Annotated in this window: 51 protein-coding genes (1 of these 51 running past the window's edge); 14 read left to right on the top strand and 37 right to left on the bottom strand. The window is 46.9% G+C overall.

Annotated features, from left to right (window positions below; translation table 11 throughout):
• From M3661_RS22055 to M3661_RS22025, 7 genes are all read right to left on the bottom strand, one after another.
• Positions 1-448, bottom strand: the 5' end (the start) of a protein-coding gene (locus tag M3661_RS22055; protein WP_175400554.1) for an O-antigen ligase family protein. 704 nt of this gene lie to the left of the window's left edge; only the first 448 of its 1,152 coding nucleotides appear in the window; it begins with the start codon at positions 446-448; its stop codon lies off the left edge, out of view.
• Positions 449-590: 142 nt separating this feature from the next.
• A complete protein-coding gene (locus tag M3661_RS22050; RefSeq protein ID WP_251488744.1) occupies positions 591-1,904 on the bottom strand; it encodes a nucleotide sugar dehydrogenase in 1,314 nt (437 codons plus the stop codon).
• A gap of 27 nt (positions 1,905-1,931) precedes the next feature.
• Positions 1,932-3,071: a DegT/DnrJ/EryC1/StrS family aminotransferase gene (locus tag M3661_RS22045; protein WP_251488619.1), complete on the bottom strand. Its 1,140-nt coding sequence runs from the start codon at positions 3,069-3,071 to the stop codon at positions 1,932-1,934.
• 39 nt (positions 3,072-3,110) lie between these two features.
• The gene (locus M3661_RS22040; protein WP_251488617.1) at positions 3,111-4,136 is read right to left on the bottom strand and encodes a Gfo/Idh/MocA family protein; all 1,026 of its coding nucleotides are present in this window, start codon (positions 4,134-4,136) and stop codon (positions 3,111-3,113) included.
• Positions 4,133-5,968 (bottom strand): polysaccharide biosynthesis protein, encoded by a 1,836-nt coding sequence (locus M3661_RS22035; RefSeq protein WP_251488615.1) that lies wholly within the window; start codon positions 5,966-5,968, stop codon positions 4,133-4,135. Before M3661_RS22035 ends, M3661_RS22040 begins: the two co-directional genes overlap by 4 nt.
• Positions 5,969-6,009: 41 nt before the next feature.
• Complete coding sequence (locus tag M3661_RS22030) at positions 6,010-6,690, bottom strand: CpsD/CapB family tyrosine-protein kinase (RefSeq protein ID WP_065292613.1); 681 nt, start codon at positions 6,688-6,690, stop codon at positions 6,010-6,012.
• Positions 6,671-7,408: a YveK family protein gene (locus M3661_RS22025; RefSeq protein WP_081676260.1), complete on the bottom strand. Its 738-nt coding sequence runs from the start codon at positions 7,406-7,408 to the stop codon at positions 6,671-6,673. The genes M3661_RS22030 and M3661_RS22025 overlap by 20 nt, the downstream gene beginning before the upstream one ends.
• A gap of 272 nt (positions 7,409-7,680) precedes the next feature.
• Here M3661_RS22025 and M3661_RS22020 point away from each other — a divergent pair, with 272 nt between their 5' ends.
• Positions 7,681-8,070, top strand: coding sequence for a helix-turn-helix domain-containing protein (locus M3661_RS22020; protein WP_021254370.1), 390 nt, complete (start codon positions 7,681-7,683; stop codon positions 8,068-8,070).
• A 400-nt stretch (positions 8,071-8,470) separates the two neighbouring features.
• Here the strand turns inward: M3661_RS22020 and M3661_RS22015 are convergent, their stop codons facing one another.
• Positions 8,471-9,781: an MFS transporter gene (locus M3661_RS22015; RefSeq protein WP_251488741.1), complete on the bottom strand. Its 1,311-nt coding sequence runs from the start codon at positions 9,779-9,781 to the stop codon at positions 8,471-8,473.
• Positions 9,782-9,893: 112 nt separating this feature from the next.
• On the bottom strand, positions 9,894-14,495 hold the full coding sequence (gene gltB, locus M3661_RS22010; protein ID WP_251488613.1) for a glutamate synthase large subunit: 4,602 nt from the start codon (positions 14,493-14,495) through the stop codon (positions 9,894-9,896).
• A 437-nt stretch (positions 14,496-14,932) separates the two neighbouring features.
• Here gltB and M3661_RS22005 point away from each other — a divergent pair, with 437 nt between their 5' ends.
• Complete coding sequence (locus M3661_RS22005) at positions 14,933-15,244, top strand: ArsR/SmtB family transcription factor (RefSeq protein ID WP_021254373.1); 312 nt, start codon at positions 14,933-14,935, stop codon at positions 15,242-15,244.
• Between the two features lie 204 nt (positions 15,245-15,448).
• Entirely contained in the window at positions 15,449-16,633 is a 1,185-nt protein-coding gene (locus tag M3661_RS22000) for an MFS transporter (RefSeq protein ID WP_251488611.1), read from the top strand.
• A 151-nt stretch (positions 16,634-16,784) separates the two neighbouring features.
• Here the strand turns inward: M3661_RS22000 and M3661_RS21995 are convergent, their stop codons facing one another.
• Positions 16,785-18,983 carry an Ig-like domain-containing protein gene (locus tag M3661_RS21995; RefSeq protein ID WP_251488609.1) on the bottom strand — a complete coding sequence of 733 codons (2,199 nt, stop codon included), beginning with the start codon at positions 18,981-18,983 and terminating at the stop codon, positions 16,785-16,787.
• A 261-nt stretch (positions 18,984-19,244) separates the two neighbouring features.
• On the opposite strand from M3661_RS21995, the gene M3661_RS21990 reads away from it, so the two are divergent.
• A complete protein-coding gene (locus M3661_RS21990; RefSeq protein ID WP_251488607.1) occupies positions 19,245-19,835 on the top strand; it encodes a lipoprotein BA_5634 family protein in 591 nt (196 codons plus the stop codon).
• A gap of 108 nt (positions 19,836-19,943) precedes the next feature.
• Here M3661_RS21990 and M3661_RS21985 read toward each other — a convergent pair whose 3' ends face one another.
• On the bottom strand, positions 19,944-20,525 hold the full coding sequence (locus M3661_RS21985) for a TetR/AcrR family transcriptional regulator (protein WP_028531634.1): 582 nt from the start codon (positions 20,523-20,525) through the stop codon (positions 19,944-19,946).
• Between the two features lie 196 nt (positions 20,526-20,721).
• Here M3661_RS21985 and M3661_RS21980 point away from each other — a divergent pair, with 196 nt between their 5' ends.
• Together M3661_RS21980 and M3661_RS21975 are read left to right on the top strand one after the other, a co-directional pair.
• On the top strand, positions 20,722-21,831 hold the full coding sequence (locus tag M3661_RS21980; protein WP_028531633.1) for a UDP-N-acetylglucosamine--LPS N-acetylglucosamine transferase: 1,110 nt from the start codon (positions 20,722-20,724) through the stop codon (positions 21,829-21,831).
• A 41-nt stretch (positions 21,832-21,872) separates the two neighbouring features.
• A complete protein-coding gene (locus tag M3661_RS21975) occupies positions 21,873-22,247 on the top strand; it encodes a permease (protein ID WP_251488605.1) in 375 nt (124 codons plus the stop codon).
• Between the two features lie 164 nt (positions 22,248-22,411).
• Here M3661_RS21975 and M3661_RS21970 read toward each other — a convergent pair whose 3' ends face one another.
• The 17 genes from M3661_RS21970 to M3661_RS21890 all read right to left on the bottom strand — a co-directional run bounded on the left by M3661_RS21970 (position 22,412) and on the right by M3661_RS21890 (position 36,559).
• A complete protein-coding gene (locus M3661_RS21970; RefSeq protein WP_072727431.1) occupies positions 22,412-23,245 on the bottom strand; it encodes a C40 family peptidase in 834 nt (277 codons plus the stop codon).
• A gap of 422 nt (positions 23,246-23,667) precedes the next feature.
• Positions 23,668-24,576 carry a cation diffusion facilitator family transporter gene (locus M3661_RS21965; RefSeq protein ID WP_311279610.1) on the bottom strand — a complete coding sequence of 303 codons (909 nt, stop codon included), beginning with the start codon at positions 24,574-24,576 and terminating at the stop codon, positions 23,668-23,670.
• Positions 24,577-24,968: 392 nt separating this feature from the next.
• Positions 24,969-25,691 (bottom strand): N-acetylmuramoyl-L-alanine amidase, encoded by a 723-nt coding sequence (locus M3661_RS21960; RefSeq protein WP_251488736.1) that lies wholly within the window; start codon positions 25,689-25,691, stop codon positions 24,969-24,971.
• The gene (locus M3661_RS21955) at positions 25,675-26,094 is read right to left on the bottom strand and encodes a phage holin family protein (protein ID WP_065292624.1); all 420 of its coding nucleotides are present in this window, start codon (positions 26,092-26,094) and stop codon (positions 25,675-25,677) included. The genes M3661_RS21960 and M3661_RS21955 overlap by 17 nt, the downstream gene beginning before the upstream one ends.
• 72 nt (positions 26,095-26,166) lie before the next feature.
• Complete coding sequence (locus M3661_RS21950; RefSeq protein WP_251488601.1) at positions 26,167-27,642, bottom strand: pyocin knob domain-containing protein; 1,476 nt, start codon at positions 27,640-27,642, stop codon at positions 26,167-26,169.
• A gap of 54 nt (positions 27,643-27,696) precedes the next feature.
• Positions 27,697-28,338: a hypothetical protein gene (locus M3661_RS21945; protein ID WP_251488599.1), complete on the bottom strand. Its 642-nt coding sequence runs from the start codon at positions 28,336-28,338 to the stop codon at positions 27,697-27,699.
• Positions 28,331-29,515 carry a baseplate J/gp47 family protein gene (locus tag M3661_RS21940; protein WP_251488596.1) on the bottom strand — a complete coding sequence of 395 codons (1,185 nt, stop codon included), beginning with the start codon at positions 29,513-29,515 and terminating at the stop codon, positions 28,331-28,333. Before M3661_RS21940 ends, M3661_RS21945 begins: the two co-directional genes overlap by 8 nt.
• Positions 29,487-29,855 (bottom strand): DUF2634 domain-containing protein, encoded by a 369-nt coding sequence (locus M3661_RS21935; RefSeq protein WP_251488592.1) that lies wholly within the window; start codon positions 29,853-29,855, stop codon positions 29,487-29,489. The genes M3661_RS21940 and M3661_RS21935 overlap by 29 nt, the downstream gene beginning before the upstream one ends.
• A complete protein-coding gene (locus M3661_RS21930; RefSeq protein ID WP_021254388.1) occupies positions 29,852-30,124 on the bottom strand; it encodes a hypothetical protein in 273 nt (90 codons plus the stop codon). The genes M3661_RS21935 and M3661_RS21930 overlap by 4 nt, the downstream gene beginning before the upstream one ends.
• 100 nt (positions 30,125-30,224) lie before the next feature.
• Complete coding sequence (locus tag M3661_RS21925) at positions 30,225-31,022, bottom strand: phage protein (protein ID WP_065292630.1); 798 nt, start codon at positions 31,020-31,022, stop codon at positions 30,225-30,227.
• Complete coding sequence (locus M3661_RS21920) at positions 31,006-31,326, bottom strand: phage baseplate plug family protein (RefSeq protein WP_021259504.1); 321 nt, start codon at positions 31,324-31,326, stop codon at positions 31,006-31,008. The genes M3661_RS21925 and M3661_RS21920 overlap by 17 nt, the downstream gene beginning before the upstream one ends.
• A 30-nt stretch (positions 31,327-31,356) precedes the next feature.
• The gene (locus tag M3661_RS21915) at positions 31,357-31,992 is read right to left on the bottom strand and encodes a LysM peptidoglycan-binding domain-containing protein (RefSeq protein ID WP_021254391.1); all 636 of its coding nucleotides are present in this window, start codon (positions 31,990-31,992) and stop codon (positions 31,357-31,359) included.
• Between the two features lie 25 nt (positions 31,993-32,017).
• On the bottom strand, positions 32,018-33,916 hold the full coding sequence (locus M3661_RS21910; RefSeq protein ID WP_065292631.1) for a hypothetical protein: 1,899 nt from the start codon (positions 33,914-33,916) through the stop codon (positions 32,018-32,020).
• 164 nt (positions 33,917-34,080) lie between these two features.
• Positions 34,081-34,365 (bottom strand): hypothetical protein, encoded by a 285-nt coding sequence (locus tag M3661_RS21905; RefSeq protein WP_005542653.1) that lies wholly within the window; start codon positions 34,363-34,365, stop codon positions 34,081-34,083.
• Positions 34,366-34,418: 53 nt separating this feature from the next.
• Positions 34,419-34,823 carry a phage structural protein gene (locus M3661_RS21900; protein ID WP_065292632.1) on the bottom strand — a complete coding sequence of 135 codons (405 nt, stop codon included), beginning with the start codon at positions 34,821-34,823 and terminating at the stop codon, positions 34,419-34,421.
• A 269-nt stretch (positions 34,824-35,092) separates the two neighbouring features.
• Positions 35,093-36,091 (bottom strand): DUF3383 family protein, encoded by a 999-nt coding sequence (locus tag M3661_RS21895; protein WP_251488588.1) that lies wholly within the window; start codon positions 36,089-36,091, stop codon positions 35,093-35,095.
• Positions 36,092-36,097: 6 nt separating this feature from the next.
• Positions 36,098-36,559, bottom strand: coding sequence for a hypothetical protein (locus M3661_RS21890; protein WP_021254395.1), 462 nt, complete (start codon positions 36,557-36,559; stop codon positions 36,098-36,100).
• 355 nt (positions 36,560-36,914) lie between these two features.
• Between M3661_RS21890 and M3661_RS21885 the strand changes: the two genes are divergently transcribed.
• From M3661_RS21885 to M3661_RS30355, 3 genes are all read left to right on the top strand, one after another.
• Positions 36,915-37,379 (top strand): ArpU family phage packaging/lysis transcriptional regulator, encoded by a 465-nt coding sequence (locus tag M3661_RS21885; RefSeq protein ID WP_021259509.1) that lies wholly within the window; start codon positions 36,915-36,917, stop codon positions 37,377-37,379.
• 178 nt (positions 37,380-37,557) lie between these two features.
• Entirely contained in the window at positions 37,558-38,742 is a 1,185-nt protein-coding gene (locus M3661_RS21880; protein WP_065294281.1) for an MFS transporter, read from the top strand.
• A gap of 358 nt (positions 38,743-39,100) precedes the next feature.
• Positions 39,101-44,203 (top strand): S8 family serine peptidase, encoded by a 5,103-nt coding sequence (locus tag M3661_RS30355; protein WP_285853200.1) that lies wholly within the window; start codon positions 39,101-39,103, stop codon positions 44,201-44,203.
• Between the two features lie 194 nt (positions 44,204-44,397).
• Here M3661_RS30355 and M3661_RS21860 read toward each other — a convergent pair whose 3' ends face one another.
• Entirely contained in the window at positions 44,398-45,162 is a 765-nt protein-coding gene (locus tag M3661_RS21860) for a TrmB family transcriptional regulator (RefSeq protein WP_251488585.1), read from the bottom strand.
• A gap of 350 nt (positions 45,163-45,512) precedes the next feature.
• Here M3661_RS21860 and M3661_RS21855 point away from each other — a divergent pair, with 350 nt between their 5' ends.
• The 3 genes from M3661_RS21855 (at position 45,513) to M3661_RS21850 (ending at position 49,035) form a co-directional block, all read left to right on the top strand.
• Positions 45,513-47,135 carry a penicillin-binding transpeptidase domain-containing protein gene (locus M3661_RS21855; protein WP_311279609.1) on the top strand — a complete coding sequence of 541 codons (1,623 nt, stop codon included), beginning with the start codon at positions 45,513-45,515 and terminating at the stop codon, positions 47,133-47,135.
• A complete protein-coding gene (locus M3661_RS30550) occupies positions 47,117-47,548 on the top strand; it encodes a penicillin-binding transpeptidase domain-containing protein (protein ID WP_311279607.1) in 432 nt (143 codons plus the stop codon). The genes M3661_RS21855 and M3661_RS30550 overlap by 19 nt, the downstream gene beginning before the upstream one ends.
• A 260-nt stretch (positions 47,549-47,808) precedes the next feature.
• Positions 47,809-49,035, top strand: a complete 1,227-nt coding sequence (locus tag M3661_RS21850; RefSeq protein WP_021259515.1) for an MFS transporter — start codon at positions 47,809-47,811, stop codon at positions 49,033-49,035.
• Between the two features lie 113 nt (positions 49,036-49,148).
• Here the strand turns inward: M3661_RS21850 and M3661_RS21845 are convergent, their stop codons facing one another.
• Genes M3661_RS21845 through M3661_RS21835 form a run of 4 tightly spaced genes read right to left on the bottom strand, consistent with a single transcriptional unit; the run spans position 49,149 to position 52,108 of the window.
• Complete coding sequence (locus tag M3661_RS21845; protein WP_065294242.1) at positions 49,149-49,820, bottom strand: response regulator transcription factor; 672 nt, start codon at positions 49,818-49,820, stop codon at positions 49,149-49,151.
• Positions 49,817-49,942 (bottom strand): hypothetical protein, encoded by a 126-nt coding sequence (locus M3661_RS30350; protein ID WP_285853199.1) that lies wholly within the window; start codon positions 49,940-49,942, stop codon positions 49,817-49,819. The genes M3661_RS21845 and M3661_RS30350 overlap by 4 nt, the downstream gene beginning before the upstream one ends.
• Positions 49,943-50,001: 59 nt before the next feature.
• Positions 50,002-51,450, bottom strand: coding sequence for a sensor histidine kinase (locus M3661_RS21840; protein WP_065294243.1), 1,449 nt, complete (start codon positions 51,448-51,450; stop codon positions 50,002-50,004).
• Positions 51,443-52,108, bottom strand: coding sequence for a response regulator transcription factor (locus tag M3661_RS21835; protein ID WP_251488732.1), 666 nt, complete (start codon positions 52,106-52,108; stop codon positions 51,443-51,445). Before M3661_RS21835 ends, M3661_RS21840 begins: the two co-directional genes overlap by 8 nt.
• Before the next feature lie 161 nt (positions 52,109-52,269).
• On the opposite strand from M3661_RS21835, the gene M3661_RS21830 reads away from it, so the two are divergent.
• Complete coding sequence (locus tag M3661_RS21830) at positions 52,270-53,244, top strand: hypothetical protein (protein WP_251488582.1); 975 nt, start codon at positions 52,270-52,272, stop codon at positions 53,242-53,244.
• A 539-nt stretch (positions 53,245-53,783) separates the two neighbouring features.
• Here M3661_RS21830 and M3661_RS21825 read toward each other — a convergent pair.
• From M3661_RS21825 to M3661_RS21810, 4 genes are all read right to left on the bottom strand, one after another.
• Positions 53,784-54,308, bottom strand: coding sequence for a hypothetical protein (locus tag M3661_RS21825; RefSeq protein ID WP_251488580.1), 525 nt, complete (start codon positions 54,306-54,308; stop codon positions 53,784-53,786).
• Between the two features lie 2 nt (positions 54,309-54,310).
• Positions 54,311-55,084: a hypothetical protein gene (locus M3661_RS21820; RefSeq protein ID WP_251488577.1), complete on the bottom strand. Its 774-nt coding sequence runs from the start codon at positions 55,082-55,084 to the stop codon at positions 54,311-54,313.
• Positions 55,085-55,382: 298 nt separating this feature from the next.
• Positions 55,383-55,982: a hypothetical protein gene (locus M3661_RS21815; protein WP_142545679.1), complete on the bottom strand. Its 600-nt coding sequence runs from the start codon at positions 55,980-55,982 to the stop codon at positions 55,383-55,385.
• An 11-nt stretch (positions 55,983-55,993) separates the two neighbouring features.
• Entirely contained in the window at positions 55,994-57,091 is a 1,098-nt protein-coding gene (locus M3661_RS21810; RefSeq protein WP_251488574.1) for a hypothetical protein, read from the bottom strand.
• 345 nt (positions 57,092-57,436) lie between these two features.
• Between M3661_RS21810 and M3661_RS21805 the strand changes: the two genes are divergently transcribed.
• Positions 57,437-57,671: transposase (locus tag M3661_RS21805; RefSeq protein WP_251488572.1), on the top strand; the 235-nt coding region annotated here is incomplete at its 3' end.

Below are 57,671 nucleotides of genomic sequence, written 5' to 3'. Positions count from 1 at the left end.
GGGCTTCTCTCTGTCCGAACAGAAGCTGCCACATGAATACAATTGCACCTAAGCTTGAAATTTGGCCTGCTCCTAAATACGTGCCACCCATAACATTGACAAATCCCTTCCCCCCGGACGCTGCGTAGGTGAGAATCCCTTCCCCTGCAATCCATAAGGAGAATATGCCGAGCGCCATTATGAATCGCTGCACCCGTTTCGGTTCCGAAGCAATGATCCATGAGCTGCCGATGATTGACCACAACACGAGTGTAAGCATCTTGGACACTTTATCTGTGGCATAGATCTGGCTTGGGGACCAGATTAGCGACAGCATCGCATAGGCTGCGAGCAGAAGATAAATGGCTGTCACCATGTAGCTGTCCCATAGAACGATGAACTTCCTCTTCATCAGTACATAAATCGATACCAGCACGCCGAGTCCCAACGTCAGCATCGTGATGTCCATCGGTATCCAACTGAATCTTGGATCAGATTTGAATACACCCGCGAACAGAAAGATTACAAATAACATTTCAAAGGAAAAAAGGATGTGAAGGAGACTCTTCAGAAGGTGATCAATCCGAATTGCGCTGGCACGCCGATGGTGATTAAAGTCGATAATATTTGGCTGAACCATACTCGCCCTTAACCGCATTGCGCGTATCGTATACAACTTGGGATTGTTCACAGATGAACTGATAATCGAAAGCGGAATGATCGGTTGTAATGACCGTAATATCCGCTCCTCCCAGGAGCTCTCCCGTTAACTCCGCCGCTTCCATACACTGTCCTCGATGGATGCAGTGAACGACATGCGGATCGCTAAATACGACATCTGCCCCCTTCGACTTCAAGGCATCCATAATGGTAAGCACGGGAGATTCCCGCCAATCGTCTACATCCTTTTTGTAAGCCATGCCGAGCAAGACGATGCGTGAATTTTTTATTGTTTTCCCTTCTTCATTCAGGATCGAACCAATACGAGTCACTACATATTCCGGCATCGTACGGTTGATTTCACCAGCCGTTTCAATGAGCCGCATATGGCAATTGTATTCACGAGCTTTCCAGCTTAAATAGAACGGATCGATCGGAATGCAGTGCCCGCCGAGGCCAGGTCCCGGATAGAACGCCATAAACCCATATGGCTTCGTCTTCGCGGCATCAATGACTTCCCAAATGTTAATCCCCATTCGATTGCACAGGAGGGTCAGCTCATTTACAAGGGCGATATTAATGTTGCGGAACGTGTTCTCGAACACCTTCTCCATCTCCGCAACTGCGGGAGAACTTACTTCAACCACATCCCCTTCCAAAACAGACCGATAGAGCTGAGCAGCCACTCGGGTGCATGACGCTGATATACCGCCAACTACTTTTGGTGTATTTTTTGTGTTATAGCTTTTGTTGCCTGGATCTACCCGCTCCGGAGAATACGCCAGGAAAAAGTCAACGCCACAGGTAAGGCCTGAAGATTCTAGAATGGGCTTCACCAACTCATCCGTCGTCCCGGGATACGTCGTACTTTCCAAGATCACTAGCATTCCGGGACGCAAGTGCTTGGCAATTTCTTCTGTGGATTGCTCGACATAGCTCGTATCCGGTTGATGATAGCTGTCTAACGGAGTCGGCACGCAGATCGTTACGACATCCACTTCATTCATGAACGCAAAATCTGTAGTTGCCATTAATTTATTCGCCTGTACCATCATGCTCAAATCTTCGTCGACGACATCGCCGATATAGTTAATCCCTTGATTAATCAGGCTCACCTTCGTGTCCTGTACGTCGAACCCTATGACTTGGAAGCCGGATTTGGCCTTCTCCACCGCCAACGGCAGGCCCACGTATCCCAAGCCTACTACGCCGATCACTGCTGACTTATCAAGCAGCTTTTCCATTAGCACATCGGCCGCACTGATCGTTAAAGAGCTGGCAACTACACTCATTTATTTATCACGTCCTTTAAAAAACTGTGTCACGATATCTATAATGTATTGCTGATCCTGCTGAGTCAGTTCTGGGAACAACGGCAACGCCATACAGCGAACGGAGGCCTGTTCTGCATGCGGCAGGTCGCCTTCGCTATACTCAAGCGGGCGATATACCTCTTGAAGATGCAGCGGAACCGGATAATAAACACCGGAATCAATTCCCTGCTCCTTGAGGTGCGCCATTAACTGTTCACGCTGATCCGTCTCAATAATGTACAAATGATAAGCATGCTTTCCATAATCCAGCTCTGTTGGAAGTATAATAGGCAATTGTGACAGCCCTTCTTCGTACTGCTTCACCTTCTGCCGGCGCACGTCTGTCCATTCATTCAATCTGCGCAGTTTGACACGAAGCAAGCTCGCCTGAAGCTCATCCAGCCGGCTGTTATAGCCTACTCTCGCATGATAATATTTCGGATTCGATCCATGAACACGCAGCATGCGTATGGTACGGGCAAGTTCAGCGTCGTGCGTCACGACGATGCCGCCATCTCCGAATCCCCCTAAATTTTTGGTAGGGAAGAACGAAAAGCATCCCGCAGTGCCAAGACTTCCCGCCTGCTTCCCGTTATAATCGGCGCCCAGCGCCTGACAAGCATCTTCCACAACATGAAGTCCATGCCTCATGGCAATGTCATTCACGGCATCCATGTCTGCCATCTGTCCAAAAATATGTACCGGAATAATTGCTTTCGTGCGTGGCGTTATCGCTTTTTCGATACATTCCGTATCAATCAAATACGTATTGGGGCTCACATCGACAAACACAGGAGTTGCCCCAACGCGTGAGATCACTTCCGCACTGGCAAAGAAGGTAAAGGGAGAGGTAATTACCTCATCTCCAGGACCGACGCCGAGCGCATCTAAGGTCAGCATGAGCGCATCTGTTCCATTCGCTACTCCAACGGCATACGGAACATTCAAATATTGCGCCAACTCTTCTTCGAACGCTTGAACTTGCGGGCCGTTAATATAATGGCCGCTAGACAGCACTTCTTCTGCAGCCCTCAGCAGCTCTTCTGAAATCGACGCATAGGAAGCTTGCAAATCAATAAGAGGGATGCTGCGTTTTGTTTGCACGAGAATATTAGACAACCGAATCTCCACCTTCACCTATTAGTCCATTCATTCCGATTACAGGGAAATGAGCTGCTCTTCGCTGCTCCGTTGATTCACGCTTGCATCGTAGATGTCCAACACCATCTGCAGCGCTCTCTTGCCATCTTCGCCTGATACATGCGGATCACGATCATCGCGAATCGCTTCGACCATATCCCGAATCATGTGGGTATGTCCGGGCTCGCCAAAAGGATTTAAATGCGTATGCTCAACAAATGCCAACGCTTCTTGCTTATCAAGGGATGCAAAGTTCCAATATTTAATCCAGTGCGCGGTTGGACCGCCGATCACCGCTGAACCATGCTCGCCGAACAATGCAATCTCTTCCTCTAAGTTGTTCGGATAGACGGTCGAAGCAACTTCTACCGAGCCAAGTGCGCCATCGGCAAATTGCACTACAGCCAATGCCACGTCCTCCATTTCGATATTTCTCAGCCGCGTTGCCGACATGGCTCGCACTTTAACTGCTGGCCCCATCAGCCAAGCTAGCAAATCCATCGAATGGATGCCTTGATTCATCAGGACACCGCCATCCATTGCTTTCGTTCCCCGCCAAGGAGATTGATTGTAATAGTCCTGGTTCCGATTCCAGCGAAGCTTGACGCTCGCATGGCTCAGCTTGCCGAATCTCCCCTCATCCAGCATTTTCTTCAATTGCACAATTGCCGGACGATAGCGGTTCGGATGTACGACCGCCAGCTTCACCTTATGCTTGCTGCATGCTGCTATCACCCGCTCTGCATCAAGAATCGTCAAGGCGAGCGGCTTCTCCACGACAACATGCTTGCCAGCCTGAGCCGCTTGAATGGCCATATCCGCATGCAGCCCGCTCGGCGTGCAAATAATGACCACATCTACACATGGATCCTGCAGCATGTCTCTATACTGCAAATACGCCGCAATCCCGTCCTCTGCCCACGGTCTCATCCGCTCCGCGTCCGAGTCGCACAACGCTTGCAGTACTGCTCCTTGTACGTTCTGAATAGCTTCCACATGCTTTGCTGCAATATGGCCGCATCCTACAATCCCGAATCGTATCATCGTGCCATCTTCACTCCTTCATCCGAACTCGAAATAGTTTCCATTAAAAAACGCTTCAAATGTAGGGGGTTATCAAGAAGAAGCTCATTGAGCTGCTTATTCCAGTGCTCGAATGCGCGCTCCTCTATCAGAAGCGGATTGCCGACAAAAATGCGCTGATGTTCCGTTCTCCGCAATCCCTCCTCCTCCGTTGACAATTCCTCATGCAGCTTTTCCCCAGGTCGTATTCCCGTTACTTCAATTTCAATATCTTTGTAAGGCTCAAAGCCGGACAAACGGATTAAATCTGTTGCTAAATCCAAAATTTTAACAGGCTTGCCCATATCCAAGATGAATACCTCTCCGCCAACGGCATAGGCTCCAGCTTGAATTACTAAGGCAACAGCTTCTGGAATCGTCATGAAAAAGCGCGTCATATCCGGGTGTGTGATCGTGATGGGCCCGCCCTGCTGGATCTGCTCCTTGAAGCGCGGAATTACGCTGCCGCGGCTGCCAAGCACATTGCCGAACCGAACCGAAGTAAAGTTCGTACTGCTGCGCTCGTTCAGATGCTGGATGACCATCTCAGCCATTCGCTTCGTTGCCCCCATGACACTCGAAGGATGCACAGCCTTATCTGAAGAAATAAGGACGAAACGCTCACTGCCAAATCGATGGGCACATTCCGCTACATTCCTCGTTCCGTGCACATTATTTCGAATAGCCTCGGAAGGGTTCAGCTCCATGAGCGGGACATGCTTATGCGCAGCCGCATGAAACACGACATTCGGAGCATATTCGTGGAACAGTTGTTCAAGTCTTGGCTTATTTTGAATATCCGCAATGATTGGCATAATTTCCAGCCCAGGATGAAGCCGGCGAAGCTCCGACTCAATGGCATAAATACTGTTCTCTCCATGACCAAGCAGGAGCAATAATTGCGGACTAAGGGCAGCGATCTGACGACATAACTCGGAGCCAATAGAACCCCCAGCCCCTGTAACAAGAACCGTTCTACCCCGAATATAATTGCAGTTGTCTTGCAAATGTAGACGAACAGGCTCTCTCCCAAGCAAATCCTCGACGTCTACATGACGAATATCGTTCACCGTGAGCTTGCCCTGCATCAGGTCATCCAGACTAGGCATCGTATAAATATTGCAGCCCGTTGTCTTGCAGCAATCGATAAATTCGGCAATTTGCTTGCGCGGCAAGGAAGGCAGGGCGATAATAATGTCCTGAATCTGATATTGCTGTACAGCTTGCATAATCGAATCACGGCCACCAACGACCGGAATGCCCACGATTTTTTTGTTCCACTTATTCGGATCATCGTCGATGAACGCTGCAGGCAGGGAGTCTGAATGCTCATTGTCCAATATCTTTTTGGCCACTAGCGACCCACAATCACCCGCTCCGATAATGAGAATGTGACGCTTCACCCGCTGATGGCTCACCGTACGTCTCTGCCTGTACCTTTGCAGCATTCGGATTCCTCCGACGGACAGAAGAACCGTCTCATAGGTCATGATCATAAACCCCCATGGCACCTCATTTCCCCATAGGAGAATAGATATCATCGAAGACATACCACAGCCAGCCGTAACGGCAGACGCAATTAACAACACATGTCTACTATCTGCATAACGCCATACTTGTTCATATAAATTGAACACCTGGAAGCCGATCAGACAGCAGACGATGGTAAGCACGCTGAACCCGAGCACGAACGAATTTCCAATCTGTCCTTCGTTAGCATGGATCGTAAGCAAATAGGACAGCCCGACACTTACAGCAATGCATCCTGCATCCAGAACTGCAAAACTCCCTTTCTTGAGCCACCACAATTTCAACTCCATCACTCCATTAGTTCAGTTGTCTCTATCCCGAGCAGCTATTTCATCGCAATTACCTGTGAATTCAACGAATTGCGCCGTTCGACTTGATTGAGTACAGTGCCGATAATCGTACCGTTCACGCACTCTATGGCCTCTTTCACTTTCATGAGCGTAGCAGCTTTTACTTTTCCAGATTTGACAACGATCAGTACCGCATCGCACAAACCTGACAATATTAGTCCATCCGTGACTTTCGTTATGGGGGGCGAATCGATAAGAATCAGATCGAATTGTTCTGCAAGATGACTTAAGAGGTATTCCATTTGAGAGCTGCCCAACAGCTCGGAAGGATCACTGTTCGTCGGATTCCCAGGGAGTATGAATAAATTAGGTATGGAGCTTTCTTGTATCATTTCTTCCGACCATTGCGCAGATTCCAAATAATCGCCTAATCCGCTGCGCTTCGAGAGGGAGAATACATGGTGAAGTGTTGGCAGGCGCAGATTCGCATCGATGATTACGACTTTCTTTCCTTCCAGCGCGAAGGCAATTCCCAAATTGCTAGCTACCGTCGTCTTGCCTTCCCCATGCACGGATGAGGTCACCAAAAGCGTTCGATCATTTCGCTTGGCTAGCATATAATTCAACTTCGTTCGCAATGCGCGGTACGTTTGGGAAATGTTAGACGTCTTCTTCATATGCACTAATAGCTGAATTTTACGTCGATATCGGAACATTCTTTTTATCACCCGCCAATTTGGTATTCGCTGTCTTTTGCGTCAACATATCTCCTCTTTTGCAAGGTTCGATGGACACGAGAGGTGAAAGTTCCAGTTCCCTCAGTCGTGCTTCATTTCGCACAACATCTCCCGTCATATCTTTCATGCTGACAAACAGCATGAGTAAAATAAAGCAAGCAGCCCCAACGATCACTGTGTTGCGCAATACATGGGATTCGACTTCTGGAATCATGCGCTGTTGATGATTCGGGTCATCGAGAATGAGAATGTTGTCCATTTTGTAGATGAATGCTACTTGTCTTTTTAGCGTGCTTGTTACATCATTCATAATGTCAATCACTCTCGATTCTGAGACGTCTCGAACGGTTATAGACATTACTGGGGTTTGCTCCACCGTGCTTACCGATATGCGATCCGCGAGTTCACTGATTGACAGGCCCCAGCTTGGATTATCACGTATAACCGCCCCAAGAATAGTAGGTGTCTTAATTAATTCCTTAAAGGTGTTCATCAAGGATATATTCAAATTCATTCTTTCCATCGTCATTTCTGCATCTGAACCGCTATTACTCATAATCATCTTTACTGTAGAGCGATAGGTCGGTTTTTGAGTTACTTGCATGAACAATGCCGCAAGCAATGTTACAATAAGGGTAGTGATGATTAGAAACCATTTTCTACGGTTGATAACTTCAAGCAAGGTTAGAAGTTCGATGGTCGTTCACTCCTTTTTGATGGATTATAATGCTTCTCTACTTGAGGAAACGTAATCGATTTATCTTCAATTGACCATCATATGGGGGGGACACTATAATAGAAAAAGAGGTTCTAAAGTCATAGTTTTGATACATTTTGTAACCTTGAACTACTTTTTAGATTAAGATACATTTTGTATCGTGTCAATTCATTTCTGTATAATTTATAATTTTTTTGCGACATATTGTTTCAAAAAGGGTGTATCGTCTTAGCAAGGGAGGAATTGTTGGCATGAGTACCGGAAATCGCATATCATATCTTCGAGATCAGAAGGGATGGACACAAGAGGGACTCGCTGAGCTGCTGGGTATTACCCGAGCCGCGCTTTCTCACTATGAAAAAAATCGCCGCAAGCCTGATTTTGAAACGTTGACCAAATTAGCGGATTTATTTGGAGTATCTATAGATTATTTGGTGGGACGCATCTCCAATCCAACAACAACCTTGACACATGAGGTTCGTGAGTTTGCAGACGCTTTGGAGTTGTCTGACGAAGACTTGATGAAGAGGTTCCGTCTTACGGTAGATGGACGTGAGCTGTCTGAGGACGAATCGCGACGCTTCATCGCATTTGTGCGTGCCGAGCGTTCCATGCAGCCAACTTCCAGAATTAAGAAATAACCATAAGAAAACAATACATCCTCCATTGATCAAATGGAGGATGCTCATCTACATACTATTCAATTGCAGGTATAGCCTCCGGTCGACGGTATACATCGGGCCATCGTTCAAGATCAATTTGCAATTGAGTCAAAATGTCAAAAATATCTAGTTTAGTCTGTTTATTGTCTAGACTTGTTTCATTTTGACTTTTCAGATTATGATTCTCCCCTATTCCTCCCATAACCCGTACCTCACTTATCTTGTAATGACCACTGCTATAGCTCTTATTTAGTTCCAAATTGCCATATTTCAATCTTTATTATAACCCATAAGATGCAGGTACACTGTCGTATCATGGGGAGAGGAGCGTACCTATTCAGTTCTACTTTTGTCGAATTTTATACGTATTCTTCAAAAATTACGAAGATGAAGGAAAAGAGCGCGGACGAACCGGGACTTTGCCTTGACGTTGAAGCCATGCATGAATGATAAAACTAATAATCGATAATACCGCAATCGCGATTGAGATGACTGCTACGCCAGCAAGGCCGCTATGATCATAAGTAACACCTAGCAAATATGGACCTATCATCCTTCCAATAGAGCTGATTCCTCCTGCAACCCCCATATAGAATGGAGCCTCTCGACCAGCCCGAGCGGATAGGAATGCTGGGACAGCCGGGGATACAAGCATTTCTCCTAGCGTTGCCAATGCCATTCCAAGCACGAAACCTGCATAGTTCGGCACGATCCAAATGACGAGATATGCCGCTCCATAAAAAATGCCGCTCCATGTCAGCTGATCCGTTACACGCTTCGCTACGGTTCGCTTCATCCATGTTGTAATCGGCTGAGCTGCAAAGATAAGTACGCCGTTCAATGTCCACAGCAGACTGTACATTGAAAGGACCATGCCCTGATCTGCAATATGCGGGGCAATCCCGCTTCCCCACAAGGAATTCGCCAGCCATATGAACATGGCCCCTAAGGACATGAACAAATATATGCGATAAGCGGCTAGCTTATTCCGTAGTGTCTGTTCCGGCAGCACTCCGGCTGAAGGCTGTTGTCTATCACCAGAATTTGCTGCCGCTCCAGTACCTTGATTCTCAAGAGCTTGTCCGTAATTTGTCTCACTATTCTCTTGCACGGATCCCTCTTCCTGCATGCCTTGCAGGAAGCGATAGAAGAAGAAGGCAAACCCAGCTGAGGTGACTCCGTTCAGCATGAAGGTTAAATTAAACGAAATGTCTGCGAGCACACCGCTCAATGCTGTTCCCAGTGCGACCCCGATGTTGTTCGCCACATAGATCACATTGAATAATTCGTCCCGACGGTCAGACCAGCGAAAGCCAATAAAAGATTGAATCGCCGGCATCGATACGGAATTGGCTAGGCCAATCGCCCCCATCGTAATGATATATCCCCACCAGCTGGCATATGCCGTGAACACGAGCGAGAATTGCAGCACGGAGGTAATCGCCAGTGCCCATACAAGCAAGCGTCGCACTCCTACCCGATAATACAAACCCCCGCCAAGGAACTGTCCAAATACGCCGCCGAGCATTTGTATCAGAATGACGAATCCGGCATCAGCCAAGGAGCGATTTAATTGCGTGTGAACAAACAACGTCGTGAGCGGCCACATGAGAGCACCGCCTGTTGAATTAATCATGCTTGCCCAGATAAATACGTTCATCTCCCGCGTATAATTGCGGAACGCCCCCATCGGCGAAAACTTCATGGTATCACCAACGATTTCTAGTAGAAGTAGGTTGAAAAAAGCGATGACCTGCGCCCGGATAGTTCCGAACTGCAGGCCATAGCTATCATACCATAATTTAGTTTCCGCTAGCACGTGATAAATCGCGCATATTCGCTTCAAATGCGGCAAGCAGCGCCGCTTCACCGGTCATCCCCTGCGCCTCTACCTTCGCAATTTGCTCCATCATGCGCTTGTAATCCTTCGGAATGACACGGACGAATTGCTCGCTTGCTCCATTGTCCCATTGCTGCAAGATTCGTTCCCCAATGGTGCTGCCCGTTGCTTGCACATGACGCTCGATCATGCCTCGCACCTGCTGCTCTTCTTCCGCTCCTTCAAGCGGCTCCAACAGCACCATTTCTAGATTGCAGCGGTTCAAGAATGTACGATCCTCATCCCATACATATGCGATACCCCCGGACATACCTGCCGCGAAGTTGCGCCCCGTCTTGCCGAGCACGACGACACGGCCGCCAGTCATATATTCACAGCCATGATCGCCTACGCCTTCGACGACCACATGTACACCTGAATTGCGAACCGCGAAGCGTTCGCCAGCGATTCCGCGAATGTAGGCTTCACCGCTTGTAGCCCCGTAGAATGCCGTATTGCCGATAATGACATTGTCCTCGGCTGCAAAAGTAGCCTGCGGAGACGGCTTCACGATAATTTTACCGCCCGATAACCCCTTGCCGACATAGTCGTTGCTGTCGCCTTCAACCGTCAACGTCATGCCGCGTGGAACAAATGCGCCGAAGCTCTGTCCAGCAGACCCGATAAACGAGTAACGGATCGTATCCTCAGGCAGTCCTACCGCGCCGTATCTTCTCGTTACCTCGCTGCCCAATATTGTGCCCGTCGCACGATTCACATTGCATATCGGGAATGCCCCTTCCACTGGCATTCCTGATTCCAGCGCAGACTGCGCTTCGGGAACGAGCCTTGTCATATCGAGCGTCTCTTCCAAGCCATGGTTCTGTTCGCGTACTTGAATGCGCGAGGAACCTTCTGGCATCTCAGGCTGATACAGCACCGAGGACAAGTCGAGATGCTTCGCCTTCCAATGATCCAGCGCATCCTTCATGCCCAAGCATTCTGTACGCCCAATCATCTCATCCAGCGCTCGGAATCCAAGCTCAGCCATCCATTCGCGAAGCTCCTCTGCAATGAAGAGCATAAAGTTCACGACATGCTGCGGATCGCCTGTAAAGTTCTTGCGCAGCTCTGGATTTTGTGTCGCCACTCCAACAGGGCATGTGTCCAGCTGGCATACTCGCATCATAATACAGCCGACCGTAACAAGCGGTGCTGTGGAGAAGCCATATTCCTCAGCTCCCAGCAGGGCAGCGATAGCAAGGTCGCGTCCTGTCATCATCTTCCCGTCCGTCTCCAATACAATACGATCGCGCAAGTTGTTAAGGATCAAGGTCTGATGCGTCTCCGCCAATCCAAGCTCCCACGGCAAGCCTGCATGGCGGATCGAGCCCTGCGGTGAAGCGCCAGTGCCACCGTCATAGCCGCTGACGAGAATTACATCTGCACGCCCCTTGGCTACTCCGGCAGCAATCGTTCCAACACCGACTTCCGAGACGAGCTTCACATTGATGCGCGCCTGCGGATTGGCATTCTTCAAATCATAGATCAGCTCAGCCAAATCCTCGATCGAGTAAATGTCATGGTGCGGCGGCGGAGAAATCAAGCCTACTCCTGGTGTCGAGCCTCGCACTTCCGCAACCCATGGATATACCTTGCGGCCTGGCAGCTGACCGCCTTCTCCCGGCTTGGCTCCTTGTGCCATCTTAATCTGGATCTCATCTGCGTTAACGAGATAATGAGATGTCACACCGAAGCGTCCAGATGCCACCTGCTTGATCGCGCTTCTTCGGGAATCGCCATTCGCATCCTTCACATAGCGGGCTGGATTCTCTCCGCCTTCACCGGAGTTCGACTTGCCTCCGATTCGGTTCATGGCGATAGCCAAGCTCTCGTGCGCTTCCTTCGAGATCGAGCCGAACGACATTGCTCCCGTCTTGAACCGCTTCACGATCGATTCGACGGATTCCACTTCATCCAATGGAATCGCTGGGCCAATTGGCTTCAAGGTGAACAACGAACGAAGGGTTCGGCTGCTGTTGTACTCTCCTTGCACCAGCTTCGAATACTTCTTGAACAGACGGTAATCGTTCGTACGTACAGCTTCCTGCAAGGTATGAATGGTTTGCGGGTTGAACAGATGCTCCTCCCCGTCCTTGCGCCACTGATACTCGCCCCCGGAATCCAGTTCCGTATCTCTTCCCGGCTGTGAGGCGAAAGCACGATAGTGATGAGACAATGCCTCCTGCGCTACCTCCTCCAAGCCAATGCCGCCGATTCGGGATGGCGTCCAAGTAAAGTATCGATCGATAAAGTCCTGCTTCAAGCCAATTGCTTCAAAAATTTGTGCGCCGCGATAAGATTGTACCGTCGAGATTCCCATCTTGGACAAGATCTTCACAACGCCCTTCGTCGCGGCCTTCATATAGTTCTTAACTGCCTTCTCGTGCGTAATGCCGTTCAGGATGCCTTGGCGAATCATATCATCCAGCGTCTCGAACACCAAGTATGGGTTCACCACACTGACGCCATAGCCAAGCAGCAGTGCATAGTGGTGTACCTCGCGCGGCTCGCCCGATTCGAGCAATAGGCTTACCTTCGTACGCGTCCCTTGGCGAATGAGATGGTGATGAAGGCTGGATACTGCAAGAAGCGCCGGAATAGCCGCTTGATCCTCCTCCACGCCACGGTCAGACAGGATGATTAAATTATGTCCCTTGCCGATAACCCGATCAGCTGCCTCGCACATCGTCTTCAAAGCCGCTTCAAGCCCCGCCGCTCCTTCTGATGCTGTGAATAAGATCGGAATGGTGATCGACTTGAAGCCTGGTCTGCGAATATGGCGAAGCTTCGCAAATTCTTCATTGGAGAGCACGGGAGAATCGAGCTTAATCTGGCGGCAGCTCTCCGGCTCTGGAAGCAACAGATTCCGCTCAGGCCCGATCGTCGTGCCCGTCGCAGTGACAATCTCCTCGCGAATGGCATCGATAGGCGGGTTCGTCACCTGTGCAAATAATTGCTTAAAGTAATTGTACAGCCGCTGCGGACGTTCAGATAATATCGCGAGCGGTGCATCATATCCCATTGATCCAAGCGGCTCCACACCTGTAGCCGCCATCGGCTCGATAATCTTGCGCAGTTCCTCATAGGTGTAACCGAATGCCTGTTGGCGCTGCTGCACATTCTCATGCTTCGGCTCAGGCACTTCCGGCGCGTCCGGCAAATCCTCAAGACCGACCAAATGCTCCTCCAGCCAAGCTTGGTATGGGTTCTCCGCCGCAATCTGCGCCTTCACTTCTTCATCTGAGATGATGCAACCTTGCTTGGTATCTACAACGAGCATACGCCCAGGACGAAGGCGATCCTTGTAGGCAATCTGCTCTGGCGCAATATCCAGTACGCCCGCTTCGGAGCTAAGCACAATCATATCGTCCTTCGTCACACAGTAACGAGATGGGCGCAATCCATTGCGATCCAAGGTGGCTACAATTTGCACGCCGTCTGTAAACGCCATTGCCGCAGGTCCATCCCAAGGTTCCATCAGACAGCTGTGATACTCGTAGAATGCCTTCTTCGCCGGGTCCATGCTGTCATGATTGTTCCACGGCTCAGGCACCATCATCATCGCAACATGCGATAGCGGACGTCCCGCCAAATACAGAAATTCAAACGTATTGTCGAACATCCCCGTATCTGAACCATCGTCATTAATGACTGGCTTCACCTTCTCCAGATCAGCGCCGAAGACGTCGCATGCGAACAATGTCTGACGCGCATGCATCCAGTTCACATTGCCGCGAAGCGTGTTGATTTCACCATTATGAATGATATATCGGTACGGATGGGCACGCTCCCAACTCGGGAACGTGTTCGTGCTGAAGCGTGAATGAATAAGTGCAATCGCAGATTCGAGCAAATCATGCTGCAGATCGAGATAGAACTGCCCAACTTGCTCGGTGGTCAGCATTCCTTTATATACAATTTTCCGGCAAGACATGCTCGAAATATAGAACGTGCTCGCCTCCTCTTCCCCGGTATAGCGAATTTCCCGCTCCATCCGCTTGCGAATCATGTACAGCTTGCGTTCGAAGGCCAGCTCACTCTCACTATCCGCATTCCGTGCGATAAACACTTGGCGCACATAAGGCTGAACTGCCCGTGCGGATTGGCCAAGACCTTCCCCGTTCGTTGGTACAGTACGGAATCCGATTAATTGATGCTCTTCCTCCTCAACGATCCGGCGAAGACGCGCTTCATGCTCTTCCCTCGCTTGCTCATTCTGCGTCAGGAACAGCATACCCACGCCGTATTGACCCGCTTCCGGAAGTGTAATTCCTTGCTGCTCCAACTCGCGAGCAAAGAAGCGATGCGGAATTTGCAGCATAATTCCTGCTCCATCGCCTGTATTCGGTTCGCTTCCTTGACCGCCGCGATGCTCCATATTCACCAGCATCTGCAGCGCTTGACGTACGATATCATGGGACTTCTGCCCTTTAATATGAGCGACGAAGCCCATTCCGCATGCATCTTTTTCAAATCGTGGATCATATAAGCCTTGCTTGGGAGGTAATCCGTTCAGTTTCATACGAAGCAACCTTTCTATTTAAAAGTGATCGACATACATTGCATAGGATCGACAGCAATCAACACGTTCTCTTTATGAATTTATAATTATTCATTTGTATTGTTTCATTATTTTATCACCACGTTAATATGATGGCAATTTAATATTTTTATGTCCTTGATAAGTTATTATAGTTGATATTCCCTTTATATAGAGCCAAATAGATAAATCCCCCTCTATGCATCGATCACCCTTTTTGTTTATAAATTCTCGTTCTTTTTTTGCATTTTTCGACATATGTGATCCATTATATTCTTTTACGAGGACAAATAACATCATTTAGTATGCATATATATTCAGACGTGTGTATATTGAATTTTTCTGTTATCGGAGCATCTACAGACTTTTCAGCCAATTATTGTATTTACAAATCTATAATTATAGATATAATAAGACGTATGGAACCTTTACTCATTTGCAAAGCTTTATCTAATGACACACGCGCCCAAATTCTTCAATGGTTGAAGAATCCTGAAGAACATTTCAATGAAGAGAAGTACATTCAGTATGGAATATCATTTGCAACAGGCATATGCGTAGGCGATATTCAGAAAAAGACAGGGCTTGCGCAATCGGTTATCTCCAGCTACTTGCTCACAATGCAGCAAGCTGGACTATTAGAGTCTGAACGAATTGGCAAATGGACGTACTATCGCCGCAATGAACGCACGATACGAGAATATGCCGATTACGTCACCCATCACTTGTAGAGGAGGAGGAATATCTCTTTTTTTGTTATAATACATCTATATTTTTAGATATGTATTTATGTATATCAAATGGAATGGCATAAATGGGTTGTAGTGTATTGAAGTGAAGCTCATTGAAGTGAAATTATTTGGATGAAGTACATCGTAGTACTCATGACCATTAAAATGTAAATTCTGATGAATAGAAATGGAGTTATCGTTGAAATGAGAAAAACAAACCCCTTACTGCTTCTTCTACTGTCCCTTGGCGTATTCGGCATTATTACGACAGAAATGGGTATTGTGGGCGTGCTGCCTCAAATATCGCAGAAGTACAACATTACAGCTTCCCAAGCAGGCTGGCTGGTCGGTATATTTGCACTCATCGTGGCCGTTAGCGGTCCGTTTCTTACCCTGATCGCATCCCGCTTTAACCGCAAAAGCGTCCTATTGACGGCCATTTCCATGTTTGTTCTGTCCAATCTCGTCTATGCGTTCACCTCGCATTTTGAGGTAATGCTTATATTCCGGATCTTGCCTGCGATGTTCCATCCGATTTTCTTCTCCATCGCACTCGTAGCTGCCGCCAGTCTGGTACCTCCCGAGCAGAGCAGTCAGGCTGTCGTTCGCGTATTTGCAGGTATTACAGTAGGCTTCGCATTTGGTGTCCCGATTACGTCTTACCTTGCTGAACGTATTTCGTTATCCACCTCCTTCTTATTTGGAGCCATCGTGAATGCAATCGCCTTGATAGGTTTGCTTATTTGGCTGCCTTCCATGCCTGTGAAGGAGAAGATGTCTTACGGCAAGCAGCTGAGTATTTTACGTAAGCCCGGACTTTGGCTCAACATAGCGGCTGTCATCTTTATTTTTGCAGCGATGTTCTCTGTGTACGGTTACTTTGCCGAATACACAAGCCAAATCACCCGAATGAATGGCTCACTCATCAGTCTCATGCTCATGGTATTTGGGCTTGTTATGATTGCTGGCAACTTTCTGTTCGGAACTTTGCTTCAGAAAAATACTACAAAAACGATACTGCTTTTCCCGCTTCTCTACGCGTTCATCTATGTACTTGTCTATTATGCAGGGTCGTATCTCTCTCTCATGATTGGGATGATATTCATTTGGGGAACTGTGCACTCAGGAGGACTGATTGTGAGTCAAACTTGGCTGACTGCTGAAACGAAGGAAGCGCCTGAATTCGGCAACAGTCTGTTCGTTTCTTTCTCCAACTTAGGAATTACGATGGGTACTGCTGTTGCGGGATTTATCATCGCTCACCTCGGTATGCAACAGCTTATCTGGTGTGGAATAGGATTTTCCTTGCTTGCGTTTGCCGCAATTACGATCAAAATGAAGCTCTTCAGTGATACCATGCAAGGGAAAGATCAGGCACTCGGGGCATAGCCCATCACAGAGATATATAGCGATTTCGATGTCTACTCAGCTCTGCTTACATCAGCTCTTGCTTGCATCATACAATCGTAAAATCAAAACAGGGACTGCACATGCAGTCCCTGTTCTGTGTTCTCTGACTAATCCCATTTTGGATTAATCCTTATTTCACCGTTACGCGCAGTGATGTGCTCTTGCCGTCCAATGTCAGCTTCAAACTCCCACTGCCCTTGGATACACCTTGCACCGAACCACGCGACGCCTTAATCTTCACATTGGAAGGAACGAATGTCACGGAGGACGTCACATCCACAACTTCACCTGTATCATAAATCGCCTGAACCTTCCACGATGCAGACTGACCGATACCCAGTTTCACCGTTGTCGGATTTGCTTCCAGCTTCAGCAAGCGAGGCTTCACATGCACTGTAACCTCCAGCTTTCTTCCTTGATACTCACCGACCAGCTTCGTGCTGCCAATAGCCACACCCTTGACAGTAGCTCCGCGAACCGTCGCTACCTTTTCATTTTCCATAGTCCACTTAATACGTGAAGCAAGCGCAATCGTCTTTCCGTTCTTGTAGGTTCCTGTTACCTTAACCGATTGGGACTTGTTCACGTTCGTACGAATTTCAGAAGGAACGATATCATACTTCACAATCTCTTCTTCGATCGTTGCTTTCACAGTCACTTTCACATTGGCAAATGTACCTGTCAACGTCGCACGTCCTGCAATGAGACCCTTCATGTTCCCCTCGCGAACGAGCAAGTTCGGAGAACTTGATTCCCATTTCACTTGAGTCGTTACATTTTCCTCTGTACCATCAGCATAAATAACATTTACTTCCGGCAATGGCTGCTCACGACCCGTTACGATACTGATATCCGCATTGTTCGCCTGCAATACGAGTGCCTTGCGCTGAACATTTACTTCCAAAGGAAGCGTTTGATTGCGAATGCTCGCAGTCAGGAAAGTCGTTCCCGGTGCTGCTGCCTTCATCTTGCCATCTTTAACGGAGACAACACTTTCATTAGAAGATGTCCACTGCACCAGTTCCGATACATCAAGCGTATTGCCGCTCAAGGATACCCCACTGATCTTAGGCAAAGGCTTCACATCTTCCAAGATCAGCTCCTGCTTGCGAACGTCTCCAGGTTTTGCATTCTTATCTTCTTCCGTCCATTTCAACTTCTCGATCGTCGGGTATACCGTAATCTCAACCGACTTCGTCAGCCCTTTGTAAGAAGCTGTTACCGTTGCAGTTCCTTCGCTCTTCGCGTAGACCTTGCCGTGTTCTACCGTCACAGCCATCAGGTTGCTTGATGTCCACTCTGCAAGATCACTAACATCCTGCTGATTATCAGCCGAATTGAGCACGAAGGTCTGCACTTGCAGCGGCCCGTCTCCCAGCATCATGTGTTGTTTCTGATCCGGTGTGATGCGCATCGCTTGGTAAGAAGCACGTACGACCACTGTAATGGATTGCGAAGCCCCAAGGTAGTTCGCCGTTACCGTTGCCGAACCTACGTTGATAGGCTTGACTTCTCCGTTCTTCACTTCGACGATATTCGCATCGCTTGTTGTCCAATCTGCCTTACCTGTTACATCTTCGAGCTTGCCGTCAGCAGTCTTCGCCTTGGCGGTTACGGTCTTGGAAGCTGCACCGTATTCGAATTCAACCAGCTTTTCTGGCGACAGCTCCAATTTGTCGTAAGGCTGTTCAACCTTCAGCTCGATCTTCGTGCTTAATCCTTTATGCTTAATGGTAATGTCCGTTTTACCCTTGGACTTCAGCGTAATGACTCCTTTATTCACATCCGCTACATCTGTATTGGAGGAAGTCCAGGAGGCTTCAGCCGTAACATCATTGTTCGTATTTGTCGATTTGTCCAAGGCGAATGCCTTCCAGGCAAGCTTGTCTCCAAGATTCGCCTTCACTTCATTGGCAACCTCTTGATCCGTATCCCCTGTGCGAATAACGATCTTGTCGTACAAGTATTCGGATACAACCGTTTTCTTCAATGTATATCCTTGATATTTCACTGTAATTTCCGAAGTACCTTTTCCAGCACCGCTTACCCAACCAGCGTCTACTTTGACAGCACTCGGATTCGAGGACGTCCACGTAGCCAAGCTCGTAACATCTTTCTTATCCGTCTTTCCGCTGATTGTACCAAGCACCTTCAATTGTACAGAGGAACCTTCAACTGTGACGTGTACTGGAGACACATCTGATTCAAAAGCAATACCTGTAAACGAATCTTCTGCATGAACGATACCTTGGATTGGCAGCATACCGAATAGCAACGTGCATACGAGCGCTATGCTAAGCCATGTCGATTTTTTCCTTGATGGGTACACCTTATCTTCTCCCTTCCCGTTTTGCTCCTGTGAGTAATTCCAATGGAACAAAAAAGTACATATCTACTATAACGGTAAAAAGGAGGCGAATTATTATCTTATGCAGGCAACTTCTTGCGAGCGGCGGCTATTTTGATACTATAGTCCTACTTTCTTACGAGATTGAAAGAGTGCTGTCATCTAAACCAATGGCAACAAAATGATCCCTCCTGTATCGTTAACGGTGTAAGAATCAATACTGGTAATTGAGGTGGATAACGAATGAAAAAGAAACTTGGCATAGTAGCTACCATGATACTTGTACTTGTAATGGCGACAGGCTGCAGCCTATTCGGCCCTAAGGCAAATGGACTGATTATGTATGGAACGGATGCTCAAATTAAAGATGCATTGGAGAGCACGAAGAATGATGTGTCAAAGACAGATGATTTCGCATTGAAATATGATGCAAAGCAAGCGGATGACCGTGTCATTGCGATCAGCAAATCAACCGCTCAAGGCTTGTTCAATAATGGGTTGCTTCAACAAGTGAAGGACAAAGACACAACAGAAGCGATTGCGAAGCTGCCTGAAGCAACAGGCGACAATGCGGTGATCTTCGCGAAGACAGATACAACGGTGACAGAACTGAAAGGTGTGAAGCTCGCTGGTCAGTACGGTGGCGATATTGTAATTGGGGAATCACGCGGATTTGCCCAAACGATTGTTCTGCTCGATGATGCAGCTTGGGAGAAGCTGAACGCAGACAAGCTTGGCTTAACGGTTGCTCATTTCAAGAAGGATCCGAAGAATTTACTAGTTGACTTGTCTAAGAAATTAGAGAAAGCTCAGATGGTCGTCATTAAAAAGTAAATAACTATATTATAGTCTCCACACAAAAGCACCCTTCTACAGGTTCGACCACGCGTTCCTATTTGAAGGGTGCTTCTCTTTTGTATATCAACATCCGTCCTGACTTCCTTATGGCTGGCGAATCATTAACCCTTCCATAAAATGAAGGCGAAAATAATCCTTAATCGCTTCCTTATCGAGCGGAGCATTCAGCTTGTTCCATTCGGTCGTAAGCGCTTTGTACAATTGAAGCATGACGAAGCTGACGACCTTCGGGTCACCTTGCTTCACTTCTCCACGCTCCATAGCCACACGCACTTCGCGCTCTATGTACTCAAGCAGTTCCTGTTCCATCTTAGCCAGCGCTTCCTTCGCCATCGGCGTTCCGAAGTCGCGCAGCTCCTGGGATAGCTTCAATGCAAGCTCGTGGCGGCTTCTATATTCCAGTACACGATCCAACACACGATACAGCTTATCAATAAACGGTCTATCCTCGGTGATTTCCCGATCCGCGATCTCTTTCATCTCGTGGATGAGCTGCTGCAAAATCTCATCGAACAGCTCCTCTTTGTTCGTAAAGAACGTATATATCGTTCCTTTGCCTACCTTGGCAATCTTCGCTACTTGATCCATCGTCGTCGCTTTGTACCCGAACAGAGCAAAGGATTGCGCTGCCGCTTCCACGATTTGTTTTCGGCGGTCTACGGTCACATCCCCCGCCTCCTTTCTCCCGGCGCACATTTGACTGAATGACCAATTAGAAATTATGGTCACATGCCGTTACCTGAACCTTATCATACCTGCCTGTGAATTTCAACTTAACCAAGGAAAATGACCGCTCAGTTTCGACGTAATTGGCTGATGCTTCCTTTCAACTTTCAGGTTATAATGGAATGTGGGTGAGAACATGCGAAAAAAGAGAATCATCCTTCTATCTGAAGGATTCGGTACAGGCCATACGCAAGCAGCCTATGCCCTATCAGTCGGACTGCGCCAGCTGGAGCCCGATGTCCAAACACGCGTCATCGAGCTGGGCAAGTTCTTGAATCCGACGGTCGGGCCGCTAATCTTCGCTGCTTATCGGAAGACGGTAAGCTCACAGCCGAAGCTGGTTGGACTCTTGTATCGAAAAAAATATAAAAAATCGCTGAACCGCGTCACACAGCTCGCATTGCATCGCATTTTCTACACACAAGCTTCTCATGTGCTCGATCAATTGCGTCCTGATGCGATTGTGTGCACTCATCCATTTCCGAATATCATCGTATCGCGCCTGAAGCGCTCTGGTCTTCATCTTCCATTATATACATTGATTACGGACTACGATGCGCATGGTACGTGGATGAACCCAGAAGTTACAAAATACCTCGTCTCCGCGCCAGAAGTACGGAACAAGCTCCTGGAACGCGGGATTGATGATAGCCGCATTGTTGTTACTGGCATTCCTGTTCATCCGAAGTTCTGGGAGCGCTGTCCTCAATCGGAAGCGCAGCTGGAGCTTGGATTGCGTCCGCTTCCGACCGTCATGATTATGGGCGGCGGCTGGGGATTGTCGCTGAATGAGGATTTGCTCCAATACATGACGACATGGCGCGAACATGTCCAGCTTCTGTTCTGCATGGGCAGCAATCAGAAGGCAATCGCTCGGATGGAACAGGATCCATTGTTCCAGCATCCGAACATACATATATTCGGCTACACGCAAGAGGTGTCGCGTCTGATGGATGCTTCCGATTTACTGGTAACGAAGCCTGGGGGAATGACTTGTACAGAAGGAATGATGAAGGGCATCCCTATGCTCTTCTATGATCCAATCCCTGGACAAGAGGAAGAGAACTGTGAATATTTCATGGAGCATGGTATGGGTGAGAAGATTGAATCCTCGGATACCATTGCACGTTGGTTCAACGAATTACAGCACCACTATGACCGGCTGCGCGAGAAGCGGCAGCTTGGCGCTCTTGCTATGACGGATCCTGAGGCCTGTGCCCGAACCGTGTTGCAATTGCTGCAATAATCATCTACGATTAGGATCTTAGCCAAGGAGTTGATTGCAACATGCTGTTTACTGGAGTAGGCTTCGTCGGATACGCCCTTATCACGCTTGCTCTTCTCATGAGAGCACTCGGCTGGATTACAGGAGCGTTCCTATTCGCTGCCATCATTATTGCCGGGTTCTTCTGCTTCGGTATCGTTGAGAACCGCTTAGGCATCAGACATCGAATGGTGCGGTATGTCGATTACGCCCCACTTATGGTGCTTGTCATTGCCTATGTTCTCTATCAGGATAATATTGTGCGCTACACAACTACTGCTCTACTGCTTCCTTTAAGCTTGCTTAGCTCATGGGCTGCAGTTGCCATGGCGAAGACGAAGAAATACCGGACAAGACCGAAGATCGATGAACAACAAGGGCCTCCAAAATATCAATAACTAGGAACCGCCGTGTTCCATTTTAATGGATGTGGGACGGAACATGCATCAGCACGCTTGAATTCCTCTTCCTACGAACAAGTAAGGGCTATCTACCAACAGCTTTCCCTGTTGAATAGATAGCCCTCTTTGATGCGTGCATATGCAGTATGCTCGATGAACGTCTATTTTACTACGCTTCCTCCATACAGGAAACGATGTTCCCAGCTAGTGTTGCTCACCGTGTCGATCCGTACGCCGCCTGAAGCTTTGGAATATGTATGAATGATTTTGCCATTGCCCAAGTAAATGCCGACATGTGTAATTCGTTCTTTTGATTTATTCACATTTTTATAACTGGATGCACTGGATCCCTTATAGGACATGAAGAACATCAAGTCTCCACGCTGCAGTTGGCTGATACTTTTCTTCACGCCGCCTTTATCCTTAATGTAAGTGCCTTGCTTGCGGGAATCTGTCGGCAGTACGATGCCTAATGCTTCCTTATAGACTTGGCGTACAAAGTCGGAGCAATCGAATGTTTTAGTTGTATTCCGATCCGATCCAAATTCATAAGGCGTGCCCATGTATTTCTTCGCTACTTTCTCCACTTTGTCCATCTTCGCAGCCTTACTTGATGGAGCAGAAGTCGTAGGTTTATTATTTGAACTTCCTGAAGAGTTAGATCCAGATGCATTCCCTACTCGTATGTATTTACTCTGTGAGCTTACATAGCCCGTGTTGCCTTTGGTATCCTTCACTTTGTACCAACTGCTATTGGGCTTGTCCAATATCGTAACGGATTCGCCTGTCTTCACCAATCGAATGATTGAGGATGAAGTACTCGGCTTCGTTCTCAAATTGACGGACTGAACAATCTCTCCGCGATTCTGGTTGGAGCTCGTTACAGATGCAGCTTGTACATTGCTAGTTGCTGCAGGTGCCGCATGCAATGACGGCAATATCATCTGCCCTGCCATTGTGAACATCATTATGCCTAACAGTAATTTCTTCTTCATAGAAATCCTCCTCTAAGTTGTTGTTACATTACTGTAATCGTGAACCGAATGTGAGTTGATGTTCATATGAACAAGATGTCAATTGTTTCTATAATTAAGTGGTTATTCTATTTTTGTAATGACATCCCATTTCCCCTACGCCTAATTATATAGAGTCTTCTTCGTCGTTTTCTATCGGCCTATCCTCTTAAAAAAGACAAAATTGTAACCTTCTCTGTGGGTCTTTGTGCCTATTAATTGGTTGATTAATGGGGTGAATACCAGATTTAAACAATTGAGCCCGTTCCCAACACTACTCTTTCGAAGCTTATTTATGTGATCTGCTCCGTCTGTCCGCTTTACTAGAAACACAAAAAAAAGTGCCCTGAGGACGGATGTTACCGTCACTCGCGGGCACGCTTGTCGCGTTCTATGAACATACATTACACCAATTGCTGGTAAATTGTTTTGCTTGTATCTGTATCCATTGGCTCGACATGCACATGTACATGAGTAATATTATGCTTGCGCTTCATACGCTGCTCAATATCGTCACAAATATGATGTCCTTCAATAAGGCTTAGCTTCGGATCAACCTGTACAACCACATCAACGAGAACCAGACTTCCATGCAGGCGCGCCTTCACTTCCTTAATCTTGCGCACGCCTTCTGTACTCTCTACCGTCTTGCGCAGGCGATCCAGCTGCGCTTCATCGAATCCGTCCGTCAATGTATGAGTTGCTTCTCGGAAAATATCCCATGCTGTCTTGCATATAATGAAGCCTACCGTTAAGGCGGCAAGCGGATCGAGCCAGCTAATGCCTAGCTGAGCACCGAAAATACCAACTGCTGCGCCAATACTTACAAATGCATCTGACCGGTTATCTTGTGCTGCCGCCATAAGCGCCTGATTACGAATGCGCTCTGCCAGCCGCTTATTATATGAGTACACCGCGTACATCACGATCGCACAGCCAAGCGCTACCCAACCCGTAAGCGGGTTCGGGGTTGTCGACTCGCCATGGAACAATGCTTGTACCGTGGATATGATCACTTGAATCCCGACTGTCGCCATAATAAAGGAAGCAATTAGAGCAGCGATTGTCTCCGCCCTCAAATGACCGTAAGGATGGTCATGATCCGGCGGCTTCTGCGAAATTCGCAGTCCGATAAGTACAGCAAGCGATGCGACGATATCCGTCAAGTTATTCCATCCGTCTGCTTGCAGCGCCTTCGATTGGTAGAATAAGCCAATAGCTAGCTTGAATGCGGATAGGGCAATATAGGTAGCAATGCTGATCCATGCTCCTTTTTCCCCTTGTTTCATATCTGCATATATGTCCGCGCTCACGCTGACCCCTCCCTGACTCCTTATTACCAGGCATATTTTGGAATATGCCGTTCCAACCCGGAATCCTATCTTACCTCACCGATCCCGTGTGGGTCTACAGAAACAGTGTTGCCCCTCCTTACAACAATTGAACCAGCAACAACCTATTGGAACCGGTAAGGAAAGTTGAGTCCACTAAGGAAAGTTGTTCGGCGGCAACAATGTCACATTATGTTAGATTGTGTAGTCAGGGGGGGAAATATTCTTGCTTGTGAGAAGAGCATGAACAGGGGATAAAGTTTTGAGGGGTGCGGTGTCTGTATGCTACACAAACACAACAAGTTTCACATCCCCATTCTGAAAATTGAATCAAGCTTGGCCACGAATCGGTTATACGGCCATTATCTCCTACTTCACTTGCTATTTTCGCGAACGACAACTTGCCTCTTCACCGCTTCCCATTGCACGCTCATTCCGCTTCGTTCCGCAACATCGCGTACCGGGATATAGACTTTGTTGTCAATTAAGTAACCTTGCGAACTTTCTTTGGGTGCACCTTCCCAGATGACCTTCACTCGCTCGGCACGCAGCTGCTGTTCGGTAGTCGGATTGGGCGATGGCGGCTTCGTACCACTAGTGTCGCCTGACATCGCTTCCTTAGCCTGCACCACCATGTCCATAAATTGCTGCCAATGCGGCAGCAGTCGAGACGGACAAGCCTTCCCGCTCCAATGTTTGTGCGGCATGATGCGTTCCAGTGCAATGCCATGCTTGCACGACAAGATGGCGAGCAGTTCAGCAGCATTGCGCCATGCGGCCTGCTCGTCTATCCCTGCGTACATACATACTTCAACGCCAATGGACAACGCGTTGCCAGGGCCTGCTCCATCCCCAGCATGCCACCCCTGCTCAGTATCTCGCAAATGCTGATACACACTCTTATCGTCAACCGTGTAATGCCAGCTCTTCTTCGCCCCGCCACTGCCGTTCAACAAATACCTCGAATGCGCTTCTGCTGTCGCCCCCGCATCTGTATTGTCCGTGTTGTGCACAGTAAGATACATTGGCTTCATGGCAAGGTTCGGTTTATTCGCCCTTCCGTCTCGAATCAGGCGCTGCTTAATGTCGATGCTCATCATGAATTCCCCCTTTTCCCTTCAACACTTCTACCGCTTGCTTAATAACCGGCGGCAGCGGCACACCTAGACGTCCGCCATTTTCAATAATCGACAACAATTCGTTCGCCATATAAAAAAAGACCGTCGCATCTCTGAGTAGATGCTGCCCTCCAAGCACCACATCCACCTGATGCGCGATCGACACAATTACGAAAATAAATACCTTGCGCGCAATGCCAATGAGCCCAACGCTACTGCGCAGCTTGCCTTCAGAGCCTGCTGCCATAATGCCTGTGACATAATCCGCTATGGTCATAATAAGCAGCACTTGAAGCAGCATCGGCCAGCCGCCGAAAAGCAGTGCTACGGTTCCACCTGTCGCGCCCACCCCAAGTTTCAAGAGCCAATCGATTCGTTCCATCCAATATCCCCCTTATTAAAAAAAGCTCTCATTAAATCATGAGAGCTTTTAGTGAATTTATACAATTCAAAACTAACAAGTTGTGATTGTTCCATTAACATCACACTTAATGCTTACTTGATAGAACCGCCCTGAAATCGGGTAAAATTCCCATTTAACTTTTAATAAACAAGGTCTTGATACATCAAAACCATCTGGAATTTGAATAGAAGTTGATGTATGTTTCGCTTCCTTGTCGCCGTCCCATAATGATGTTACAGTCTTATATCCTTTACGACCATTTAGTATAAATATATTAGTGGCATAGTTATAACCCCATGTAGTTGAATGTCCAATACCGTTAATTTCACAAGTCTTCCCATTCCAATCTTCCAAATAAGCTCTAGCATTCCCACCAGAAACATCGCTGTTAGTTCTTCCATTATCAAACCATATGCTACCATCAAAAACAAATGCATTTTTCATGTTCGGCATCGTTGCCACTACGTAATCGTACACAACCTTTTTGTCATCCCCGTACATACTAGGTGAGTGCGTATTACTCCAAGATATCTTTGAATCTACCAGAGAGAGCTCAGTCTTTATCTGAGAAATTTTAGCTGCAAGCGTTGCAAAATCATCATTTGCGGATGCCGGCACTCCCTTGGCGTTGAGGGCACCCGCTATGCGATTTTTCGCGTCAACGCCAGATTGCTTTAGTTCGCTATAATCATTCTCATCGAGAACTCTCAGCCACTGCGACCAACCAACACCGTAATAGTAATTCCTCTTCCACACTTTATTGGAGTGGGGGCTAAAAACTCGGAATACCTGATGAATCCCCGCATGTTGATACACTGATAAACTGAACGCTTCTGGCGTTGGTGTATTTGACATAGTTGCTACTTCCGCATTAGCTGGATTCATGTAATCACCAGGAATAGTTATCGAATTTAGATCCGAGTTCGGTGCTACATATACCGGGTCTTGAAAAGTGTACTCAGTTAATAAAGTCCTCCAATCTGACCATTTGGATTCGGTTCTGGTGCGTCTGACCGTTACGTTTAATATAACGGCTGTATAGGTCTGAATAATATAGCCCTGTGGCGTGCTTTCTACAGTAAGCACCCCCCAATCCAATTGTGTACCTCTAAATGTATTTGGTTTATTCGCAATGTTTCCAATTTGGTGAATGTTATATATCCCCGGCTCTGTGTATTGGTTAAAGTCATTATAAGTGTCGGATTTTCTTGAAATAGATTCCCTTTTCAAGTTATCAAATTCTGTTTTTTTCACTGCCCCTATCGAATCTGGAGTGATTTTTGTTAGATCAATTCCTGATACTTTTTGATCTGTATATTTCTTCGAATTCTCAATTGCCGAAGCTACCTCGGTCTTCTCCGCTGCCTTTTCCTGCACTTCCTTCAAGGCTTCGTACGTCTTATTCATTTGCCAGTTCAACCAAGCAGCGGGAGGCTTATCTTGGACTTTCCAGCCTTCGTCGAGTTTGCTTTGCGGGGGTTTTACCCCTTTTTCCTTCCATTGTGGAAGATCTTTTTCGAATGCCATGTATCGTCACCTCATTTATCATTCGTAATCCTTCTACTTTATCGAACTATTTCTCTACACAGGCAGCACATAATCATTGCCCGGGACATAAAAATCGCCCAACGTGCCGCCTACAGTCATGGCTTCGTCAGCGAGACCGTGCTCGGATTGTTCAAGCGCATCGTAGGCAGATGCCAGCTCGAACGAACCCGTTAAGCCGACCTGCGTTACGCGGACGCCAGCCGCGACAAGGCTCTCGACAAGGGAAACGAATTGCGAAGGGCTTAGCCCAACGCCATTCAGCTTCTCGTATGGCACTTCAGTAACCTGAATCGCCGCTGGTTCGGGCTGAATCGGGTCATCGTACTGTTCCGCAATGCGGAACTCATCCGGTGCTGCTCGAAGAGCAAGAGCAAGCACCTCGATGACGGAATCCAAGCTCCCGCTTGAATTCATGCGGGCCAGCTTGGAGCGCAGGAGCAAACGGTAAACCTCATCGGTTGCTTGACCACGTGCTTGTCCCAAGTTGCCACCGATTTCATCCAGTGCGGCTCCTTCTGCCTTTTCAATGCTTTTCCATTCGGATATTCGCTGAATTGTGCTGCTTAGCTCATTCATCTGCTTCAACCATACATTTACGAGCTGAGCGAAGCGGCTGCTGCCTTCCTTCGCGATGACATCCGGCAGCAGTTCCATTACCTCTGGCAGCTTAAACATAGGTCACCGCCACCTTTATCCGCTCAGGTGCCACACGAGCCACTTCATATAGCGGAATGTTCACGTTGCCGCTGACGAATTCGCCATCACCGAGCTTCACCTTCAGCTCGAGCACTTCTTCAACGCCGGTCACATTCTGGATGGCTGCCAGCAAACGACTGTACACGATACGAGATCCCTGCGGAAGCCCTGTATAATCCTGCTGATCCGCGCCAACGCCGCCAATATACTGTGCAATCGCCGTGACGATGTCCTCCTTCCCACGAGAAGAAAATGACGAAGTTGCCTTCACTTCTGCCTCAATATGAGCATCAAGCAGCTTCATGCGGCTAAAGCGCACATCATGCTCACCGCCGCTGACATCGCGCACCTTTACGGTTTTCGTTCCGTCTGTTCCAATACCCGCTGCCTTTTTCTCAAAAATCGTCTGTGCGATGCGTTCATCCTGACCGCCGTATACGTACGTACGAATCGACTTCGCTGGAATACCTTCTTCATTCGTCTGCATCGTATCGTTCACACGTACAGCTGCTGATTTTACATCCGGAATTTGCAGCAGGGCAGATACAATTGCGTCCACGGTTGCCGCATGACTGCCATCTCGTGCGGCACGCAAACGGTCACGGAACTCGACATCATTTTCCCGTTCACGCCCCTCTGCCATACTAGCCGGGTTCGTAATGCTCGTAATCTCCTTTACAGAGGTAAGCATTTCTGTAATGGAATCAGCAGGCACGTTGCCGATAATGCCTGGTACAGTTGCCACCACAGCAACTTCTCCCTTGCCCGAATCATCCAATACGCAATCATCCACCGTCATGAACCACACGCCTGATTTCGTACCAACTTGTAGTCCTGCTGGAACGATAAACTTCGGAACGCCTGTCAGCTTGATATTCCCATAAGCCGCCTGCTCCAGCTTGCGACGCAGCCCATAAAATACGGCCAATGCATCAAGCTGCACTCCGGTTGCATATTGAATATACGACTCGTGGTATACCTGCTCGACATCCTCCCACAGCACAGATAAATGCCATGCAAAGAGCTGCATCATCATGCCAAGCGGCGATGTCTCCGAGGTATTGATGTCCTGTCCGAGCTGCTTGCCTAAATCCTCAACCATTTCTTCATAAATTTCGTGATAGGTTTTACGCTTCAATCCCGCTGCCGTCAGCATAGATAAGCTCAACCTCCTCTCCTTCAGAGCTTGTCATGACTAGGCGTACTTGAGCTGCACGCGAATGCTTGTCTCTTGTCACTTCTACATCCTCGACCGATTGAATGCGCGGTTCATCCATAAGGCAGCGCATAATCGCCTCGCGAATGGTATCCTCATCTACCTGCTTGCCAACCATTCGCTCATGATCCAAGCCCATATCCGGAGCAAAAAAATATTCGCCCAAGCGAGTACCCAACCGAATGCGAACCGCTTGCGTCAATTCCTCACGCCCATCGATCCAAGCAATTTGTCCATCTGATAATTGAAGATCTCCGTCTTGAAGCGCCCACGTCCTCATCCTCCAGCCACCTTTCCGACAATGACGCCGCCACCTTTGCTGGCCTCTGTAAATACAACCAGTACGCGGCTCCCACTTTCGATCACGATGTCTTGTGCCTGCTCTAGAATCGGCAGCTGATATCGAATAAGTCCAGCCTCGCCTTCCAGCTCCACATCAGCTGTGCCCGCTCCCATGCTCACAATCGTACCCAGTTGCGCTCCTGCTGTTCCCGAGATTCGATGATCCATCCAGGCTTCCAGCGCACTGACTGCTCGATTTGCGCCCATAGCGTCACCTCCTTGTCGCTTAATCGCATTATCATTGCATTGCATTTCTGGGCACACTCACGCTTATCGCCGTTACTCCTTTTGCAAATGCAATGAAAGGTTAAATCCTAACCAAATCCACTTCCGTCACAAATTGATCCATCGAAATGGTATGCTTGCCCCGCTTCACCCGATACACACCGTCAAAATCCTCACTGACCAATCGAAGCTGTGCATCTGCATGCAGCCGATAATTCAAGAGGGACGTCACGCGCACACCCTTAACCTTGTCCTCCTCATACGATTGAGGGCTGTCAATTAACCCGCTGTCAGCGGATAAGCGAACGATGCCTGTCACCTCTAATCCGGCTCCAGCAAGAGGCTTGAAATATAGCTTGCCTTGCCGAGTAAATACTTCCGTATTGCAGTCACGAGCTGCCCGGCGTATCGACGCAACTGGATCGCCTTTCGCAACGAATCCCTTCATATAAGCATGATTAGAACCGAGCTGCACGGCTCCATGCGGAATTTGCGCCCGACTTAACAGATCATGAATAATCTCGCTAGCCTTCGTGCCCGGCCGATACGTATGTGCCATTTCATATAAGGACACTGTCAAATCATCCTTCACTTGAATCGTCGTCACCCGATCCATCTGCTCCCGCTTCGTTCGCACCTCTACAATGTTGCCCTGAAGCACAGTGCCGAGATCCTTGCCGTAACCCGCATTGACAATGACTCGCATCCCCGTGCGAATGTTCGCCAGCGTATGCTTGGACAAATTGTACAGCTCTACGGTGGATTCATTCGGTTCATTGTTATCATCAAAATCTACGTGAACATTCATTGTCAGATCACCGTAGTTGAATCGATAGCCACCAATCAAAATCTCGCACCCGCGATTAAATAAGTATTCCATCGTCATCCCCCAAATGCAGGTGAACAGACTGCCCAAGTGTATCCCACGTAATCTGTTCTTCCGGATTATCCCCATACGGGACGATGAGCTCAAGCGGGAACTCCCGCGTCTCCATGCTGACGAACAGCGGCATTCCCCATACCAGCTTTACGCCTAGCGCCAATGGAGTATCCCCTTCCGATAAATCCACGGTAAAATAATCATGGGTAAAGTTGTAGCGTACTTCGAACGTATAGGTTCGATCGCCCAAATCCATATCAAATGAGTAAGGAACAAGATCTTTGTCGATCCCGATGATCGCCATCCTTCTCCTCCTTTCTGAAGCTTCCTAGCCTTACCGATCCTGCATGTATTGTTTTCCGCCCCCGCCCCCACCTGAGGGCATGGTTTTTTTCTTTTTCTTTTTGGAAAGGCCAAGCAGAAGTTTCGCTCCCTCTACAAATGGCTTGGCGGTACGCTCAATGACATTATTAGCTATCCGAATCATGCTTTCAGGAATCCCGAAGTACCTAGCGATATCCATTAGCGACTGGCCAGGGCGCGCTGTATGCGTCTCCGGCACCGGACGATAGGAAGTATTCCGCTTCCCGGAACGGCTCTTCGGCTTCACGGCCGCCTTCTTCTTCGGCGGCAGCTTACTGTAAGCTGGCTGGACAATGTTGACCTGCTTCAATGACATGGTGAAAGTCATGCCATTAGCAATCGAGTTGTTATGAGCGGTTCGCAAGCTAGTGATGACACAATTCAGCATCATATTGCGCCCTGTGTATTGGAGCAGCTTCCCCTCGTTCATTGCCTTTACCAAACGCTGCTTATAATTGGAGGCCTGGGGGCCTATTAGCAATCCTTGCAGAACTAAGCTTGTTGTTTCCTTCCGGATGTGATCCGTAATGGTACCGCCTTTTTCCACATTGTGACTGCTCACCTGCACTGAATACTCAGGTTCCTCTGAAATGACGAACAGTTCCACGCCGCCTAATTTGCTTTTTCGCGTATTAATGGGACATCATTCCTCCTTCCGCCACCTGAGGCCTTGGGATAGGCTTAGGCTTCGGCAGTTTGTCCGCAATGCCCCGCTCTAATGCTCGGAATGAGGCGTCGTACTGCTCGCGGGCGATCCGCTTGATCTCTTCAATCATGCGGTTGTCAATATAGCCGTTCACGTTCAGGTTCATCGTGACATTGCTATTCGCGCTGACTTCCATGCTGCCACTAGCAGTAGGCCCAGGCATATTGGGTGTCTGATGTTGAGGCATAGATGCAGTTGAGGATATCGCTCCAGTCGGTGAACCCTCAACTATCGGTTGCATGCCCTCACCATTAGGGGAATACGATTGTATATTTGATTGTCCCGTCGAGGCTGCAAGCGCATGGTTTTTAGCCATATAGGATCTCACCATCATCTTTGCAGCTGATTTTGACTTGTCATCCTCTTCTGATTCCTTGTCTGGGTTCTCCTCGTCATTCGGGAGTAGGAACTTCTCCGCTGCCCATAAGCCTGCATCTACGGCTAATCCGCCTAGAAATCCAACGGGATTAAAACGCAGAAACCTTGTTGCCTTGCTGACTGTACGAGCTCCCTTCAACAACTTACCCAACCAGCCGACCTTCTTCGTTGCAGAGGCAGCCTTACTCACATCTGACGCGGTCGAAGCCGCTTTAGCAGCATCCGCCATTGGCCCAACTGTTGATTGAACAGATTGAACCGTTTCAGCTGTTGCCTGAACGACGTTCGAGGAATCATCCACAGTGGACTCAGACTTTTCTCCATCTCCATCTCCATCTTCATCCTTCTTGCCTCCAAAAAGACCCATAGCAAGACCAGCTCCCCCAGCTAAGAAACCTCCCCATTTGCCGAGTTTTTTCGCCCTCCCTAATATACCTGCCCCGCGCCTTTTTTTTGGCGCTGGGCTTGGTTTACTATTATCAACCTTTGTATCCTTTGGCGAAGGAGCTTGACCTTCCCCATTCGATCCGGCAGCTGCATTCGCTAAATCCCGCCGGGCATTTGAGGTAGGTTTCGGTGAGGATTTCTGGTCTGCATCCGTACCCGTATTCGTTGGAGGACTCTTGCTATCATTGGGCTTGGCATTATTAGGGGGAGAATTTTTATCCTTATTCGAGCCACTTGCCGCAGACTTCAAAGAATCAGCTGTATTCTCTTTTTCTTTGCCCTTATTGGATGGATTGCCCTTGTCTTTGGCTTCCCCTTCATTTTTAGTACCGTTAGCAGCTTTTCCAAGATCTTTCTGTGGATCATCTTTTCCACCGCTAGAACTTTCAGACTCCCCATTCGATTTGGAACCGCCCCGTTTCTTCTTAATTTTGCTATACATTTCTTTGCCAAACTTTATATTGTCTGAAAGATCTCTAAAATTTGAGACTTCATCATTTAAACTCTTAAAACCTTCGTAAGCATCGCCTATATAATCAAACCAAGATTTGGGTTTATCCCCCTTCTTGTCATCATCCTTTGAACACTTACACAGAATAAAAGGTAGAGCAAAAGCTGGCTTCTGCGAGAGCGAAGCGGGTAACTGCTGGGCAATAGACGAAGCAAGCTCATTCGTATTCTCAATCACAACCCTGTTTGAAGATGATGAGTTTCCATTTGTTGCTATCGTTATCAATGGTGAAACACCGAGTGAAGCTACCTGCCTCTGTAAGGAAACGAACATCGTGTTCAATTTAGAAAACGTAATGCTATCAGACGTAGCAGAAGGAAAGGTAAGTCCTCCTATCTTCGGTGTCTTCTGTCTTCCATTTCGCTTCATCTGCGCGGTCTGTTCCTTAATGCTGTCCGTCAAAATGCGGGAGACGACGCCCATCTCATCGAGCTTCCCGTTCATGGTGCGCAGTTCGCGGTAAATATTTTTGGAGATCCGATCATCCATTGGGTTAACCCCCTCCTTTCCCGTACATCCATTCCACAGCGGCGGCGGCTTCGCACAATTCCTCAATGCTCATGCCGCTCGCTTCTGCATACGTAATGCCGCCCCGGCTGTTCAGGACGACACGCCAGAACAATTGCCGGAGCGGATTGCGGGAGATGGATTGCTTATACGTCGGATGATTCGGATTCCAAGGGTGTATCGACCATGCCCAAGAAGCGCGCACACTCCAGCCAGAGCGGCGTCATCAGATCGGTCTTCTCTTCAAGACCCTCCCAGCTTAGGCGCGGAGACACGATGACATGTTGGAGGAAAAAGTCCATCGACGCTTCAAGCTTCCATCCCCCGTCTGCCTTCAATGCTGCATCATACAATCGCATGAGTGCCCGTGCGCCTGGATGCTGCAGCACATATTCCTCAGTTTCAATCGTTACTGTCTTTTGCTTGCTCACAAGTAGCCACCCTTTCCGAATCCTTTATTAATGAAAGTTAGTTCTTATATTCACTATTCTGTTCGATGCATATAATCGAGAACTTGGATTTCAAATTCACGATCCTCAAGCTCTGAGCCGTACGAAGCAGCCGGCAGCTTCTTGATGACAGCCTGATTACCGCTAATTGTTTCTCCCGGCTTGTTATTGGACTTCACCGTGATTTTGAATAATTTCTTCTCATTCCCCAGTCGATATAAGAGGGGCAATTGTGGGGACGTTGACATCACCGTAAGCTTAATCGTACCGAGCGGATTGTTCTTATAGGCAATCGCTACCTCGCCGCGCGCGCCGACATGCGTCACCGTCTGCTCCTCATCCTTTTCACAGGTAACGAATGTATTCTCGCCAAATCCCGTAATGTGTTCATCGTTAATGATTACAGATACTTGCTTTGCATCATAAATACCGATACTCATAGATAAGCACCATCCTTTAATAGAAAATGTTGTGTGATAAACAAATCACTTTTTAGCACCGAGAAGGTTGCAAGAACTCGAAGCGTGTACTTCTGAAGCGAGCTTTGCTTTGCAAAGCTTGTAAGGAAGCGCGCAGTGTAGCTAGACTACATGAGCACTTGAAATGTTTCCGAAGGAAACATGCTTCGAAAACATATGCTTTTCGAGAGTGAATGCAAGATTCGATGTCGAGTTACTTCTTGCCATGCCTCGTGATGGAAAGTGATTCACTAGAAGCGGATAACACCGCTCACCTTCACCTGATGTACCGCGCCTGCGATCTCGAACCAGAACGAGCCGCCGCGATATTCGCGGTTCGCGCGATCGCTTGGATTTACCTCATTGCGAGACAGGAAGGACGTACCGAACAGCGGCTCGCCACTGTCAGCTGTCGCGATGATACCCATACGTGCAGATTCCAACAGCACGTTGATCACCGCGCTCTCAATTTGGACAATTCCTGCATCCGTGTACGGAATTTTGCTCGATTGATTGAGCAAATTCTGAATTTGCATTTCCATGCGGGCACGCACATAATCGCGCGCCATAATGACATCGATATATTCACCAGACAGCGTCTTGCCTTCCGAAGTTCGAGCTTCGCCCTGCTTGTTCACGTACGTAATTGCGCCGCTGTCGTGAATTTCCATTAATTCGCCAGCTGTTACCTTCATCGCATCGATGCCGGTGCACTTTTTGAACTTCCACGTCACAGAGCCCACTTCCGCAGAACCAACCGAACCTACGAGCGCGGCTTCTGGATATACCGCGGCATCCGTGTGATAGAACACAACCGTACGTGTATAAGCCTTGGACTTCAGCGCCTGAAGCTTCGTCTTATCAGCAGCGCGTGTAAAGAACAGACGGTAATCCTCCTTCTCAATCTCTGCAGCCAACGCTTCAACTACAGCATCGCTATTATCAGAGGAGAGCAGATAGTACCAGCCGTTATCGACTACAGAGCGAAGGCGAGCTGCTGGTTCCTCCTTCTCATCACAAGCTGTAATCGCAATGCGAGCCGGTGAGCGATCGCCTTGTCCAAAGAGCGCCTCCGCCATTTTGTATTCCGCTGTCGTATCCGCGAAATCATCCTTGACCGCCTTGAGATCCCCGTATTCTTTATAGGCAGAGCCTCCGGCCTTTTTCCCGATAATAAGCGGCATTCCGAAGGACAACCGACCTGTAGGCTTTTGTAAATCAATCGTTACTTGTACGTCTTGAATAGACATGAACAATCACTCCTTCTTTTCGTTTCGTTGTAATTCCACTTTTTCGATGAATGTAAAGTTTCGCTCGAAGCGATCCTTCATGCGAAGCCTAATGCGGAGACCTAGTCCGGCAGTCGGCTCCGTCTTCCACTGCGCTGGCCCCATATGCACCTGCACGGCTGGGATTGTCGTCAAGCACTCCAATCCTTCCGTCCACTGCCAGCCGAGTAAATCCCGGCAGCGTTCCACCATATCCATGCGATCCTTGGAGCGAATGAGAAGCAGCCATTCCATCTCAACAACCTTCTCAATCATCCCTTGTGACTCCGCATGATGGGGCGAGCAATCGATGTAGGGCTCAGCCACGTCGTACGCGATAAGCGGCTCGGTCTGATCCGCCTTCAGGCCGTCCAAGGGAACAACTGGCATGTTCAATGCCTTCCCCATGGGCACGAGCCATCGTTCTACAATGTCGCGATATACAATCAATCCACATCACCTCCCTTCATCTACTGGGAAAATTGTTAATCTTGCATCCTGCTCATTTGCTAATCGGCCATCCTAACAGAGTGTCATGCTGCTTGCTTGAAATCAACGAAGGCAGCTTCCTTTCTGCTCACGATGTCCACGTTAATAGTATAAAACGGCGAACACATGTTTGGTTTAAACTGCTTTTATAGTTTCTTTTTGATTTGTTTTTAATTATTTATAGGAACAAATGTTCTTGTTTTTGTGGTATAATGGGAATACCTGCCCACGGTGTTCCATTTCGATGCTGGACCCAATAGATAAATAGGAAGTACACAACCTCGAGTATGAATGGAAACAAAGGAGGCCTTGCCTAATGGTAATGGGGTTCATGGACATGCCAGAGCATGAAGCGATGGATGCGAAACAAGCAAAAGCACGAATTGATGAGGTATTTGCCAAATACAGAATGTGTAAAGTGATGAAGTTCGCCGTTCGCGAGGCGCGGATTACAACGAATTATGAAGCGAGAGAAAATGGCGCGACGAACCGGGTCGGCGATCCGACTGCCGCAGTAGCGGTCTATAATACAGATAAAGCGAGCGAATGTCTGGCGTTTTGCGAGCTGATTGAGTCCATCGTGCACGAATTGGAGCCGGACGAACAGCTGCTCATCCGCGAGCGATATATGAAGGAAGCTCGTATGACGGACACGAAGGTGTACAATTTCCGATTCGATCCCCCGATCAGCGCCGTAACCTACGGACATATCCGCAAGCGCGCATTCGCCAAGCTGCTGAATGCCTTCCAGTACGCCTTTCGTTCGACCAAGACATCATAATGCATAGAGATATACTGAACGTAAACAAGCCGACCAGGATGCCATCATCTTAGGTCGGCTTGTTCGTATCTTGCTAGAGTGAATGGATACGACATCTGACAAGCAGGAATACTTTTCTGTTGCACATTCGCATTTAGGTTACTATAATAGTAGTAACTTTTTATTCAATCAGAAAGGAATGTCTCTCTTGAACTTTCGTGTATATATTTTGGCAGTAGCCGCATTCGTCGTCGGCACGGTAGAGCTTATTATCGGGGGAATCCTCGATCAGATAGCCGCGGACTTGAACATTACCGTCAGTGCAGCCGGGCAGCTGATTACGATCTTCTCGATTGCCTTTGCGATATCGGCACCAATATTAATGAATCTCACAGCCAAATTTGAACGCAAAAAACTGTATATTGTCTTTTTGTTCATCTTCCTAATCTCGAATCTTATCGTGGCGTTCAGTTCGAATTATGCTACATTGCTCGCAGCCAGAGCCTTGTCGGCATCCAGCGGCTCGCTGCTTATCGTGTTGTCCATCACGATTGCCTCGAAGCTCGTCCAACCGGAATATAAAGGGCGCGCCATTGGCGTCATCTATATGGGCATCAGTGGATCACTCGTCTTAGGCGTTCCTATTGGTATGGTTATCGGAAATGCATACGGATGGCGGGCGCCGTTCCTGCTAGTTGTGGGACTAACTGCAATTGCAATGCTAGGGATTTATGCCTTCTTATCGAAGGTTCCCCCTTCCGAGGTTACGACCCTGCGTACACAGTTCGCTTCATTGAAGAATGCGAAGCTCGTCAGCGGTCATCTTATTTCGTACTTGATGCTGACAGGGCATTTGACCCTCTATGCATATCTGACTCCATATTTACAGGAGACGTTCCAGCTTAGTCCAGGCATGACCAGCATTGTGTACTTCTTGTTCGGTTTGGCAGCCGTATCTGGCGGAGGGCTTGGCGGCTTGATGGCGGATAAATGGGGAACAAAACGCTCCATTTTGTTGATTGTATCAAGCTTCGCGGTGATCATGTTTGTCCTGCCGCTGACGGCACAAGTATCGTTCTACGTCTTCTTGATTGCGATGGTGATTTGGAGTGCGCTTAGCTGGGCATTGTCCCCGGCGCAGCAAAGCTATCTCATGCAGACTGCTCCCGATACAGCTGACATCCAGCTCAGCCTGAACTCATCGGTGCTTCATCTTGGTATTGCGAGTGGTTCTGTCGTTGGCGGACTTGTCATTGAACAGAGCTCTGTAGCCAATAATGCATGGGTCGGCTGCCTGTTCGTCCTGCTGGCGCTGGGAAGTGCCATGTTCTCCCTGACTCGTTCTTCCCGAGTTAAGGCCAATACAGCCGCTGCAGCTGAATAAATGAAGCAAGCCGAAGGCAGTTGATATGATACAAATTCCACGCTCTGGAATTGTAAATCCACGGGTTCAAATTTGGTTAATCACTTGGTTAATTGGATGCGAATTTATATTCATTGCGGGCGGATATTAAGCCCAAAAAACGACACTCTACTCCGAAAATTGGTATAGAGTGTCGTTTTTTATTTTTCATTTTAGGAAATTTGATTTCAGTTACATTTCATTAACATGAAAGCGTTGACACGATACAATTTGTATCATATATTCTAAGTGAACCGCCATCATTTTCAGAATATGTAAGGAGGTGTAAATAACCCGAGAAATGCTATCTATCATTTTGAGAAAAGGAGTGCACAGCCGATTGAAAAATTTACGTTTATTTGTAAGTCGTTTGCTAGTAGTCGTATTGACGCTATTTTCCCTACTCTTTCCGATTTCCGCATACGCATTTGATTCACAAGCACAATTGACGGGCAAGGCACTGAGTCCTGAAGTGCGTGCAAAAATGCAGCAGATTGTTGATCAGAATAAATTTACAGAAGGTCAAGAGCCTGTACTCCATCCCGATTTGCAAAACCTTACTGACGACAAGGAAATTTCAGTTATCGTCCAATTATCCGAAGCCCCAGTAGCTCTAGCGAAGGGTATGAGTATGCTTGAGGGCAAATCATTTACTGCAGCCTCAGAACAGAACACGAAACAAAAGATCAATAAACAGCAACAAAGCTTTGTCAGCCAATTAAGTAGCAAGAGTATCAACGCTAACGTGGGCTTTACATACAATTATGCATTTAATGGGGTCTCCCTTAAAGTAAAAGCAAGTCAAGTGGAACAGTTACTTAAGATGAAAGGTGTACAAATGGTAGAGCCTGACGTGGAAGTTCACGCTCTGGGGGCAGAGTCCTCAAAACTGCCGGATAGTGAAGTCCATCCGAACATGAACACGAGTAATCCATTCCTTGAAGTTCCATCTGTATGGGCCTTAGGCTATACAGGCCAAGGAGTTAAAGTAGGCGTTATAGACACCGGAATTGATTATACTCATCCAGATTTAAAAGACGTTTATAAAGGCGGACATAACTTTATTACGCAAGTAGTAGACGGTTCCGATACGGGATACGCTCGCACTAGAGGAGACGATCCGTATGAAACTACGCCGTTGGATCACCCTGATAATAGACCGTGGATTCACCCTACTACTGGAAATCCTTTTAATACCTCACATGGTACCCATGTTGCCGGGACTATTGCAGCTCAAGGCCAAAATCCTTTTGGCATAAAGGGACTTGCCCCTTCCGTTGAATTGTATGCTTATCGCGTGCTGGGCGCGTATGGAAGCGGCTCGAATTCAGGGGTTATCGCAGGTATTGATAAAGCCGTCGAAGAGAAGATGGACATTATCAATCTATCTTTGGGCGGATCTACCAATAGCCAAGTTGCTTCTGACGCGATCGCCATCAACAATGCAGTTCTAGCAGGTACGACAGCAGTCCTTTCTACGGGGAATTCAGGTCCAAATAGAGGGACGATCGGCAGTCCGGGCACGGCAGCCTTCGCGATATCGGTGGGCAACTCTACTGTTCCGGAAAAAACGATGGCCGGAAAGGCTACTGTAACTCTAGACAAAGCGGGAACGGTCACACCATATATCATGAATTTGATGGCATGGAAATTCGGCACAGACCCGAAAACCATTTTGACCGGAACGTATGATGTCGTCGCAATCCCTGGCGTTGGTAAAGTGACGGATTACGTAGGTCTGAATGTGGCAGGCAAAGTCGCTCTCGTTGCCCGCGGAGATATTGCCTTCGTGGATAAAATCGCGGCAGCGAAAAGTGCAGGTGCCGCAGCGGTTATTGTTCACAACTCTGCGGGTGGAACGAATACTCCAGGACCATCGGGCGCCTTTGTGGGAGATTCCTTCGCTTCCATCCCAACGTTTGATATGTCCTACACGGACGGCAGCGCACTGCGAACGGCTCTTGCGGGCGACTCAGGTACCGTCACCTTCGGAGAATTCACCACCGGTTCGACTTTAAGTGACGATATCAATAGTTCAAGTTCGCGCGGACCTGCCAATCCGGTCTTTGATATTAAACCGGACGTGGTGGCTCCAGGAACTAACATCATGTCATCGGTTCCTGCCTATGGCAAAGATTATCTCGATAATCAAGGACAGCCTCTGCCTGACTACCCTGACTATTCCGAATCCTACGACCGTTATACAGGAACGAGCATGGCTGCTCCGCACGTAGCGGGGGTTGCTGCTTTGCTTAAATCGCAGCATCCGGATTGGACTCCGTTCGATATTAAAGTCGCGATTTCGAATACGGCCAAGCAATTGGACGTAACGAAATACGACGTCTTCTCTCAAGGTCCGGGACGTATTCAGCCGCTTAAAGCAGCGACAACTGAAGCGCTCGCGTATGAATTGGATCAAACCACTTTCTCCAATAAGACTTATGACTACACCAAGGGAACAATCACCTTCGGCAATGTATCTCCGAATACGAACAATCCAACAACGGTATCACGGTCTATTCTTGTTAAAAATGTAACGGGAAGCCCAAGCGACTATACGGTATCCGTCCAAATGACGAAAGCGGCGACAGGTACGCTTGCGAGCTCAAACGTGACAGTCGACAAGTCCAGCTTTACGTTAAACGATGAACAAAATTTGACCGTGACGCTAAATGTTCCGAAAGGGACTGGAGCAAACGGTAACGAAATGCTGGGTTACGTGAAGATTACAAACGGTACGACAAATCTAATTCTTCCCTTCGCGGCGAATTTCGCCCCACCGACGGGATTGAAGACCTTTACGATCGACAGCAACCATATCTCTCCGAACGGGGATGGCAAGCTGGACAGCACAACTGTGAGATATGAATTCCACGATAGGCAAGGAACTTCATACATTCAACTTTATGATCTAAACAATATGAGCGGCGGATATTACGGAGACGGTACTATCGGATGGATTATGAACGGCAGCGTGACAACGGGAGCAAAGACGTTAACCTTTAACGGTATGTATCATCAATGGGGTCAGCCGGGAACGACGCTGAACACAGCTGTTCCGGAAGGCGCCTATGCCATGGAGATTGTAGGGCAATCCTCTTCAACAGGAGCAGTGACAGGGGATTGGATTCCGGTGTATGTCAAGACGAGTACGCCAAAATTCGTTTCTCCCGACAGTTTACATGTTACGGGTTCGAATGTGCAGTTCTCCGGCTCGATCGACGATTCATACGTAAAATTCGGCCCAGTCGTTGAAGAAGAATTGGGCTTGGCCTACAACGTTAACGACAACTTGCATGTGAAATACGAACTATTGGACAGCGACGACAACTTGATTTCCTCGCAACCTGTAAAGCTCGATCAAAATGGCAAGTTCGATATCACGTTAAGCGGTTTAACGACCGGAGCGAATAAGCTGAAATTGCTCGTAGACGACGCGGCAGGTAATCATGCGGAGAAAGTCATTACGATTACTAACGCAGATCCCGTGTTAAGTGGAATTAAAGTACAGCCGGAGGCTCTAACCTTAGGTGTCGGTTCCACTGCAAATCTTACGGTAACGGCTCAATATGTTGACGCAGACGGCAAGCCATTCCCAGTAAGTGTTAGTGACGTCACGTATGGGGCCATCTATGCCGATTACGATCTCAGTGTCATAGACGTTGTCTATGGTAAAGTAACGGGGGTAGGAGAAGGCAGCACGACGATAACGGTAGCTTATGAAGGGAAATCGGCTTCAGTACCCGTCACTGTCACTACGACCCCAGTCGATCCTGTATTAACGTCGATTTCGGTATCGCCGGACAGCGCAGCTCTAAAAGTTGGGAAGGATGCTCAACTTGCGGTCACCGCGGTGTATAGCGACGGAAGCAAGAAAGACGTTACAAGCGACGCAGATTATCGTACAGCTAACCCAAGCATTGCTGCGGTAAGCGATACCGGCAAGGTGACAGCCGTTGGAAAAGGTGAAACGACAGTAACCGTAGCTTACGAAGGTAAAACCTACGCGGTACCTGTTACCGTTACAGAAGAAACGACAACCCCAGTCGAATTAACGTCGATTTCGGTATCGCCGGACAGCGTAGATCTTAAAGTTGGGAAGGATGCTCAGCTTACGGTCACCGCGGCGTATAGCGATGGAAGCAAGAAAGACGTTACAAAGGGTGCAAAGTATAGCGTTCCTGGTATGAACATTGTTACAGTAAGCAATACCGGCAAGGTGACAGCCGTTGGAGCAGGGAAAACGACGATCACTGTATCTTACGAAGGCAAATCTCATGAGGTATCAGTCACCGTAACCAAGGATTCTGGCACAACGACACCGACTTCTCCAAGCTCGCCATCGACTTACACACCAAGCCCACCATCGACTCCAGCACCAATAGGCAAGAAAGTAAAAGCAGGCACGCTCACTACGACGAAAAACATTAAGGGTGCGACTATCGCAACGATAAGCGTATCGACTGAGGCCTTGATCGCCCAGCTGAAAGATTCGAAAGCGACTGACGCCACGCTGGACCTTACCGATATTGGCTTCAACGACTACAGCAGTGTGAATGTAATCTTTAATAAAGCAACGGCTGACAAACTACTGGCATCCGGCAAAGGATTGATCCTTACCGGCAATGGATTTACCATCCGAATTCCTGCGGATGCATTGGCTGATTTTATTGGTACAAATGGATTTAAAGCAAGCTTATCGGCAAAAGATTCTGACAATGGTGAAGTTAACATCCATTCGGCAAATCAAACAACCGTCGTATCGCAGATCGTCACGATCGGCAACGATACAGGAAAATTGAGTCATCCGATTAAGATCGAGCTTAAGCCGGCTAACAAAGTAATTGATTTGCAAAAAGTTGGCGTTTACCAGCAAGATGAAAACGGTAAATGGGTATATGTGGGTTACAATGCCGTGCATCAGCCGGGGAATATTCAACTTACAACCTCTACGCTCGGCACCTTCGAGCTGATGGAGATTCACATTTCATTCGACGATATTCAGACCCATTGGGCAAAACATGAAATCGAAGTTATTGCGGCTCAACACGTAACCAAAGGGAAAAGCGAATCCAAATTCGTTCCGAACGATACGATAACGCGCGCAGAATTCGTGGCGCACTTGGATCGTATTCTTGGCAAAGAGAAAGAATGGAGTCATTACGTCGCGATGGCAGGCGCAAATGATATTCTAGGTCGCGAAGAAATGGTCGTGCGAATGGTCAATGCGATGAATGTCGATCTGAAGGGTGAGAAAGCGCAATTAAACTTCAAAGATAAAGATCGGATTTCGGCGAGCGCCCAAGCCGCTGTAGCTTATGCTGTGGATAAAGGGTTGATCAATGGCATGTCTAACAACACGTTCGCTCCTGATCAAAGCTCTACTCGCGCACAAGTGGCTTCTATTCTCTATCGTATGATGAAACTCTTAGGCACAATTTAATCTCAATAAGTAATCAGTTCCATAGGATGTAAAAAAGCAGTCCTCATCGGTGAACTGCACCTCCAATCGCTAGATGGTGTCTAACAATTGGGGTGCAGTTCATTCGGAGGCCTGCTTTTTGCTGCTTTTTACTGCTCTTTACTTCTTTTTACCTCCTTAAACACGAGGCTATTCATGCAACAGTTTAATCCTCTTTAATAACGAAGCCGCATCAGCAGTGACTTCATTTCCTCGTCCGCCATGAGCTCTGCATTATATTTTTGTGAAATTCTCGCCAAGGCAACATCATGGTAAAAGAACTCAATAAAGAATTTTACGAATGGCTGCGCCCCGGTGCGCATTGCCTGCCATTCCCCTTGCTCCATCCCCGCGAACATAATTTGGGATGAGTCGGCTGCAACCAGCATGAATCTCTCCAGCGTATGATGCTCTTCCGTCGGCGATAACGTATTCAGCTTCGACACTCGGGCTTTCGGCACATCTGTCCCCGTTACAAATGCCTCCACTCGTACGCCTTCCCGCTCCTTCTTCTCAAGCAGCGGCACATATTTCCGAAATTCATCGCTCCACATTGAGACGATAATCGTGTCCTGCGCCTCTTCAATCAGATGCTCGCAATACGCCATAATCGAAGCTTCCGATTTCAAGCTCCACACATGATTGTCCGCTGCGATTTTGCGCTCATTCATTTGCTTCAACTGTTCAATGCTCTGTTCGAATTCCTTGGACAGCTTCTCGATAACAACCTGAAGCGGCAGCGCCAAATAGGTCTTTTTCTTTTCGGATATGGAATCCGATATTAATCCCTTATCAATAAGACGCGACAGCACCTCATATATTTTCGCCTTCGGCACGCCTGAGTGCTTGACCACACTCGTTGCATCCATAGGGCCGTCTCCTGCCACCAACGTCTCGTATACTTTGCTCTCATATTGTGAAAAACCGAATTTCTGAAGCATAGCTCCTCCTTCTCTTTCCTGCAGCCGTATCGGAACTTGTCCGCATCATGATGATGTTAGGATTATCTTACTCCAGCCGATTCAAAATGAAAAGTCGAGCGCGAAGCGAAGCCGAAGCACACTTGCATTATTTTGTAATATTTTTCAAGAAACCATCGCAACCGTTGCTGCATCTAGTAGGTGTATAAGTCTGCCTTTTCTCATATGGGTCTGGAATTAGATGATAAAAAGATCCTGCCGCTATATGAATATATGATCAATTTTAATAAAATCGAGGTGTACTTGTATCAAAGGAATGACGAACCTGGTAAACGGAATATGATACGCAGATGCAGAAAGGAAATAGTGCTTTGAATCTATCTAAGGAAACTCACGCAAACAAACACAAATCAGACAATGAACGCAAATTTTCTGTCCGTTTGACTGGATTTTTCTTTATTATATTCGCCTTATTCGCCATACTTATTATACGCTTGGCGTTGCTGCAATTCGTAGATGGCCCTGCCCTCAAGCAAAAAGAAACTTCATTGGGCTACCGGACTACAGCTATCGCACCGATTCGCGGAATCATCTATGATGCCAGCAATCACAAGATCGCTTATTCCACATCGACACAATCACTTTACTTTAACGTGAACAAAAACTACAAGAATAAAGAAAACATGGCGGAAGCCAAGAAGCTCGCTGAAAAGCTCGCCGAGAGATTCAAAAGCAATACCAAGACGGGAGAGGAACAATCAGTCGAGGACATAGTGAAGCGTATGGATTTGAATGCCAATGTTAATCCCGTATATGTCCCCCGCTTGATCAAAACGGATTTATCCTCGAAGGATATTGCTTATTTTTTGGAGCATAAGTCCGAATATAAAGATCTTGAGATTATAGAAGACAGCGTCAGAAACTATGATCAGGATACAGTCGCGGTGCAAACAATCGGCTATCTGAAAAAGTTCAGAGGGGTCAGAGAGTCCTACGATTATTATAAGGAGATATACGAAAATAGAAATTCCCGGCACGAGGAGCTCAGATACCTCGATTATGAGGATGTCGGTGTTGACGGGATGGAGTTCATGTACCAGGAAGAGCTCCGCGGCAAAAACGGACTCAAGAAATTCCCGGTTAACGTAGCGGGACGAATTATGGGCCCCATGGAATTGACCAAGCCTGAGCGGGGCAACAATCTTCACCTGACCATTCATAAAAGCATTCAGATGAAAACAGAAGCTGCGATTATGCAGACGCTGCAGAAAATACGAAACTCCTCCAATCCCGTAGAGCAAGCGCCTAACGCACGTACGGGCTATGCCGTCGCCATGGAAGTGAAGACGGGCAATGTCGTCGCCATGGCCAGTATGCCGGACTATGACAGCAACGTATGGAAGAACGGCTCCATCAGCGTTGAGGATTACGAAAAAAATAAATCCTTTATGAAAAACGGCACGATTAAAGCAGCCTACGGCCCATACGAGGAAAAAGAAATGAACAAGCACCCGAACTCCATCGTGTATCTTGGCTCTACAATCAAGCCGTTGTCCGTCCTTATCGGTTTGAAGGAAAAGCTGTTCAGCGTGTACGATGATTATCCTGACATCGGCTATGCCGAAATCGGACTCGAAAAAAGGAAAATCCGGAATGCGAACAACAAGTCGCATGGTCGCATCGATGCCGCAAAAGCGCTGGAATTCTCCTCCAATGCCTTTATGATCGATTTGATCGGCAAACGTTTATATTCCCGAACGGATGTGAACGGACTGAAGACATGGGACAAATATATGGAAATGTTCGGACTTGGTGTAAAGACCGGCAGCGGACTGCCTGGAGAGATAGCCGGCCTAAAGGACTACATGAGCGAAGCCGTGCGCGCCAGCGCGCAATCCGCTCTTGCATACGCCTCGTTCGGCCAGCAGGGCAAGTATACAACGCTTCAGCTCGCCCAGTATGCGGCTACGCTGGCTTGCATGGCAAGCGAATGAAGCCGCAGTTCGTCAGCAAAATTACGGATCCGGACGGAAAGGTAGTAAAAGAGTTTAAGCCGGAGATGCTGAACGAAGCAAAGTTCGATAAAGCCTATTGGGACTTGATTGAGCTTGGCATGAGCCGAGTGAAGGTACAGGGATTTGAAGGGTTCAATTATGACTATTATCGGAAAACGGGAACATCCGAACAGGAAGTCGCAAAAGGCATCAGAGTAGAAAATGGAGTGTTCATTGCGTACGCTCCCGCGCAAAATCCGACCTTAGCTGTCGCAGTCGTTGTTCCGGAGGGCAATTACGGGGCTTATAGCGCAGCGCCAATCGCGCGAGCGATATTCGATGCGTACGACGAGGCTGTTGGGCTTACGGGCACGCCGCGCAACACTTCTACAGATCAGCAATTTAAAAATTAAATGACAAGCGATGGCCTTCGATTAAATGGGGTCATCGCTTTTTTGATTAGGCTAAGACTCACTAGCTGAATAACCTTACCTATTTTTCGTGAATTTTTATAACCAAATTTAGCTTTATTTGTTATGATAAAGTCCATACTGATGAATGGTATCACATCAGAGAGCAAGTGGCTCCCTCATTAAAGCTTGTTCTAAGCTCGCATGTGACCTTCTGAACAAACCCATATCCAAACTCATATCAAGTGGAGGCAGATACTGAAATGAATACGGCGAAAACGTTGGATAAGCCGAAGCAGCGCAAGCTGCTATGGAGTGCCGGAATGAGCTGGATGTTCGACGCGATGGATATCGGCATCATCTCCTTTATCGCGGCGGCACTCGCAGCCGAATGGAGCTTAACCCCGCAGCAGACAGGACTCTTTACAAGCATTAATTCGATTGGCATGGCAGTAGGCGCGCTGCTCGCAGGAGCATTAGCGGACAAATACGGCCGTAAGTCGGTTCTGCTCTGGACACTGGTCATCTTCTCGATTGCTAGCGGATTGTCCGCAGCAGCAACAAGCTTCACGATGCTGTGCATATTGCGTTTCATCGCCGGAGCGGGTCTTGGTGGCGAACTACCCGTCGCGTCAACCCTTGTCTCTGAATCCGTCCCTGCCAAGGAACGCGGACGTGCCGTTGTCCTGCTGGAGAGCTTCTGGGCAGCTGGCTGGATCGCTTCTGCACTGATTGCTTACTTCGTTATTCCTACATACGGATGGCAAGCGGCATTTCTAATCTGTGCCGTTCCAGCACTGTACGCACTTTACTTGAGAAAGGCAATTCAAGATCCGCCGCGCTTTACTCAGCAGGCGAAGCAATCAGAACAGCAGAAGCTGTCGTTCCGCGAGCGCTTTGTCGCAGTATGGTCTGGGCCGCACCGCCGCTCTACGATTATGCTGTGGGTATTGTGGTTTACCGTGGTCTTCTCCTATTATGGCATGTTCCTCTGGCTGCCTTCTGTTATGATGCTGAAGGGCTTCAGCTTGGTCAAAAGCTTCGAATACGTGCTCATTATGACGCTCGCACAGCTGCCCGGATACTTCACCGCCGCTTACCTCATCGAGAAGTTCGGGCGCAAGTTCGTCCTCGTCTTGTACTTGCTGCTTACCGCAGGCAGTGCAGCTTGGTTCGGCAGTGCGACAACGGAAGGCATGCTGATTGCAGCCGGAATATGCTTGTCGTTCTTCAACCTTGGAGCATGGGGAGGCATGTACGCGTATACGCCAGAGCTGTACCCGACCAAGGTTCGTTCTACCGGCGTTGGTCTTGCCGCATCCTTCGGCAGAGTCGGCGGCATTATCGCTCCGTACCTTGTCGGTATGCTCGTCGCTCGACAGGTTGCGATTAGCGCGATCTTCTGGCTGTTCTTCGTCACCATTGTAATCGGTGCGGTTGCCGTCCTCTGGCTTGGTACGGAAACGAAAGGCAAGGAGCTAGAGGAGTAAGCGAGCAAATTTGTTATATCGCAATAAAAATAGCAACAGCACCAGTTCCCCCTCCTGATCGTAGAGAGACACTGGTGCTGTTTTTTCATAGCAGCTTCATAACCCAATACCCGTCATTTATCAACCTCAAATTTATATCCAACCCGCACGACCGTTGTAATATGCTTAGCTTTATCCCCCAGCTTGTATCGGAGGTTGCGAATATGTGTGTTCAGCGCCTTGTCGCCTCCGCCTTGCTCATATCCCCATATCGTTGTAATGAGCGTGTCTCGAGTAATTACTTGCTCCTTATGTTCCATAAGACTCAACAAGATCGTATATTCCGTATGAGTTAAATTGATTGGCGTCCCTTCAATCGACACCTTGTGGGCAGACTTATTCATATGAATGCCGCACAAGATAATATCGTCTTGCTGCTCGTCCTGACTCGCAGACTTCAGCAATCTCCTTGCTCGTGCCATGAGAACCGCAGGCTTGAAGGGCTTCGTTACATAGTCGTCAGCGCCCAAGTCAAAGCCAAGGAGTGTATCCTCCTCATCACTACTAGCCGTAACTAATATAATGGGAACCTTGGACACATCACGGATACGGCGGCATACATCCCAACCATCCAGTTCCGGAAGCATGACATCCAGTATCACAAGGTCGATATCCTGCGCTGCAAATAGCTCCAACCCTTGCTGTCCATCCTCGGCCGTATAAGCAACATATCCATCATCCTTGAAATAATGAGCCATTGATTCCCGCAGGAGCTCATCACCTTCGATAATTAATACCTTTTTCATAGCGTGATTCCCGTCCTATTACCCATCTTATCCGCTCTAATCCCTGCATCCATCATTCCCCCGGCAATTCCTGCATATACGCGAAGTGCCGCCAATACGGCTATTTTGACCCCTGTTTGCACTACTCGCTCTTTTTCTCATCATACCCTACACCGCCACTGTATAGCCTACCGCTACGCGTTCATTGCCGCAGTATCGGAATGGAAGCTTCAAACCGTACGCCCTGCTCGATGTTGTGCATGGAGTACGAGATTCCCAGAGCATCAAAAATCTGCTTTACAATATATAGTCCCAATCCGCTGCCCCCTGTGTTGCGATTTCTCGATTTCTCAACTCGATAGAAAGGTTCGAAAATCTGCTGCATGTCCTCTTCCTTAATGTTCACGCCCGTATTGATGACTTGAAATTGAATGCTGCCCTCCTGCACATCCCGGGTTAGTTGAATGCATACCTTTTCTCCCTGCGGAGAATACATAATCGCATTATGGATGATATTTTTGCACGCTTTCTCCAGCATCAGACGATCAGTGTGAACCATTATGTCTGAAGCAATATGCTTCATAAGCTGAATCTCCCGCTGAGACGCAAAATATTCAAGATCCGCAGTTATTTTATCCACGAGCTGCGAGAGATTCACTTCTTCAAGCTGCAGCTTGAATGTATCACGCTCCAACTTCGACATGCTTAAAATCTCACGAACCAACTGCTCCATTCCCTCGACAATCTGATGATTTTTCTGCAAATATTGATCGCGATCGCGATATGGACCGATATGATAGATCATTCCTTCCAGATAACCTTTCATCACGGTAAGAGGAGTTTTCAATTCATGCGCTGCAATCGCGAAAAATTCCCTGCGTTTTGTTTCTACTGCTCTTTCCTTTTCAATATCGCTCTTTAACTGCCGATTCGCATTGTGCAATTCTTGCATCGTTTGCTGCAAATTCACGGACAATTCATTTAGGCTGGTCGATAACTCCCCCAATTCATCCGTAGAACGCACCTCGATTTGTTCGGAAAAATCCAAGTTCGCCATCTTCTGCGCACCTTGATTAATGTAAAGAAGCGGCTTCGTGATAAACCTCGAATACAAATAAGCGCTGCCTATGCCAATCACAATAACGATAACGCTTAAATAAGGGAGAAAAAGTACCAATACTTGCGAGGCCTCATCTATCGGTTGAAAGGTAGCGGACACGACGAGCGTTAACTTCGCATCCAAAAACTGAATGGGCACGGTGACATCGAAGGAGTTTGAATTCACGATTGGTTTTGCTCTTTCGACTCTCACTTCCGCCGATAGTGAATAACCTTTGCGAACCGAAGAAAAAAAGGGAGAGTAAATGATGACTCCCTCTTTATTTTGAAGATAGACGACTGCATTATTTTTTTTGGCAAAGGCATCAAGAAGAAGCACGCCATATTGCAAATCGAGATCCTTCGATTTCGTTATGATTTCTTCAATCCCGGTCTGAAGCTGATTCGTCTTGTACTGCTCATAAAAAGTAGGGAGAAAGAAGTACAGCGATACATAAATCAGGACGGCAAAGGATAACAGAATAAGGGACGTAGTCACGAAAAGCTTATAGGTAATACGCTTCATCTTCAGCATGTCCAACCATTTACTCATCAATTTTGTAGCCGATCCCCTTTACGGTTTTAATGTAGGGTATATCTAACTTCTTTCTAATATTTTTGATATGTGTATCGATGACTCGCGTCTCTCCATAATAATCGAATCCCCATACTTTCTCGACGATGCTTTCTCTTGTGAGCACTTTTTTCTCATTTTGAACAAGCAGCTGTACGATTTCAAATTCCTTCGTCGTTAATGGGATTTCAATCTCGTTGACGTATACTTTATAGGCATCGCAATCTACTTGAACTTCCTTGAACGCCAGGCCATTATTCGTTCCTTGATCCTTGCTTCTTCTTAATACGGCCTCGACTCTCCGTATCAATACATGAAAGGAAAAAGGCTTCGTAATATAATCGTCGATTCCGAGATCGAAACCTTTTAATTGATCCTGTTCTTCCTCTAAAGCAGTTAGCAAAATGATGGGAACATTGGACTCACCCCTAATCATCTTGGCAACTTCGAATCCGTTAAGGTTAGGCATCATGACATCCAATAGAATTAAATCGAAGGATTGCTTATTGAATTGTTTCATGCCCTCTATTCCATCGGATGCAACTTCAACGCTATAGTGTTGGGTCATCAAAAACTGTTTGATTAGTTCCCGAATCTCTTGATCATCTTCTACCACAAGAATCTGATAGTTCATTATGATATCACCTCTTGAATTAGTATAGCCGTGCTATCTGGAGTTTATATGGAGAGACCGAAAAATCCCCACCAAAACTCTACATGATCTTCATAGTAACTCCAGATAAGGGTCATACAATGAAGTCGTAAACAAAAATACATTCACGAAGGAGATTGACAATTATGAAAAAGACACTCGCTACAACTGCTTTAGGAGCTGTACTCACACTCACTTCTTTGGGATCCGCATTCGCTGCCGAGGTGCCTGCGCAATCCATCGGGAATGGACAACTGACAACGGCTGTTAAGGTAAAAGCAGCAAGCAATCTCGATGAAGCAACTCAAAGCAAGGTGAAAGCCATTTTCGATCAAGTGAAGAAAGGGACGCTTACGAAAGAACAAGCCAAACCTCAGCTGCAAGAACTTGGCCTCGATGTAGACTTTGATTTCAAAGCGGCTCATGACGACATCAAGTTCAAGGGCAAAGTGACTTCCGTTAGCTTCGATGACGCTACCAAAGAAAAAGCAAAAGCTATTCTTGAGCAAGCCCAAGCCGGCTCCCTTACAAAGGAGCAGGTGAAAGCCCAACTGCAAGAGCTTGGCATTGACATGGATGTGGATTTCAGCAAAACAGCTCATCGCGTTACGGTAAAGATGGATGAATCAAAATTCGAAAATCTTGACGATGCTGCCAAGGAAAAGGCAAAAGCTATTCTTGAGCAAGCTCAAGCCGGCTCCCTTACAAAGGAGCAGGTGAAAGCTCAACTGCAAGAGCTTGGCATTGACATGGATGTGAATTTCAGTAAAGCAGCTCATGGCGTTATGGTAAAGATGGATAAGTCAAAATTCGATAACCTTGACGATACTGCCAAAGAAAAGGCGAAAGCCATTCTTGAGCAAATGAGAACAGGAGCGCTTAGCAAAGAGCAAGTGAAAGCACAGCTGCAAGAGCTTGGCATCGACATAGATGTAGATTTCAGCCCGGCTCACAACATGAAGAAAGAAACAAAAGCAATTCACTTTGATGATGCTACCCAACAAAAGGTAAAAGCCCTCTTTGATCAATCAAAAGCAGGAACAATCACGAAGGAGCAAATGAAAAAACAACTCGATGAAGTTCTTGGTGTCCAAACCCTTGATTTCCATGTAGAAAAATAATCAAAGAAAATCTTGGTTCTCAAGCTACGTAGAGATGCCCAAAAGATAAACACGACCCGTGAGATTGCTATTCAGCAGCCTCATGGGTTTTGTATGTTAACACCGAATCCACTTCCAGATAATAACATCACGTTCTCTAGTTAAACTCCTAGCTAACTACATGTAGGCTCCAGATCAGTCCTATACATTAAAGATATCAAACAAAGTATATGTCACGTACGGATCGTTAAAAGAATTTCCAGAAAATAAGGAAACGAAAGGGATACCCATTGATCAAGCTATTTATTACTTGAATGATCCGAACCATATTGATTTTTCTTATTGATTAGGGTTTGTCAAAACGTAAAGATGAACTCCCTATATGGGGTGTTCATTTTTACACAAACAATTTTACATAGCCAAACATTATTATTTTCATAGAAAAAGCCTATTCCTTCTTCTCGGTACGAGTTGGAATAAGCCTTTGAAAGTTTTCAAGTCTTGGTCAAGTTGTATTGTGTTTGGTTTGTTAGTTGTTGAGATTATAAACAAGTTTAACTTTAAGTAAAAATTCTACTCCATCCATACTTTTTTGTATTAAGCAAATACTCTTTGACAGGTATAAAATTAGTACTCTTTAATTCAATAGACACATTCGAACTGCTTACTGCAGACAAGTCACATCTTCCATAGGGCCATGCTAGAGTCCCCTCTACTTCATAAATATTTCTTTCATCTTCCTGATATACTTCACCCCATGTTTTATTTATTTTCATCAAGCTATTATCCAGCCAACTTAGTTTGGAATAAGGAGGTTCCTTACTATATAATTCCACTTCGATGTTTCCACCAGTAACATCATGAAATGTGAGCCTAGAGTAGCCAGAGACGTAAATATCATCATTGAATGGTTTGGTATGTTCAGTTAATCCATACGCTTCTAAACCATATACACTAATAGGTAGAGTTACCCCCCATACATCTAGTACCAACTTAGTAGAAGACATTGAAGGATAATCAATGTTTATTGTGGACTCATTTAAATATATCAGCTCAAATTTTTCATCGGAAATATTTAATATCAAATCTATTCCAACCTCCTTAAAATTACTTCTAATTGTTTACTTAATGCCTTCTCACTGAAAGCATCGCCGCTAGTTATTTTCTGAGTCCCGAACATTAAATCACCCGAGGCCTTTCCTTTGTTGACCAATTTAAAACCGTATCTCGAAAGCTCCTCATCATTCATTTTATATATTTTGCTGAAATAGGGATTTTTCTCTCCACCTACTATTTTCAGTGAGCCTCCTGGCTCGATTACTCGTGGAATATCACCTTCAAGTGCATCATAACCGTACGCCAGCTTATTCTTGGACAATTGCCCAACAGACTTTTGTAAAGCTTCAAATCTTTCATTGATAAACGTCGTCGCTTGACCCCAGTTTACCTTAATTCCCTTAATATTGCTTCCTTTCGATATTCCTTGTGGCTTGATTGGCGGTTGTGTATTACGACTGCGGGCAGCTCTAGCGCCAATAGCACCAGCTAATGCGTCAACCCCTTCACTCGTATGCTCCACGACAAAGAAGTAGTTCTGAGTCGCTATATCTGTGTCATCCTTGAATCTTTCATATATGAGCTTCGCGATTTCATTTTTTTGCTCTGGCGTTAAATGCTGATCTTCCCATGCATTATATTGTTTTATATCAATTATTTGATGGTCAAATAAGACAGGATCAATATCTTGAACTCGAAAACGATTAGGCAAATCCCATCTATCGATGGAACTGTAGAAATCCAGCGCCTTCGATAAATTACTATTTGCTACTCGGACATCTTGCGGGATCTTGCTCGTCGCCATCTCCATCCCTTGTTGAGAGTCAGCAAGAATCGCACTAACGATTCTTTGGTCTCCGGGTTTCTCCAGCCTCTTGCATCGGTGAATACTTTGCCGAGCAGGCCCTCAAACCTATCTTCTGTGCGGAATCAATCATATTTTTATAAAAAAAGCCTATTCCTTTTCTTTGTTCGAGTTGGAATAAGCCTTCTAAGATTATTAAGTATGTTTGTCTTTAATGGTGGTTTGTTGGTTGTAATGTAAAATTTCACAACAAATTTGCAAACCTAATATTTAACAGTCCTTTTATTAAGCAGTTGAACTACTCACTCTTAATAGCGCTTCTCCCAGATCCAAAATACTCTTGAAAAAAACCGAAGTCAAACAATTTCCCCTGAAATTTCATTTGTTCATAATCTACTTTTTTTAACTTAGCTTGTTCTATGCTGCTGCTATTCATGAAATCAAATGGAACAGTCTCTGCTATATCAAATTTTAATGTTATTTTAGGCTTACATTCAGTTACAATCATTAAGGATATGTAACAATTATCAAGAAAAGACAGCTTCCCACCGCATTTACATACAATATCACCTTTATCAATTGTATATGGCCAACTATGATACTGCTCACGACCCTCGAGGAGATTACCTTCAATTATTTTGAAATCTGCACCCTTCACCCCTTCAATTTCAACCCTCATTTTCCCAAACACAAAAAGTGAATCATCTTCTATATTAAGGCCCTGATTTTGTATTTGATCTTTAAAATCATAAATATTAATAACAGTATTAATAAGCTCAAATTCATATATTCCTCTGATATCACTCGGAAAATTCAAAAAAATTGTCGGTGTAAGTTCTCCATCACCATCCACAATTGCATCAAATTCTTCATTACTTATGTCTAGAGTAAGAACCATTCACTATAACCTCACTTTTTTATAAAGGTATACTGATCTAACATTGGCGATTTAATATTTTCACCATCTGTAGTTAAATAACTACCATCATTGGGTATTTCTCGTCTTTCACCCTTTATTTTCAACCCTTTATCGTCTAATGTTCGCACCAATTTATTCATATTAGAGCGCGACCCAGTAATAATAATTTCCCCATTTCTTGATAAAACCCTTGTTACTTCAGTATTCAATGGATCATAGCCATATGGGTTCTCTATAATGATTTTACTCTGGCTCCCTGTCTTAATATTAGTTAATTTTGTTGCATCTCCGTAATGCACACCAGAAGCCTTAGGGTCTATATCAATATTGTATGCGCCTTCTGTAGGTTTGCCTCGTGCCCCAATATTTAGTGTTCCATTTTCATCAGCGGGTTTTTGCAAATATTGGTTTGAGCTTTTACTCGTCCCCTCACCGGTTGAATTCTTATTTTTTCCCGACGCGGATCCCGATGCTGAATTCTCCGGTTCGGTGCCAGGATAGTATTTCCGCACCTCGATCTGATTCTTCGTAGGCTCAAGAGGCTTCTGCGTAGACGATTTATAGTTCACATTTGGTCCATCGTACGCCAGCTTATTCTTAGGCAATTGCCCAACAGACTTTTGTAAGGCTTCAAATCTATCATTGATAAACGTCTTAGCTTGACCCCAGTTTACCTTAATTCCCTTAATATTGCTTCCTTTCGATATTCCTTGCGGCTTGATTGGCGGTTGTGTATTACGACTGCGGGCAGCTCTAGCGCCAATAGCACCAGCTAATGCGTCAACCCCTTCACTCGTATGCTCCACGACATAGAAATAGTTCTGAATCGCTAGATCTGTGTCATCCTTGAATCTTTCATATATGAGCTTTGCAATATCATTTTTCTGCTGTGGTGTTAAATGCTGATCTTCCCATGCATTATATTGTTTTATATCAATTATTTGATGGTCGAATAGGACGGGATCAATATCTTGAACTCGAAAACGATTAGGCAAATCCCATCTGTCGATGGAACTGTAGAAATCAAGTGCCTTCGATAAATTGTTATTCGCTTCCCGGACATCTTGCGGGATCTTGCTCGCCGCCATCTCCATCCCTTTGTTGAGAGTCAGCAAGAATCGTACTAATGATTCTTTGGTCTCCGAGTTTCTCCAGCCTCTCGCATCGGTGAATACTTTGCCAAGCAGTGTCGTAACAGCATTAATAAGCTATTCCTCTGCTTTCCTTTTCCCCTCCTCTTCTGGTAGCTCTTCCTTCAATTCTTCCATTACTACAAGTTCTTGTTTTGCCATTCGTTTCGTCCTTAGATTTTGGTCATGCAAACAAGGCTCATTCCCCCTTATTGTTCGAGTTGGAATCTCATAAGCCCCTTAATGATCTTGGACACTAAGAGTGTATATGAATTACACTAATAGTTGATAGGGGATGATGAAATGAAACGAACGAAACATTCAACAAACTTCAAATTACAATTGGTGAAAGAAGCACTGGAGACTGGAAATAAAGCGGCGGTTGCTCGCCGCTATGAAATAGCAACGAACATGCTCCATCGTTGGATTAATGAATATCGCGATGGCAAATTCGGTGATGTTCAAATGGAACAAATCCCGGAGTTCGACTCCAAAGCAATAGCTGAAGAAAATGATCAGTTGAAAAAATTGCTTGGAG

The sequence above is a fragment of the Paenibacillus sp. MER 180 genome, from assembly GCF_023713665.1.
GTDB classification, from domain to species: Bacteria; Bacillota; Bacilli; order Paenibacillales; family Paenibacillaceae; genus Paenibacillus_B; species Paenibacillus_B suaedae.
The sequence above is the reverse complement of the archived record's forward strand: the minus strand, read 5'-3'. Positions and strand labels throughout refer to the sequence as shown.

Bases quoted from the DNA above. Each gene is read 5' to 3' on its own strand.
- M3661_RS22040 (WP_251488617.1), bottom strand. From the start codon at position 4,136: ATGATACGATTCGGGATTGTAGGATGCGGCCATATTGCAGCAAAGCAT.
- M3661_RS21850 (WP_021259515.1), top strand. From the start codon at position 47,809: ATGAATACGGCGAAAACGTTGGATAAGCCGAAGCAGCGCAAGCTGCTA.
- M3661_RS22030 (WP_065292613.1), bottom strand. From the start codon at position 6,690: ATGTTCCGATATCGACGTAAAATTCAGCTATTAGTGCATATGAAGAAG.
- M3661_RS21930 (WP_021254388.1), bottom strand. From the start codon at position 30,124: ATGGGCGCAAATCGAGCAGTCAGTGCGCTGGAAGCCTGGATGGATCAT.
- M3661_RS22020 (WP_021254370.1), top strand. From the start codon at position 7,681: ATGAGTACCGGAAATCGCATATCATATCTTCGAGATCAGAAGGGATGG.
- M3661_RS21980 (WP_028531633.1), top strand. From the start codon at position 20,722: ATGCGAAAAAAGAGAATCATCCTTCTATCTGAAGGATTCGGTACAGGC.
- M3661_RS22015 (WP_251488741.1), bottom strand. From the start codon at position 9,781: ATGGGGGCGTTCCGCAATTATACGCGGGAGATGAACGTATTTATCTGG.
- M3661_RS21840 (WP_065294243.1), bottom strand. From the start codon at position 51,450: ATGAGTAAATGGTTGGACATGCTGAAGATGAAGCGTATTACCTATAAG.
- M3661_RS21895 (WP_251488588.1), bottom strand. From the start codon at position 36,091: ATGTCTATTCAAGACGTACAAGTAACGATTGATTTACAAAAGCCTACA.
- M3661_RS21910 (WP_065292631.1), bottom strand. From the start codon at position 33,916: ATGGATGATCGGATCTCCAAAAATATTTACCGCGAACTGCGCACCATG.
- M3661_RS21990 (WP_251488607.1), top strand. From the start codon at position 19,245: ATGAAAAAGAAACTTGGCATAGTAGCTACCATGATACTTGTACTTGTA.
- gltB (WP_251488613.1), bottom strand. From the start codon at position 14,495: ATGAAACTGAACGGATTACCTCCCAAGCAAGGCTTATATGATCCACGA.
- M3661_RS21925 (WP_065292630.1), bottom strand. From the start codon at position 31,022: ATGGAATACTTATTTAATCGCGGGTGCGAGATTTTGATTGGTGGCTAT.
- M3661_RS21945 (WP_251488599.1), bottom strand. From the start codon at position 28,338: ATGTTTAAGCTGCCAGAGGTAATGGAACTGCTGCCGGATGTCATCGCG.
- M3661_RS21940 (WP_251488596.1), bottom strand. From the start codon at position 29,515: ATGCTGACGGCAGCGGGATTGAAGCGTAAAACCTATCACGAAATTTAT.
- M3661_RS21810 (WP_251488574.1), bottom strand. From the start codon at position 57,091: ATGGCGGCGAGCAAGATCCCGCAAGATGTCCGGGAAGCGAATAACAAT.
- M3661_RS21900 (WP_065292632.1), bottom strand. From the start codon at position 34,823: ATGAGTATCGGTATTTATGATGCAAAGCAAGTATCTGTAATCATTAAC.
- M3661_RS21880 (WP_065294281.1), top strand. From the start codon at position 37,558: ATGTCTCTCTTGAACTTTCGTGTATATATTTTGGCAGTAGCCGCATTC.
- M3661_RS21885 (WP_021259509.1), top strand. From the start codon at position 36,915: ATGGTAATGGGGTTCATGGACATGCCAGAGCATGAAGCGATGGATGCG.
- M3661_RS21935 (WP_251488592.1), bottom strand. From the start codon at position 29,855: ATGAGGACGTGGGCGCTTCAAGACGGAGATCTTCAATTATCAGATGGA.
- M3661_RS22000 (WP_251488611.1), top strand. From the start codon at position 15,449: ATGAGAAAAACAAACCCCTTACTGCTTCTTCTACTGTCCCTTGGCGTA.
- M3661_RS21860 (WP_251488585.1), bottom strand. From the start codon at position 45,162: ATGCTTCAGAAATTCGGTTTTTCACAATATGAGAGCAAAGTATACGAG.
- M3661_RS21820 (WP_251488577.1), bottom strand. From the start codon at position 55,084: ATGGCGACGAGCAAGATCCCGCAAGATGTCCGAGTAGCAAATAGTAAT.
- M3661_RS21920 (WP_021259504.1), bottom strand. From the start codon at position 31,326: ATGGCGATCATCGGGATCGACAAAGATCTTGTTCCTTACTCATTTGAT.
- M3661_RS21845 (WP_065294242.1), bottom strand. From the start codon at position 49,820: ATGAAAAAGGTATTAATTATCGAAGGTGATGAGCTCCTGCGGGAATCA.
- M3661_RS22005 (WP_021254373.1), top strand. From the start codon at position 14,933: ATGGAACCTTTACTCATTTGCAAAGCTTTATCTAATGACACACGCGCC.
- M3661_RS21960 (WP_251488736.1), bottom strand. From the start codon at position 25,691: ATGAGCATCGACATTAAGCAGCGCCTGATTCGAGACGGAAGGGCGAAT.
- M3661_RS21815 (WP_142545679.1), bottom strand. From the start codon at position 55,982: ATGGTTCTTACTCTAGACATAAGTAATGAAGAATTTGATGCAATTGTG.
- M3661_RS21970 (WP_072727431.1), bottom strand. From the start codon at position 23,245: ATGAAGAAGAAATTACTGTTAGGCATAATGATGTTCACAATGGCAGGG.
- M3661_RS21955 (WP_065292624.1), bottom strand. From the start codon at position 26,094: ATGGAACGAATCGATTGGCTCTTGAAACTTGGGGTGGGCGCGACAGGT.
- M3661_RS21975 (WP_251488605.1), top strand. From the start codon at position 21,873: ATGCTGTTTACTGGAGTAGGCTTCGTCGGATACGCCCTTATCACGCTT.
- M3661_RS21830 (WP_251488582.1), top strand. From the start codon at position 52,270: ATGAAAAAGACACTCGCTACAACTGCTTTAGGAGCTGTACTCACACTC.
- M3661_RS21950 (WP_251488601.1), bottom strand. From the start codon at position 27,642: ATGGCATTCGAAAAAGATCTTCCACAATGGAAGGAAAAAGGGGTAAAA.